48 protein-coding genes and 1 riboswitch (1 of these 49 running past the window's edge) are annotated in these 57,671 nt (G+C 41.8%); of the genes, 17 read left to right on the forward strand and 31 right to left on the reverse strand.

Translation table 11 applies throughout. The features are described from left to right. Positions 1–166 precede the first annotated feature (166 nt). Entirely contained in the window at positions 167–1,336 is a 1,170-nt protein-coding gene (locus VK664_RS26885; RefSeq protein ID WP_461401821.1) for an O-succinylhomoserine sulfhydrylase, read from the reverse strand. Positions 1,337–1,748: 412 nt separating this feature from the next. After that, positions 1,749–2,192, reverse strand: a complete 444-nt coding sequence (locus tag VK664_RS26890; protein ID WP_461401822.1) for an OsmC family protein — start codon at positions 2,190–2,192, stop codon at positions 1,749–1,751. Positions 2,193–2,257: 65 nt separating this feature from the next. Here VK664_RS26890 and VK664_RS26895 point away from each other — a divergent pair, with 65 nt between their 5' ends. Next, positions 2,258–3,283 (forward strand): homoserine O-acetyltransferase family protein, encoded by a 1,026-nt coding sequence (locus VK664_RS26895; protein ID WP_461401823.1) that lies wholly within the window; start codon positions 2,258–2,260, stop codon positions 3,281–3,283. Between the two features lie 220 nt (positions 3,284–3,503). On the opposite strand, the gene VK664_RS26900 is transcribed toward VK664_RS26895, so the two are convergent. From VK664_RS26900 to VK664_RS26945, 10 genes are all read right to left on the reverse strand, one after another. Beyond that, positions 3,504–5,009, reverse strand: a complete 1,506-nt coding sequence (locus tag VK664_RS26900; RefSeq protein ID WP_461401824.1) for a TSUP family transporter — start codon at positions 5,007–5,009, stop codon at positions 3,504–3,506. A gap of 289 nt (positions 5,010–5,298) precedes the next feature. After that, positions 5,299–6,795, reverse strand: coding sequence for a hypothetical protein (locus VK664_RS26905; RefSeq protein WP_461401825.1), 1,497 nt, complete (start codon positions 6,793–6,795; stop codon positions 5,299–5,301). Between the two features lie 108 nt (positions 6,796–6,903). Next, positions 6,904–8,586 (reverse strand): NADPH-dependent assimilatory sulfite reductase hemoprotein subunit, encoded by a 1,683-nt coding sequence (locus VK664_RS26910; protein ID WP_461401826.1) that lies wholly within the window; start codon positions 8,584–8,586, stop codon positions 6,904–6,906. 202 nt (positions 8,587–8,788) lie between these two features. Continuing rightward, entirely contained in the window at positions 8,789–10,513 is a 1,725-nt protein-coding gene (locus VK664_RS26915) for a diflavin oxidoreductase (protein ID WP_461401827.1), read from the reverse strand. Next, positions 10,497–11,354 carry a uroporphyrinogen-III C-methyltransferase gene (gene cobA / locus VK664_RS26920; protein WP_461401828.1) on the reverse strand — a complete coding sequence of 286 codons (858 nt, stop codon included), beginning with the start codon at positions 11,352–11,354 and terminating at the stop codon, positions 10,497–10,499. The genes VK664_RS26915 and cobA overlap by 17 nt, the downstream gene beginning before the upstream one ends. Before the next feature lie 47 nt (positions 11,355–11,401). After that, positions 11,402–12,232, reverse strand: coding sequence for a serine O-acetyltransferase (locus VK664_RS26925; protein WP_461401829.1), 831 nt, complete (start codon positions 12,230–12,232; stop codon positions 11,402–11,404). Positions 12,233–12,337: 105 nt separating this feature from the next. Next, on the reverse strand, positions 12,338–13,579 hold the full coding sequence (locus tag VK664_RS26930) for a sulfate adenylyltransferase subunit 1 (RefSeq protein ID WP_461401830.1): 1,242 nt from the start codon (positions 13,577–13,579) through the stop codon (positions 12,338–12,340). Between the two features lie 166 nt (positions 13,580–13,745). Next, positions 13,746–14,654 (reverse strand): sulfate adenylyltransferase subunit CysD, encoded by a 909-nt coding sequence (cysD, locus tag VK664_RS26935; RefSeq protein WP_461401831.1) that lies wholly within the window; start codon positions 14,652–14,654, stop codon positions 13,746–13,748. A 61-nt stretch (positions 14,655–14,715) separates the two neighbouring features. Beyond that, on the reverse strand, positions 14,716–15,441 hold the full coding sequence (locus VK664_RS26940) for a phosphoadenylyl-sulfate reductase (protein ID WP_461401832.1): 726 nt from the start codon (positions 15,439–15,441) through the stop codon (positions 14,716–14,718). A 748-nt stretch (positions 15,442–16,189) separates the two neighbouring features. Beyond that, positions 16,190–17,437, reverse strand: coding sequence for a cation:proton antiporter (locus tag VK664_RS26945; protein ID WP_461401833.1), 1,248 nt, complete (start codon positions 17,435–17,437; stop codon positions 16,190–16,192). 101 nt (positions 17,438–17,538) lie between these two features. On the opposite strand from VK664_RS26945, the gene VK664_RS26950 reads away from it, so the two are divergent. After that, positions 17,539–18,753, forward strand: a complete 1,215-nt coding sequence (locus VK664_RS26950) for an FAD-dependent oxidoreductase (protein ID WP_461401834.1) — start codon at positions 17,539–17,541, stop codon at positions 18,751–18,753. Then, positions 18,750–19,592 carry a glycosyltransferase gene (locus VK664_RS26955; RefSeq protein ID WP_461401835.1) on the forward strand — a complete coding sequence of 281 codons (843 nt, stop codon included), beginning with the start codon at positions 18,750–18,752 and terminating at the stop codon, positions 19,590–19,592. The genes VK664_RS26950 and VK664_RS26955 overlap by 4 nt, the downstream gene beginning before the upstream one ends. 119 nt (positions 19,593–19,711) lie before the next feature. Here VK664_RS26955 and VK664_RS26960 read toward each other — a convergent pair whose 3' ends face one another. From VK664_RS26960 to VK664_RS27030, 15 genes are all read right to left on the reverse strand, one after another. After that, the gene (locus VK664_RS26960) at positions 19,712–21,082 is read right to left on the reverse strand and encodes a Gfo/Idh/MocA family protein (RefSeq protein WP_461401836.1); all 1,371 of its coding nucleotides are present in this window, start codon (positions 21,080–21,082) and stop codon (positions 19,712–19,714) included. A 428-nt stretch (positions 21,083–21,510) separates the two neighbouring features. Then, positions 21,511–21,756, reverse strand: coding sequence for a hypothetical protein (locus VK664_RS26965; RefSeq protein ID WP_461401837.1), 246 nt, complete (start codon positions 21,754–21,756; stop codon positions 21,511–21,513). 41 nt (positions 21,757–21,797) lie between these two features. Then, positions 21,798–22,124 (reverse strand): hypothetical protein, encoded by a 327-nt coding sequence (locus tag VK664_RS26970; protein WP_461401838.1) that lies wholly within the window; start codon positions 22,122–22,124, stop codon positions 21,798–21,800. Positions 22,125–22,189: 65 nt separating this feature from the next. Further along, positions 22,190–22,744 (reverse strand): L-lactate permease, encoded by a 555-nt coding sequence (locus VK664_RS26975; protein ID WP_461401839.1) that lies wholly within the window; start codon positions 22,742–22,744, stop codon positions 22,190–22,192. Positions 22,745–22,857: 113 nt separating this feature from the next. After that, positions 22,858–23,922: a 3-isopropylmalate dehydrogenase gene (gene leuB, locus VK664_RS26980; RefSeq protein ID WP_461401840.1), complete on the reverse strand. Its 1,065-nt coding sequence runs from the start codon at positions 23,920–23,922 to the stop codon at positions 22,858–22,860. A gap of 69 nt (positions 23,923–23,991) precedes the next feature. Beyond that, positions 23,992–25,275 (reverse strand): MFS transporter, encoded by a 1,284-nt coding sequence (locus VK664_RS26985; protein ID WP_461401841.1) that lies wholly within the window; start codon positions 25,273–25,275, stop codon positions 23,992–23,994. Positions 25,276–25,320: 45 nt separating this feature from the next. Continuing rightward, on the reverse strand, positions 25,321–26,808 hold the full coding sequence (locus VK664_RS26990) for an NAD-dependent succinate-semialdehyde dehydrogenase (protein WP_461401842.1): 1,488 nt from the start codon (positions 26,806–26,808) through the stop codon (positions 25,321–25,323). Positions 26,809–26,893: 85 nt separating this feature from the next. Then, a complete protein-coding gene (locus tag VK664_RS26995; RefSeq protein ID WP_461401843.1) occupies positions 26,894–28,024 on the reverse strand; it encodes a zinc-dependent alcohol dehydrogenase family protein in 1,131 nt (376 codons plus the stop codon). Continuing rightward, on the reverse strand, positions 28,021–28,977 hold the full coding sequence (locus VK664_RS27000; protein WP_461401844.1) for a D-2-hydroxyacid dehydrogenase: 957 nt from the start codon (positions 28,975–28,977) through the stop codon (positions 28,021–28,023). Before VK664_RS27000 ends, VK664_RS26995 begins: the two co-directional genes overlap by 4 nt. A 35-nt stretch (positions 28,978–29,012) precedes the next feature. After that, the gene (locus VK664_RS27005) at positions 29,013–29,627 is read right to left on the reverse strand and encodes a NanQ anomerase/TabA/YiaL family protein (protein WP_461401845.1); all 615 of its coding nucleotides are present in this window, start codon (positions 29,625–29,627) and stop codon (positions 29,013–29,015) included. A gap of 44 nt (positions 29,628–29,671) precedes the next feature. After that, on the reverse strand, positions 29,672–30,844 hold the full coding sequence (locus tag VK664_RS27010) for a YncE family protein (RefSeq protein WP_461401846.1): 1,173 nt from the start codon (positions 30,842–30,844) through the stop codon (positions 29,672–29,674). Between the two features lie 49 nt (positions 30,845–30,893). Then, entirely contained in the window at positions 30,894–32,339 is a 1,446-nt protein-coding gene (locus VK664_RS27015) for a RagB/SusD family nutrient uptake outer membrane protein (protein WP_461401847.1), read from the reverse strand. 23 nt (positions 32,340–32,362) lie between these two features. Continuing rightward, complete coding sequence (locus VK664_RS27020) at positions 32,363–35,548, reverse strand: SusC/RagA family TonB-linked outer membrane protein (RefSeq protein WP_461401848.1); 3,186 nt, start codon at positions 35,546–35,548, stop codon at positions 32,363–32,365. A 195-nt stretch (positions 35,549–35,743) separates the two neighbouring features. Continuing rightward, positions 35,744–36,949, reverse strand: a complete 1,206-nt coding sequence (locus VK664_RS27025) for a FecR family protein (RefSeq protein WP_461401849.1) — start codon at positions 36,947–36,949, stop codon at positions 35,744–35,746. 78 nt (positions 36,950–37,027) lie between these two features. After that, entirely contained in the window at positions 37,028–37,621 is a 594-nt protein-coding gene (locus VK664_RS27030) for an RNA polymerase sigma-70 factor (RefSeq protein ID WP_461401850.1), read from the reverse strand. 215 nt (positions 37,622–37,836) lie between these two features. On the opposite strand from VK664_RS27030, the gene VK664_RS27035 reads away from it, so the two are divergent. Beyond that, positions 37,837–38,382: a c-type cytochrome gene (locus tag VK664_RS27035; protein WP_461401851.1), complete on the forward strand. Its 546-nt coding sequence runs from the start codon at positions 37,837–37,839 to the stop codon at positions 38,380–38,382. Positions 38,383–38,827: 445 nt separating this feature from the next. On the opposite strand, the gene VK664_RS27040 is transcribed toward VK664_RS27035, so the two are convergent. Both VK664_RS27040 and VK664_RS27045 read right to left on the reverse strand, forming a co-directional pair. Further along, positions 38,828–39,391: an alpha/beta hydrolase gene (locus VK664_RS27040; RefSeq protein ID WP_461401852.1), complete on the reverse strand. Its 564-nt coding sequence runs from the start codon at positions 39,389–39,391 to the stop codon at positions 38,828–38,830. A 149-nt stretch (positions 39,392–39,540) separates the two neighbouring features. Then, positions 39,541–40,077 (reverse strand): SRPBCC family protein, encoded by a 537-nt coding sequence (locus VK664_RS27045; protein ID WP_461401853.1) that lies wholly within the window; start codon positions 40,075–40,077, stop codon positions 39,541–39,543. Positions 40,078–40,159: 82 nt separating this feature from the next. Here VK664_RS27045 and VK664_RS27050 point away from each other — a divergent pair, with 82 nt between their 5' ends. Continuing rightward, complete coding sequence (locus VK664_RS27050; RefSeq protein WP_461401854.1) at positions 40,160–40,654, forward strand: anthrone oxygenase family protein; 495 nt, start codon at positions 40,160–40,162, stop codon at positions 40,652–40,654. Between the two features lie 94 nt (positions 40,655–40,748). Here the strand turns inward: VK664_RS27050 and VK664_RS27055 are convergent, their stop codons facing one another. Then, a complete protein-coding gene (locus VK664_RS27055; protein WP_461401855.1) occupies positions 40,749–41,999 on the reverse strand; it encodes a chloride channel protein in 1,251 nt (416 codons plus the stop codon). 49 nt (positions 42,000–42,048) lie between these two features. Beyond that, a riboswitch (Fluoride riboswitch) is annotated at positions 42,049–42,115 on the reverse strand. Positions 42,116–42,410: 295 nt separating this feature from the next. Here VK664_RS27055 and VK664_RS27060 point away from each other — a divergent pair. The 4 genes from VK664_RS27060 to VK664_RS27075 all read left to right on the forward strand — a co-directional run bounded on the left by VK664_RS27060 (position 42,411) and on the right by VK664_RS27075 (position 46,511). Then, positions 42,411–43,109: a LytR/AlgR family response regulator transcription factor gene (locus tag VK664_RS27060; protein WP_461401856.1), complete on the forward strand. Its 699-nt coding sequence runs from the start codon at positions 42,411–42,413 to the stop codon at positions 43,107–43,109. 336 nt (positions 43,110–43,445) lie between these two features. Next, positions 43,446–44,498, forward strand: coding sequence for an NAD-dependent epimerase/dehydratase family protein (locus tag VK664_RS27065; RefSeq protein WP_461401857.1), 1,053 nt, complete (start codon positions 43,446–43,448; stop codon positions 44,496–44,498). 68 nt (positions 44,499–44,566) lie between these two features. After that, positions 44,567–45,631, forward strand: coding sequence for an NAD-dependent epimerase/dehydratase family protein (locus VK664_RS27070; RefSeq protein WP_461401858.1), 1,065 nt, complete (start codon positions 44,567–44,569; stop codon positions 45,629–45,631). Positions 45,632–45,686: 55 nt separating this feature from the next. Next, positions 45,687–46,511, forward strand: coding sequence for a glycosyltransferase family 2 protein (locus VK664_RS27075; RefSeq protein WP_461401859.1), 825 nt, complete (start codon positions 45,687–45,689; stop codon positions 46,509–46,511). A 96-nt stretch (positions 46,512–46,607) separates the two neighbouring features. Here VK664_RS27075 and VK664_RS27080 read toward each other — a convergent pair whose 3' ends face one another. Further along, complete coding sequence (locus VK664_RS27080) at positions 46,608–47,912, reverse strand: hypothetical protein (RefSeq protein WP_461401860.1); 1,305 nt, start codon at positions 47,910–47,912, stop codon at positions 46,608–46,610. 598 nt (positions 47,913–48,510) lie between these two features. On the opposite strand from VK664_RS27080, the gene VK664_RS27085 reads away from it, so the two are divergent. The 8 genes from VK664_RS27085 to VK664_RS27120 form a co-directional block, all read left to right on the forward strand. Continuing rightward, on the forward strand, positions 48,511–49,056 hold the full coding sequence (locus VK664_RS27085) for a UpxY family transcription antiterminator (RefSeq protein ID WP_461401861.1): 546 nt from the start codon (positions 48,511–48,513) through the stop codon (positions 49,054–49,056). 145 nt (positions 49,057–49,201) lie between these two features. Then, on the forward strand, positions 49,202–49,993 hold the full coding sequence (locus tag VK664_RS27090) for a polysaccharide biosynthesis/export family protein (RefSeq protein WP_461401862.1): 792 nt from the start codon (positions 49,202–49,204) through the stop codon (positions 49,991–49,993). 29 nt (positions 49,994–50,022) lie between these two features. Beyond that, the gene (locus VK664_RS27095) at positions 50,023–52,374 is read left to right on the forward strand and encodes a GumC family protein (protein WP_461401863.1); all 2,352 of its coding nucleotides are present in this window, start codon (positions 50,023–50,025) and stop codon (positions 52,372–52,374) included. A 21-nt stretch (positions 52,375–52,395) separates the two neighbouring features. After that, complete coding sequence (locus tag VK664_RS27100; protein ID WP_461401864.1) at positions 52,396–53,343, forward strand: glycosyltransferase family 2 protein; 948 nt, start codon at positions 52,396–52,398, stop codon at positions 53,341–53,343. Between the two features lie 23 nt (positions 53,344–53,366). After that, complete coding sequence (locus VK664_RS27105; protein ID WP_461401865.1) at positions 53,367–54,686, forward strand: lipopolysaccharide biosynthesis protein; 1,320 nt, start codon at positions 53,367–53,369, stop codon at positions 54,684–54,686. 88 nt (positions 54,687–54,774) lie between these two features. Then, positions 54,775–55,635 carry an O-fucosyltransferase family protein gene (locus VK664_RS27110; RefSeq protein WP_461401866.1) on the forward strand — a complete coding sequence of 287 codons (861 nt, stop codon included), beginning with the start codon at positions 54,775–54,777 and terminating at the stop codon, positions 55,633–55,635. Next, a complete protein-coding gene (locus VK664_RS27115; protein WP_461401867.1) occupies positions 55,632–56,675 on the forward strand; it encodes a glycosyltransferase in 1,044 nt (347 codons plus the stop codon). The genes VK664_RS27110 and VK664_RS27115 overlap by 4 nt, the downstream gene beginning before the upstream one ends. A gap of 40 nt (positions 56,676–56,715) precedes the next feature. After that, on the forward strand, positions 56,716–57,671 hold the 5' portion of the coding sequence (locus VK664_RS27120; RefSeq protein WP_461401868.1) for an acyltransferase family protein. Its footprint extends 175 nt past the window's final position; only the first 956 of its 1,131 coding nucleotides appear in the window; its start codon is at positions 56,716–56,718; its stop codon lies off the right edge, out of view.

The following is a 57,671-nucleotide window of genomic DNA, read 5'->3' on the forward strand; positions in this document are numbered from 1 at the left end:
ATGAAAAGGGCCATACAGTACCAGACTCACCAGTGAACTCAAAAGGTCCATTGGGGTAAATGGTATCACTGCATGTGGCTTTTTCACAAAGTTATTAATAAGGTGATATCGATGAAACCGATCGAAGACTCACCACTCACACTCATCACTCATCACTCATCACTCATCACTCATCTAAAGCTTGTTGAATATCATTAACAATGTCATCAACATACTCCAGTCCTACCGAGATTCGGATAAGCCCGGGCGTTATATTTACTGCAAGTCTTTCTTCTTCGCTCAGCTTTGCATGAGTTGTACTTGCAGGATGTGATGCAATAGTCCGGGTATCTCCGAGATTGGCAGTTAGCGATAACATTTCCAGGCTGTTAAGGAAGTTTCTTCCAGCCTCCAGGCCACCCTTCAATTCAAAACAAACAATTGCGCCGCCGGTGCTCATTTGTTTTTTTGCAATTTCATATTGTGGATGAGAGGGCAGATGGGGATATTTGAGCCAGCTTATTTTTTCATTTTTTTCGAGCGCCAGGGCTAGTTTAAGTGCATTCGATGCATGACGTTCCATACGTACATCCAGGGTTTCCAGGCTTTTGCTTAATACCCATGCATTGAAGGGCGACATGGCCGGACCAGTACTACGGCAGAAAAGATATAATTCTTTTATGAGGTCTTTTCTTCCAACAACTACACCTCCCAATACCCTGCCCTGTCCGTCCATCCATTTTGTAGCGGAATGCAACACGATATCGGCGCCATAGTCGATGGGGCGCTGGCAAACGGGAGTTGCAAAGCAGTTGTCAACGTTGAAAATCAGGTTATGTTCCTTTGCTATTTTGCCAACCAATTCAAGATCTACAATATCGAGACCCGGGTTTGTCGGGGTTTCGAGATAGATCATCTTTGTATTCGGCCTTACCGCAGACTGCCATTCTTGGGCAGTTGCTGAAGTGGGAATGTATGTATATTCAATACCGTAACGGGATAGGTATTTTGTAATAATTGTATGCGTGCTGCCGAAGATCGCATTGCATGATAACAGGTGATCGCCCTGCTTCAGGAACGCCATAAAAGTGGCAAATACCGCGCTCATGCCTGATGCTGTGGCGTGACCCGCTTCTGCACCTTCAAGAGCACAAACACGGTCCACAAATTCTTTAACACTCGGATTACTAAACCGGCTGTAGATATTATCATCGGTTTCATCAGCAAAAGCTGCCCGCATCTCTTCTGCATTGTCGAACACAAAACTACTGGTAAGGAACAAAGGGCTCGAATGTTCCATTTCATTGGTTCTCTCTGTCTGGGTTCTTATTGCTGTTGTGATTGGGTGCTGCTTCATTTATCTCAAAAATTTTAATAGGACTGAACATTAATAAGCCCGAACGCATAATAATAGCCACAGTTACGATATAATAGCCACAGTTACGATAATCCGGACGGCATCTTTTATTATGGTTTCGATGATTAACCTGGGGCATCTATTCTGGTCTCGATGTTTAACCTGGGCGCCTGGGCTGCAGGTTATTTATTTCAATTCACTGATTTATTTACTGAGCTGATTTTCCATTAATTACCGAGGTAGTATTTACCGAGGTTGTATTTGCCTAAGTTGTATTTGCCTAAGTTGTATTTGCCTGGGTTATATTTAACGATCTTGTATTTACCGAGGTTGTATTTACATAGAATTGTATTTGCCTACGTTATATTTAAAGACCTTGTATTTACCGGGCCAGTAATTACCGAGCTGGTATTTACTGACCTTTTTTCTCAACTCCATGGTTGATACGCACTTCCCATTTCAGCTCGCATCCTGCAAGTCGAAGTGTTTCAGCCACAGAGCAGTATTTATTCATGGAAAGTTCACAGGCGCGTTTTGCCTTTTCAGGATCAATGGTGCCAGTAAGATTGAAAACAAGGTTTACATGTTGCCACAATGATGGTTCCACACCCGCCTGGCGGTCGCCTTCAATTTGAGCACTGAAACCCTGCACATCCTGCCTTTGTTTACGTAGTATAGATATAATGTCAATACCGCTGCAGCCTCCAAGCCCAATCAGCAACAATTGCATTGGCCTGTTCCCAAAATTTTGCCCACCTGTTTCCGGGCTGGTATCCATTCGCACAATGTGACCATTACTGTCCCGGGCCTCAAAACCATAATCACCATTTACCCGCTCAATGTCGATTTTTATCATCTCAAAAATTTTTACAAATGTAATTCATGCAGGCGTTTACTTTGCATTTGAAAAATTTTTAGCATTTGTCGACGCAATACTTTCATTATCACCAGCCTTTCAAGCTGGAGTGTGGGGAAACACTGCCAGGTCTTACGATAGCATATCATGCATATGGCCACCCAAACACCGACGGTAGCAATACCGTTTGGGTTTGCCATGCTCTGACTGCAAATTCGAACGCATCTGAATGGTGGCCAGGAGTTATCGGGGCTCACGGAATCATCAAACCGGCTAATTATTATATCATTTGCGCCAATATTCTGGGTTCGTGTTATGGTACCACCGGGCCAGCAAGCATAAATCCTGCAAATGATCTGCCCTGGTATGATGATTTTCCGCTGATAACTATACGGGATATGGTAAGGGCTCATATTCTTCTTCGGGAACATCTTGGTATTGAAAAGATTCACCTGTTGATGGGTGGAAGTATGGGTGGTTACCAGGCTCTTGAATGGTGCGTCATGGAAAAGGCCAGGATTGAAAATCTATTTCTACTGGCAACATCTCCTGCCGAAAGCGCCTGGGGAATAGCCATTCATGCAGCCCAGCGGCTGGCTATCGAAGCAGACGTTTCTTGGAAAGAACATAAACCAAAAGCAGGTCATAAAGGAATGAAGGCCGCCCGGGCCATAGGTATGCTTACCTATCGCAATTACGGAATTATGGTTGCGAAACAATCAGATTCGGATCATGATAAACTGGATAATTACCGTGCTGCATCATATATTGAATACCAGGGAGAGAAGCTGGCAAACCGCTTTCATGCATATACTTATTGGTTACTCACAAAAGCGATGGATACACATCATCTTGCCCGTGACCGTGGCGGGGACCTGGTAAATGTTTTACGAGGCATCAGCCAGCGTACACTTATAGTTGGTATCACCAGCGATATTCTTTGTCCAATGCATGAACAGATCTTCCTGGATCAACACATACCCGGGTCGGTAATGGTTGAGATTGATTCAGCTTATGGGCACGATGGATTTATGGTAGAAGCCGACAAGATAGGCGCTGTGCTAAAGACCTGGCTGCCGATTAAAAGTTGATTAAAGAAAGTTATGAATGATGAGTGATGAATTATGAGTGAGTGGTGAGTTATGAGTGGAGTGGCAATTGGCGAGTGTTGGGTTGTGAGAGTGAAATATCGACAATTGGATGCTATTTTAATTGATTTTACAACCCCGATAGGGGTTGATTTCGCATAGCCCGGGGTGAAACCCCTGGTTTTCGATTAGTGAACCGGATTTTATCGGGATGAAAAGTTGTTTAGAATAAGCTCCAGATAATTTTAAGGCTCCAGATAATTACCAGTACTCCAACCAGGATAAAGGATGTTTTTCTTGGAAGTTTACCGGTAAGTTTTGCAGCGAGTGGAGCGGCCAGCAGTCCGCCAATAATCAAAGCAACAATTACCTGCCAGTGTGATACACCAAGCAATGTAAAAAACGTAAACGCACTCGCAAGCGTTACAAAAAACTCTGTAATGCTTACTGTACCTATCACAAACCTTGGGCTGCGCCCCTTGGTGATTAGTGTCGTTGTAACAATCGGACCCCAACCACCTCCGCCGAATGAATCGAGAAACCCACCTACTCCAGCCAGCAAGCCATGGCGCTTAAATTTTTTCTGGGCTTTCTGAGCACGGAATGCGTTAACCAGTATTCGGATCCCTAAAAACAAAGTATATACTGCCATGACAGGCCTGAGATATTGTGCATGTGTTGATCCAAACTTACTAAGCAGTATTGCGCCAAGAACAGCTCCTACAACACCAGGTATGATTAGTGCTTTGAATAGCTTTTTATTTACGTTCCCAAATTTATAATGGCTGTATCCTGAAGCACCGCTTGCAAACATCTCGGCAGTATGTATACTTCCGCTTATGGATGCGAGATTAACTCCGGCTGATAACAGGATCGTCGCAGAAGTGACACCATAGCCCATTCCCAGGGCACCATCCACCAGCTGGGCAAGAAAACCTGCCAATACCATCCAGTGAAAGTTTTTGTCTAAGGTCTTGTAATAATTAGTGGCATCATCCGCCATCGTTTGCAGAGGCAGGTAAGAGAAAATAAAATGTCCGATAAGCATCAGGGCAAATCCAAGCAGGGAATAAGTAGCAATTTTACGCCAACGATTAGATTTATCTGCAATATCTTTATCAACCAAACCCTGGGTTAGCTCATTGAGTTTTTTAACCTTATATTCAAAATTACCATTGAGTTTATTCCGAATGGCATGCAAATTATCAATTACGGCATCCAGCTGATCGGGAAGAGCCTGTTGTAAAACTTCTTTGATTCGTTTGGCTGCAGTGGGTGATTTACCATTGGTCGAGATCGCTATTTTCAGGTTTCCTTTCTGAACGATGGAACCGAGGTAAAAATCACAGAGATCCGGTGTATCCGCAACGTTTACCAGCAATTTTTGTTCTTTAGCAAGATTCCGGATATGGCCACTGACCTGTTTATCATTTATTGCCACAACGACAAGGTCAGCTCCCTCAAGATCTGAAGTCTCAAAGGGTTTTTCAAATAGGCTAAGGCCTTCATGTGAGCCTGCAACCGCACGAACTTCGGAAGAAATATGTATTGCGACCAGGCGGATTTTTGTTGCAGGTGCATTAGCCAGGAGGGCATGTAATTTTTCAAGGCCGACTTTACCGCCGCCGACCAGCAGAACATTTAATTGTTCCAGTTTAAGAAACACCGGGAAAAGGGGGTTCTTTTCGTGCCCCAAGGCCTTCTCTAATGTTTCAGTTTTGTTCTGCATAACAATTGCTCTTTCTTTTTAATACCAACCGGGCTTTAATACCGACCGGGTTTACCGGAACCGCAGCAAAAGTAAGGTATTCCCTACTTTATTGGTAGACTATTGTTTATATTTTATTTACCATTGTTAATGATAAGTTATCACATGGATTAATACCATTGTTAATCCCATTGTTAATGATAAGTTCTTATCTAAGTTATCGCCATTATTAATGATAAGTGATTTCCCAGGTTATTACCATTGTTAATGATAAGTTCATGCTTAAGTTGTTACCATTGTTAATGGTTGGTTATATGCGACTTTCCCGATCTGGTAATTTTGTATAAACCCGCTCCAGATACCAGTTGAAGGCTTTGATTGATGGAAATACAACCAGGTTTTCTATACCATTCTTTTTTAACAACCAGGCTGTTTTTCCAGCCGGTGAAGCATGTAAAACTCCTGGATTCACAAATTCACGGCAGGCTTGATATTGCTGATAACTTGTCCAGAACACCACTTCAGCTGCTTCCATTCTTTTTAAGATTTCCGGTGGCATGGATGGAATCAGTTCATAAGTACCTGTTGCAGACCATCCATCGATCAACCATTGGTTTGCGCTGTCGGAATTGGTTAATATATTCACAGAATCCTTGTCAATCCCGGTAAAAACTCCCGTCCAGGCTTTTGTCAATGTCTCCAGCCCAAGTCCGTCGGCACTACCTTCCACCCATACACCTTTTTTGGCCAGTTCAAACCAGGTTTTAGTACCTGCTGCCCAAACCCGGCGACCAGCTAAATGGATAACAAGTCTTTCATTGTGTATTGATTTATGACTGGCGATAAAACAGACCGGCTTAGCAGGAACCTTCTCATCATTGAGATAATTGTAGCGAAAGAAATCCTTCATGTAGTTTGTAGTGGACAATATCTTTTTGCCCACAGGCAAAGCTGCATCCATCTTCCATATTTCGTTTGTCCGCTGCTGGTCAGGACCGGCCAGATAGGTAAACGGAGCTAAAGGCAAATTCATCCTGAAAACTCCATATGATGCCCTGAAAACTTCATATGATGCGGGGACATTTTGAATCAGCGCAGGAACTTTTTGGATCAGCAATAAAGCTTCTGCCAAATAATTTTCAATTGATTGAACATCGCCTGAATGCTGAACTGCATCTGCTAAAAGAGATTTTCCGTTTTTTAAAATTAATCCGGTAGTAGCCTGGTAAATGTTGGGGGGACATTCAAACAATGGCAGAACCATATGTTTCAGCTTCCTTGTGGTGGCATTGCCGGCCTCGTTGAGATCGGCAAGTGGCAGGATTGCAATGTCAATCCGGCCATCAAACAAGGCAGTCAAACGGTCATCAAAACCGTGATCATCCCCTATCGCCATGAACGTATAGGGTATAGTACGCAGGGGTAAAGCTGCTGATAAAAAATTCGCGACCATCTGTGCCTGCCATTCGAAATCTGCCGCAATTGTTAAAGGGTATGTTGGTGTATACTGTTTACCGAAATAAACAGGTTCAATGGAAGGACTAAACAATGCGACCAATCTCCTTTCGTGCTGTTTTGAAATCAGCACGGTGAGATGTTTTTCTCTCAATTCGTTAAAATCTTCGCGTCCTGATATAAGTATTGCATCAGCGTCACCTGCTTGCAACTGTACATAACCGTTAGTAAATGCAGATTTCTGCAGCCATTGTACAGGCAACCCGGCATTCGCTGCAAGCGCATTATAAAAGCTTATCTTTTTACGGGCAGGTGTTGAATCTTCATATAATATAGTGAATACCTGCTCCATTATTTTTTAGGGAATTAACTATCCTTGTTATTATACCCATGGCCACTGTCCTTGTTATTAAACCCAGGACTTAAGGTCCCGGCTTTAAACCCATGGCTAAGGTCCTGGTTATTTAACCCATGACTTACGCCTTGAAAAATCACCAAAAGATTCATCGGCCATTTTCTCTTCATGAAAGATCCCGAATAAATAATCAAGCTCGGTTAATATTGCTGATTCATCAAGGCTTTCCTTATAAATCTTATTCAGACGTAATCCCTGGTTGTCCCCACCAAGGTGGAGATTATACCTGCCGGGAGCCGTACCTACAAACCCGACTTCGGCATTATAGGGTCGGGCACAACCATTAGGGCAGCCGGTCATACGGATGATGATGTCTTCCTGGCCAAGCTCATACTTTTCCAGGATCGGTTCTATTTTAGAAATCAATGATGGCAAGTACCGTTGACCTTCAGCCAAAGCGAGCGGGCAGGTTGGCAATGCCACACAGGCTATTGAATTTTTACGCACATTAGAACTTTCTTCCGTGAGTTTAATCACTCCATAGGTTGCAAGGATCTCTTCAACCGCCGCCTTATCTTCCTCTTTTACATCGCTTACAATCAGGTTTTGGTTAGAAGTGAATCGAAAGCTGGCCTTACCGGTTTTTGCAATCATAAGCATTGCGGTTTTGGTCGAAGATTTCTCATCATCTAATACCCTGCCGTTTTCAACCAGCAGCGTATAATACCACAAACCTTCATGATTTTTCTGCCAGCCATACAAATCCTTGCGATGCGTGAAGCTGTATGAAGCAGGCTCACCCAGTTTAAACCCGATCCTTTTTTCGAGCTCTTCGCGGAACCTGTCAACACCAAGCTTATCCACTGTATATTTTAACCTCGCCAGTTTACGGTCGCTACGGTTTCCAAAATCGCGTTGCACCGTCAACACTTCGTAAACAGCTTTAAGGGTTTTCTCTTCTGTATCGGTGAAACCAATTACCGTACCCAAACGCGCATAGGTATCCGGGTTACCATGGGTGGTTGAGAGGCCACCTCCCACTGCTATATTGAACCCTTTAAGTTCATTGTTCTCAATAATGGCAATAAGGCCAAGATCGTTGGCAAGTACATCGACATCATTATTGGGAGGGATAGCAAGACCTATTTTGAATTTCCTCGGCAGGTACTTGTCCAGGTATAATGGATCCTCTTCGTCTTTTTTATCGGCTATCTTTTCATCGTCCAGCCACACTTCATAATAAGCGCGGGTTTTTGGCATCAACATCGTACTGATCTTGTCTGCATAATCAAACACCTCTTTATGGATGGGCGACTCCCGCGGATGTGAAGTGCAGACAACGTTCCGGTTAATATCACCGCATGTGGCAATCGAATCGAGCTTTGCCTTACTGAAAGCCTGTATTGTGGGACGAACATTCGCTTTAATAACACCATGCAGCTGCAAAGTCTGGCGCGTTGTGATCTTTATCACCCCAGTACTGTTTTCGCCTGCAATATCATGGGTGGCAATCCACTGATCCGATGTCATAAACCCACCGGGAAGACGCAGGCGTATCATAAATGAATACAAACGATCGAGTTTCTTCGCAGCCCGCTCCTCGCGGCGGTCACGATCATCCTGTTGATACATACCATGAAACTTCACCACAGCTGTGTCATCTTCTGCAATGGCACCAGTTATTTCGTTTTCCAGGCTTTTTTCGATGGTTCCTCTAAGACCATCACTTGCTTTCTTTATTTTTTCAACCGAAGACTCGATATTAGAGGATTCTTTATTATCAGACATTTCAATAGAATTATGAGTGATGAGTTATGAGTGATGAGTTAGTGATGAGTTAGTGATGAGTTAGTGATGAGTTATGAGAGTGATGAATTAGACATGAGCCAGGATGAGCTAGTGGTGAGTGGCAGTTGTTTATAGTTCTACACTCATAACTATATCATTGAACAACTCTTTCATAACTCATAATTCATAACTCATAACTCTATTAATAGGTGTCTTTCAGGAATCGTCCCTGTTCTTTTAACTTTTCGAAATAATGAATGGCCTGATCTTCAGTCCGATTGCCATGCTGCATGATGATTTGCAAAACAGCAAGTTCAACATCAGCACTCATCGGCTCTTTTTTACCACATATATACACGTAAGCACCTGATTCAAGCCAGGAGAAAAATTCAGCACCGTGTTTCAGCATTTTATGTTGTACATATATTTTTTGTTGCTGGTCTCTTGAAAAAGCAACATTTAATCTTGTGAGTACTCCCGTCTCCACCCAATTTTGCATTTCAGTCTGGTAAAGAAAATCTGAAGCGAAATGTTGTTCCCCAAAGAATAACCAATTGCGGCCACTGGCCCCGATTGAGTCGCGTTCAGCCAGGAAAGATCTGAATGGAGCGATACCCGTTCCAGGCCCGATCATGATCACATCTTTTTCTTCAGAAGGCAATCTGAATTCACTGTTTTTGTGAACATAAAATTCCACTTCACAATCTATCGGCAACAACGATAAATGATCAGAGCACAAACCATATTTTGTTTCTTCATTGATGGTGAAGAAATCTTTAGCAACGGTGATATGAACTTCACCACTATGAGCTTCGGGTGATGATGAAATTGAATATAATCTTGGAGTGATCGGTTCAAGAATGCTGATAACTTCTTCAAACTGCTGGCTGTCCTGAACCGGATAAATTTTCAGGAGATCAAGCAAGCCAATTTTTGTTTCAGGGATTTCCTGTTTTACTATGCCAGAGTACTGTTTAACTACCCGTTCAGGCAGATAAGCAATATTTAACTTTTTCTGAAGCAGGTTGAAGACACTGTGTTTGCCGGTGCGGTGTTCGATTGATTTTTCGCGATCGACGCCGGTAAGGGAAACGATAGCTTCTGCAACAGGCAAATGATTGTAAGGCAAAATGCCAATAGAATCACCCGGTTTGTAATCGAGGTCCTCGGCGGCTATTTCAATATGATAAGTTTCCTTCGCAGAATCCCTGTCATTCAGATTTATATTGGTAAGGATAGTACCGTTATAAACCTTCCTGCCGGTTGATTTTTTTGTTGAAGCGGGTACCCTGATTTGAGCGGCACCCGGTTGAACAGCATTGGAATCCGGATCGCCGAGTTTATTAAGAACATTATGAAACCATGTATCTGCTTCTTCTTCATAGTCAACATCACAGCGCTGGAGATCAATGATGCGTTCACCACCCAGCCTGTCCAATTGGGTATCAACATCTTCACCTGCTTTGCAATACAATGGGTAAGAAGTGTCACCCAACGCAAGCACAGCGTATTTCATTTTATCCAGCTTGAATCCATTCTGATGAATATGATCATAAAATTTCTTTGCGGCTGCAGGTGGTTCTCCTTCACCCTGTGTACTGATCACTGCCAGGAAAAACTCTTCTTTTGGAAGATCATTCAAACGATACTGATCAAGGCTCACCAGCTTTGCATTTATACCGGCTTTTTTTGCTTTGCCGGCAAAATCCACAGCAAGCCTTTTTGAATTGCCGGTTTCGGTTCCATAAGCTATGGTGAATTTACCTTTTGGTGCTGCAACAGGAGTTGCAGAGCCACCAGTTCCGGTAACAGCAGAATCGTCCTGTGAAATCAAACCGGATATATATCCGTTGATCCAGATCAGCTCTTCTTTGCTGGCCAGTTTAACCAGCTGTAATAAGGTTTGTAATTTAGGCCCTGCCAGCATATCTTTTTGCTTTATCCTTGTTATCAGTTAATACCGTTGCGAGCTTAGCAATCGGGTTGAAATAATGTCCTGGTTGTTCATTATCCGGGAACCATGCAAAAGATGCATGCAGATTAACCACTTTCCCGATGATGATCAGCGATGGTGAAATAAATTTCTGGTATAGCTTTTCATCAACCTCGTACAGTCCGGAGATATAAACCTGTTGCATCGGTGTAGTAGCCTGTGCAATAAGCGCTATCTTTTTCCCTGGGTCTATATTATGCGAGCGGAGCTTTTGCACAATAGCAGGAGCAGCCTCACCCGACATATAAAACACTATGGTATCATTTGTATTAGCAAGGTCCTTCCAATAGTCTTCGGAAAGAATATCCGACTTATAATATGTCAGAAATCTTACGGCAGTTGAATATTCACGTGCAGTAAGTGGAATACCCGCATAAGCAGCTGCCCCGGAGGCCGCAGTAACGCCAGGAATAATTTCATATTCGATTTCATTGATAATAAGCTCCTGCAGCTCATCAAGAATGTTTGAGAAAAACGAAACATCTCCACCTTTCAAACGCACAACGAGTTTGCCCTGGCCCGCATATTCAACAAGCATGGAATTAATACTTTCCTGCCTGGTAGAAGTGCCACGGCCGCATTGTTTTCCTACATAAATGATCTCTGCATTCGGGTTCGCATGAGTGAGGAGGATTTCCGGACTCACGAGACGGTCAGTAAGAATTACTTCTGCAAGCTGCAGATATCTTGCAGCTTTCAGCGTAAGCAATTCAGGGTCACCAGGACCAGCCCCTGCCAGTATCACTTTCCCCTTTTTTAGTTGACGATCATTCATGAATGCTGTTTATAATTTCAGATAAAACTATCGATCGGTTCATCATATCAAATAAAACTATCGATCGGTTCATCAAAAGAGAATTGGTCCCTTTCTGCAATATCGCTCCTGTGGAATACAACAGAAGATTCAGGCACACTATAAGTGAGCCATACATTACCGGCTATTATGCTGTTTTTACCGACAACTGTTTCACCACCAAGAATGGTAGCACCGGAATAAATGATAACATCATCTTCAATGCTCGGATGTCTTTTTTTACCAGCTGTCTGGTTAGAACCACTAAGGGCACCTAGTGTTACACCCTGGTATATTTTTACATTGTTACCAATCTGAGTTGTTTCGCCAATAACTATACCTGTGCCATGATCTATAAAAAACGATTGCCCGATAGTTGCACCGGGATGAATGTCCACTCCAGTGCGGCTATGTGCATACTCGGTAAAAAATCTTGGCAATATCTTAAGCCCAAGTTTCCAGAGAATGTTTGACAACCTGTAAACAGTAATTGCATAAAACCCCGGATAGGCCATGATCACTTCTTCCAGCGAATCAGCAGCGGGATCATAGGTTTTGATAGCACCCGCATCCAGCAACAAAGCTTCGTAAGTAGCAGGAAGCTGCTGAAAAAACTGATCAGTTATCGATTGAATCTTATCTCCGTCTTTTACCATTTCGTAAATAAGACTGGACAGATGGCTCTTCAACGATTCAAACTCTCTTTCCAGATCCTGTTGTTGTAAACGATGATTACCCGGTAAAAACAAAAATGCAAAAAGATCATTTATAAACTTTTCCGAAAGTTCCTTATCAGGAAAAGCTAAAAAAGCCTTTTGCTTTTGAGTAAACAGTTTTTCAATAAAGTTTGTCGTCGCCATAGTCAAGGTTTCCGTATTAAGTAATGTGTAAAGTCTGAGTCAGTTTATGTTGAAAATATTCAATTTCATGTTGAACATATTCAATGAAATTCCAGGATAGCCCTTTTAATTAATCATACAGGCTCCCACTGTTACGTTACTTGTTTCATCGATTAAGATGGCTCCACCATGAACACGAAGATTCTTATATGAATCAAATGCCACCGGGGACGCAGTTCTTATCTTAGCACTTACTACCTCATTTAATCCAGCCTGGCTGATTTCAATATTCTTTTCAAGTGTATTCACATCAAGCTTGTAATTAATTTCCTTTACAACTGCTCTCACAACACGGCTGTTTATCTGCAATAAATATTTATTTCCGGGTATCAATGGTTTATTATCCATCCAGCAAAGAAACACATCAAGGTCCTGTGAAACTTCAGGATTTGAGCCCACTCCAACAATAACATCACCCCGACTTATATCAATATCGTCTTCAAGATGGATAATTACGCTTTGAGGAGCGAAGGCTTCTTCTACTTCGATACCACCTACTTCTATAGCCTTTATTTTTGAAGTAAGACCGGAAGGCTCAATGCTGACTACATCACCTTTGCGATAAATACCGCTAACGATTTTCCCGGCATAACCCCGGTAATCATGCAGATGTTCAACCTGCGGTCTGATAACATATTGAACAGGGAAACGCGGATGCACAAGATCTATATCATCTTCCAGTTTCACATTCTCGAGTAAGTGTAACAGTGATTCACCTTCATACCAATCCATCTTGGTCGAACGATCGACAATATTGTCACCATTCAATGCACTGATAGGGATATAGGTAATGTCTTTCAGACCAAGTGATTTCGCCACCTTTGCATAATCGATTGTTATATTGTTATAAACATCCTCAGAATATTCAACAAGGTCCATCTTGTTAATGGCAACAACAACATGTGGAATATTAAGCAATGAAGCAATTATGGAATGCCGGCGGGTTTGCTCAACCACCCCGTTGCGGGCATCAACAAGTATGATAGCGAGATCAGAATTAGAAGCACCGGTAACCATGTTACGCGTGTATTGGATATGACCAGGTGCATCAGCTATAATAAACTTCCTTTTTGGAGTAGAAAAATATTTATAGGCTACATCAATAGTGATTCCCTGTTCGCGCTCTGCTCTCAATCCGTCCGTAAGCAGTGCAAGATCAATCTCGCCATCCTGCCGGTTCCTGGTTTGTTTACCTATTGCTTCAAGCTGATCAATCAGGATAGATTTGCTATCATAAAGCAATCTCCCGATCAAGGTACTTTTGCCATCATCAACACTACCCGCAGTTATAAATCTTAATAAATCCATTTTATCTGATTGATGCTTTTTATTTTATTCTCCTGTTTAATTCTGCATTCAGTTTGAAAGCTCCATTTTAGCCGTTTGCCCGTTAGCCGCCTGCCTTTTGCCGTTTTGCCTTTGAGCCTTTTGCCTTTCAGCGGTTAGCCGGTTAGCCGGTTAGCCGTTTAGCCGTTTAGAAATATCCATTCTTCTTCCTGTCTTCCATTGCTGCCTCCGAGACCCTGTCATCAATACGGGTTTCACCGCGTTCGCTGGTTTTGGTAGCGATGATTTCAGTGATGATATCATCAATATTAGAAGCAGAAGATTCAACAGCCGCTGTACAGGTCATATCTCCAACGGTACGATATCTTACTTGTCTTGTTGATAATTTATCTGTGGGTTCGAGTTGAATAAATTCAGAAACAGCTACTAACTGACCTTCATGCTCAAGCACTTCACGCTCATGAGAAAAGTAGATAGATGGCAGCTCAATTTTTTCGCGACGGATATAATTCCAGATGTCAAGTTCGGTCCAGTTACTGATTGGAAAAACACGCACATTTTCACCTTTGTGAATACGGCCATTGTATATGTTCCAGAGTTCCGGTCTTTGTAATTTCGGATTCCATTGGCCAAACTCATCTCTCACAGAAAAGATCCTTTCTTTTGCCCTGGCTTTTTCTTCGTCACGGCGGGCGCCACCGATACAGGCATCGAATTTGAATTCTTCAATAACATCTAACAACGTGAATGTCTGCAGAGCGTTACGACTTGCAAATTTTCCTTTTGGCTCTGTAAGTTGTTTTGCCTTGATGGTATCCTCAACCTTGCGGACAACCAGCTTTTCGCCAATTGCTTCAACCATTTTATCACGGTAGCTGAGTGCTTCCGGAAAATTATGGCCTGTATCAATATGGACAAGCGGGAAAGGGAATTTTCCCGGTCTGAATGCCTTTAACGCAAGATGCACCAGCGTTATCGAATCTTTACCTCCGGAAAAAAGTAATGCCGGTCTCTCAAACTGCCCTGCAACTTCACGCATTACGTGTATTGCTTCTGATTCCAGCTGATCAAGATAATCTAAACGATGATTGGCCATGGTTATTTATATAATTGCCTTTGATACTAATTATAGCGCTTTCTTAATTTATTGCGCTTTCTTAATTTTTAGCGCTGACTTCGTGTAATCCGCATTCTTTCTTACTGCTGTCTTCCCACCACCATCTGCCTGCCCTGAAATCTTCCCCGGGTCTTACTGCGCGGGTGCAGGGAGCACAACCGATACTTATGAAACCCCGGTCGTGTAATGGATTATATGGAATTTCATTTTCAGCGATATAGTCTTTTACTTCCTGGGTGCTCCACAAAAGAAGGGGGTGGAATTTAAGCACCTGGTTACCTTCGTCCCATTCAATTGGTGCGAGATCACTCCGGCCTGCAGAATGTTCAGCCCTCAATCCGGTCACCCAAACCTCGTTGCCTGCAAGAGCACGTTTCAGTGGTTCCACTTTTCGTATATAACAGCAGGATTTTCGGTTGTCAACCGATTCATAAAAAGAGTTCGGCCCTTTGTTTTCAATAAAAGGTTCGAGCAGAATATTATCTGGATAATAAGCCTTGATAGTGGCATTATATTTTTCCCTGGTGTTGTTCCAAACGGAATAGGTTTCAGGAAACAGTCTGCCGGTGTCAAGAGTGAACACGCTTATATCAATATTATGTTTAAAAATCTCGTGTGAGATCAATTGGTCCTCGAAACTGAAGCTGGAAGAAAATGTAATCTTTCCAGGATATTTTGCGGCAAGAAAACCCAGCGCATCCTTTATGGAAAGTCCACTAATCTGGTGGATTAAGGTGTCAATGTTCTCGGTAGTTGTGTTGTTCATAATTCTGTAATAATTGATCAGGAAATGATTTGTTGCAATCGTAGATGATTGGTCAACAGCGACAACAGCACAACTTGCCGGACTCGGCCTTAATATGTAAATGAGGAGTGATCATAATACCAAACTTTTACTCTACCAGTTGAATAGACAAATATAAGACGCAGCGCGATAAAAAAAAAATCCGGAGCCAGATTATGGCGTCTTTAACATTAGAGAAATACTAACGAATGTTTGTTTTTACAGGAGAAAGCAAAAAAAAATCCCATCCCGCACGTGCGGGATGGTTTTTCTTAGATGGACTTCATCGTTTTCAAAGGTACGGTCAGAAACGGGTTGAGGGTTAATGTGTTTTCAAAAGGTGTTAATCACGGATTTGGTTAGGACTGTCCCGTACGTACGGGATGGACTGGTTTTCTTGGATCTGGATTGGTTTTCTTTGGATTCGGACTGGTTTTCTTGGATCTGGATTAGTTTTCTTTGGATTTGGATTCGGACTTACTTTGATGAAACAAATATCATCCACAAATCCACGTTCTGCAAGCTTTTTGGAATAGTTAAAAATAAATTAAAAAAGAACACTTGAACCCGGTAAGCAAATGTACTTAGCTATACATATACACATATGCTTCGGCTACATTGAATTCAGCGGGCAATTCGGGAAAGTATGCTTACTTACCCGTCCTGGTACAGAAAATTTTCGACCCACGAATCAGGGTTTCGCCGGTGAAGCATCTTCAACACCCTGTTTTCAGGCGATAATCTCGGTATCATCAGGCAGTTCTTCCTCAAGCTTTTTCAGAAAAAATCCGGCAGTTGTACCATGAATGATGATAGAAATCAGGATGATAAATGCCACCAAAGACCATAACTCATCTTCCTGTCCAAATTTGGCAACGGAATAAGCAAAAACCAGGTAATAAACCGAACCGACGCCCCTGATCCCGTAAAATGCAATGATCACTTTTTCTTTTATATGCAAACGGGATCCGATAAGACTGAGATAGGTAGCCACAGGCCGGATTACAAAAATGAAAATAATCCCGGCCAGCACCATTTTCCAGTTAAGATGGTCAAGGATACCGTTCACAAGTGTACCTCCAAACAGGATAAGCATAATACCCACGAGTATACGCTCAACCTGTTCTGAAAATTCATGGAGTCTTTTGTGAAATTTATGATCACGTTCATAATCGCGAATCGCGAGTCCCGCAATAAAAACAGCTACAAAACCATAACCATGTATCAGTTCGGTGAAGCCGTAAACCAGCAGGGTGGCCGCGATTGAAACAAATCCGTCCCTTGTTTCCAACATATTATTTTTCCTTGGCAACCCAAAAATCAGGAAAGCTACCAGCCGCCCAACCAATATCCCGGCAACTACAGCTATCCCAAACTTGTAAAGAAGATGATTGAGCGCCCAATCAGTAAAACTTATTTCAGACCCTGAACTCATGCCGACCCAAACAATAGCCAGCCAGACAAATGGGAAAGCGATACCATCATTAAAACCAGCTTCTGCAGTGAGGGAAAATTTTACATTATCCCTGGTGTCTTCATGAGGTGCCCCTACCTGCACATCTGTGGCAAGCACGGGATCCGTAGGAGAAAGCACGGCTGCTATCAATAGAGCAATCACAGGGCTAAAGTCAAGGAAATACACGCAAACTGCCATCATGGCGCCTATGCAGAGAAACATATTTATTGATACAAGCCTGAAAGGGACTTGCCAGGTTTTGAAATTAAATTTCTGATCAATCTTTAACCCGGTACCCATTAAGGAAACGATTACAACGAGTTCAGTCAGGTGTAGTGTGACCGTATTATTTGATTTGAGGTCTGGTTTTGGCAAAAAATCGAGAAAATAATACAGCAAACAACCGAAAGCAACGTATATAACGGAGTAAGATACCCGAAATCGTTCAGTCATCGCGGGCATCCACGCCATAGCGAGGATCGCGATACCAATAATTATCAGTATAACAACTTCTTGGTGCATTCTTTCAGTTCAGAGCATCAAACCTTGAACCAGCAATCGAAACCCGGTCGATCTGCCGCAAGACATTTGATTTTGCGATTTAAATGACTATTTTGTTTTATATGGAAAAAAAAGTCGTTATAATGGGAGCTGGCATACAAGGAATTTGCTGTGCCCTCGCCCTATCCAACCTTGGCTTCAATGTAACGATTCTTGACAAGTCTTCCGAACCTTTATTAAGGGCAAGCCTGAGAAATGAAGGCAAGATTCACCTGGGTTTTATTTATGCAAATGATAAGAGTTTCAGGACCGCATCACTGATGCTGAAGTCTGCTTTAAACTTTTCACCATTGATTGAAGACTTCCTTCAAACAAAGATCGATTGGAATCCCCTCAGATCCCGCAAGTTTAACTACCTCATACTGCAGGATACCATGTTATCCGAAAAAGAAATTACCAACCACTATTGTTATCTTCAGGAAGAATATGAAAGGATGCACGAACCGCATATGCACTATCTCGGCACAAGCCCGGAGCGATTATGGACCGACTCAAATTTACATTTGCCTCAATTGAACCACGACATTGTACAAAGATGTATCCCGACAGAGGAACTGGCTATTAACCTGCCACTGTTTCGCGAACTTCTCCTTACGGAACTGGGTAAACGAAGTAACATCACTTTTTTGGGTAATCATTGTATAAAGGAGATTCAAAAGAAAAGCTGGGGTTACCAGGTAACTGGTACAAAAACCGGGGCGCCGGACTGGAAAATAGATGCGGAAAAAGTAGTCAATTGTCTTTGGGAAAATCGCCTTTATTTCGATCAGCAACTAGGTATTCTACCTGCACGAAAATGGGTTTATCGTCTGAAGCACCGGATACTTGGAATTCCTACACCCAAAATCGCGGCATTGAGTTCCTTTACCTGTGTATTGGGGGCTTTCGGCGACCTTGTTAATTATGATAATCATTATTCTTACCTGTCCTGGTATCCTGAATGTATGACAGGCTGGTCATCAGATATTACTACTCCGGAAAGCTGGGAAGCGGCCTGCGACGGACGAATCCCGGATACCGCAAACAAAGATTGGGTTGCCAGGGCAATAGCAGGGATGGATAATATAATACCGGGGCTTAAAGAGCTTGATGTAAAAGAACTTGATGGTGGAATCATTTTTTCCTGGGGCAAAACGGACATTGATGATGTGAATAGCGAACTTCACAAGCGCTTTGATATAGGGATCCATGATGCGGATGGTTACTATTCAATCGATACAGGTAAGTTTACTTCAGCCCCATACTTCGCTAACAACCTCCAAAAACTTTTTGTATGATCAATGTGATCAACGATCAACCATCGCTAACGCTTTTATTTCCACTCTACAGGTCAAAACAATTTATAGACAATCTGAGAAAACATTTTAACCAGGTAACCAATCCGCGATTCCATATTATTGTTTCAGACAGGCATTGTCACGATGATTGTTTGCAGGTACTTAAAGCAGAATTTGCTCATGATAAACGATTCTCTTTCCACGAAGCCACCGATGGTATAAAATGGGTGGACCATTATAATTTTCTCATCAGGAAAGTCACCGGCAAGTATTTTTCATTTGTGCCTCATGATGATAATTATCACCCTGATTATTTTAACATATTGGTAAACGAAATGGAGCAGAAACCTTCAGCTGTGATGGCTTTTTCTGAAATGTTCGTTGCAGGGGACAATGATTGGGTACCTGACTATACGATATTCCGTGGTAATTATGTTTATCCTTTCAGCCCGAAAGAATATTTCAGGTTTTTATACAGCAATATTATCGGAGTTGCTTTTCGTGGAGTATTCAGATCTTCTACCGTTCAAAATGAAAATTTGCTGATCAGAGAAAACGCGCAGGTAACCATGTATCAGGACTATTACTGGATCTTTGCATTGCTTGAACGCGGCGATTTTATTTATACAGAGAAAACATCCTGCACAAAATTATTTCGTAAAGATGGCGCGAGCGGTAAATGGGATTACACAAAATTCTTCAAGAAAAATAAAGCAGCCCGGAAGATCCTGTATACTTACACTTTTGCAAGTCCGCTCCCACTTCTTACGAAATGGAAAATTTATACGGGACTCGAGTCGAGAGTGTTGAAGGTGAGGCTCACTAAAAAACTGCGATAAGAGAGATATGAATTATGAGTTATGAATTATGAAACAAGTTATGAGTGAGTTAAGAAATCTTGAATTCATAACTCATGATTTCTTAACTCACTCATAATTCATAATTCATAATTCTGTTCCTACACTTTATTCGGAACAACATATCCTTTTCTGTAATCTCTGGTTAACATAGCGTCAGCCTCGTTGTCTTTCACAAATTTTTCAGCTTCGCCATTAAAGGTCAACCCTCTGCCGAGACGGTAAGAAATATTGGCCAACAGTGGTAATGCAGAAGAATGGTAACCTTCATTGATATCGCAATGTAAAGTTTCATCGTTACCTGCACGGATGCCGTCTAAAAAGTTCGCATAGTGATCAGTTCCTCCCGGAGGCGCGAGGAATGTTGGATCTGCGGTTCGTTTTTCGGCTGTTTTTGATGTTGCAAACGGTTCTTTTTCTTCTTTACGGAATGCTTTCCAGTTGCCGCCATCCAGTTCGAGATATCCATTTGTGCCATAGAATACATTGCCTATGCGAATGCCAGTACCGGACTCGTCATTAGTGTATCGGCCACGGGTTTCAAATTCGAGCATCTTACCATCTTTGTATTTGAAAACCGAGGTTTGGGTATTCGGCGTTTCCTGTGAACATTCAGCGGGATTTATTCCAAAGATTCCACCCATTGACATTACAGATACAGGATGTTCGTTTTTGTTCAGTCCCCAACGGGCAACGTCAAATTGGTGTGGTCCCTGGTTGCCGGTATCACCGTTGCCGGTAGCCCAATGCCAGTGCCAGTTATAGTGAACACGTTTTTCATTGTATGCACGCATTGGGGCAGGACCCAGCCAGCGTTCGTAGTGTAATGTTGCCGGTGCTTCTGAATCTTTTACGATTCCGAATGAAGCGCGGGGTTTGTAACATAGTCCCCTGGCCATATAAACATCTCCAATACCACCTTCGTGCAAAAATTTCATCGCATCCATCACATTACTGATAGACCTGTTTTGGAATCCTACCTGTACACGCACCTTGTATTTGCGTGCGGCTTCGATCATTTTTCTTCCTTCGAAAATATTATGACTTGCAGGTTTTTCAACATATACATGTTTACCGGCCTGGCAGGCGAGTATTGTTCCCAATGCATGCCAGTGATTCGGTATAGCAAATGAAACTGCATGGATCTCTTTGTCCGCAAAAACCTTGTTCATGTCCCAGGTAGTTGAAGGTGTACCACCACCCTTATCAGCTACCGATTTGAGTGCCTTTGCCCATTCCTGCTCATCTGTATCACAGAGCGTTCTGATCTGAACGTTACGGTTGTCTTTGAGCTTGCACCAGCTGTTGATATGAGTTCCCCCTTGTCCGCGAACACCAATCACTGCGAGATTAATACGTTCATTTGAACCAATAATTGAAGCATAGGATTTAGCGGAGAATCCCAAACCACCGATCATGAGGCCCGCACTGCCTTTTAATGTTTGTTTAATAAAGTCTCTTCTTTCTGTCATATGGCGTTAATTTAATAAAGCATTTTTTAGAAGTTTTGGCGAACGGTTGAATATACAAAATAATTCAATCGCGGTTCGAAAAGGGAGATTAAGAAACCGCAATCGATTGCGTAATTGATAAACACTATTGAGTATTTGCGAGACCAGAGGTGATTTTAAAAGTATAGAGTTTGCACGAGATTGTGCCTGGTTTATAAATACAGAAAAAGTTAAACAGGTATTATTTGCTTAAGTAATTACAGATTTGAATTACAGATTTGAGTTACTAAAACTATTGATTCTCCCGGATATGAATGATCAGTCCGGGCAATCCTTTCCAATATATATGACTATAACCATTGAGCTCGTGATAAAGAGCACCAGGTAGTTCAGCGGCGTATCTTTCAGCGTGGTGCGGGGGATATCGGATTTAAAAGGCAAGTTATGTCTCAGTCAACTGTTTTTTCACTCAATAAAGACGTTTTCAAATCAAGGTTATCGGTAATCCTGATGTTATTTTTTGAAAATTCATCGATGTATAAGGTTATGCGATTCCGGGCAACATTCAGATCCACATTGTTCAAATTAATATTGAGCAGGTCGATAAACCAGGGTAATTTAATTTTATTTAGAACATAAGTTCTTGTTATTTCCAACGAAACCGGAAGAGTCGTAGTTTTAGAATTCTCATGCACATCCCTGTTGTTTGCTTGTAATAGCTTACTATATTCTTCCTTTAATATTCTTCCTTTAATATTCTTTCAAACAATAATGCGGTTAATAATTCTCCCTGTAAAGTCCCTGTTTCCGCGTCATCTTCCGTAAGCGTTGCACCTTTATGTATCCACTCCCAAAGGATGCTAAGCCTTATCTCACCAGTTGCCATATCTTCCATCAAATAAAGAACATTGTCATTGCCAAAATAATCAGCGCCTTTAAGCGCAGCAGCTTGCATCCCCTGGCCGAATGCGTTGCCATACTGCAATGCAACGCTTACCAGGTTCCTGGCTCCTTTAACCGTAGTGGGCCACCCATTTACCACTTGCTCCTTCGCGTTCTTCACGTTCTGCTCCGGCAACTGCTTTTCGTATACTATTCGTAACTCCTTCCTTTGAACCCACCGGGATATTAGGTTCCACCCCGCCCGGCCATAATGTTGATCAGGTAAAATGGCACCAGTACCGACAAAACAGGGAGCGTTCTGCCGACCATTTGTGAGATGGTTATTTCAGGAATGTCAGATACCTGTGAAGCAATAATGATAGGCGTACCAACTGCTCCGAATGCCACAGGCGCTGTATTAGCCACCAGGCAAATACCGGCAGCGTAAAGCGAGTTGAAGCCAAGGCCAACCAACATTGCCGCGGTGATAGCCACAGGCGCACCCATTCCCGCGGCGCCTTCCAGGAACGCCCCGAACGAAAATGCAATCAACAGCGCTTGTAACCGTCGGTCAGGCGTGATGGAACCCATAAAATTTTTGATGATCTCGAACTGACCGCTCTTTACCGTGATATTATATAAAAACATCGCCCCGATAATGATCCAGCAGATAGGGAAAAGGCCATACAACATTCCGTGAAAGGTTGAAAGTAATGCCATCTGAACAGGCATGCCATAAATTAAAACGGCCAGTAACAAAGCGATCCCAACGGTTAATACGCTGGCGATATAACCTTTCATTTTTTTGATAATGAGAGCCCAAAAAATAAACAGGATCGGAATGGCAGCAACCAAAGCTGACCATGCAGTGGGTCAATCACATGGGTCCATTTCATTATTACATATATTTTAGCTTACAGATACTCAATTACTTTTTGTCCCATTTCTCTTGTACCGAGTATCTTGTTTGAATCTGAACCTGTATTAGCAATATCGGCGGTTCTGTATCCGTCTTTCAATACCCTTCTTATTGTATCGATCAGTAGACCGGCTTCTTTTTTTAATCCGAAACTTATTTCGAGCATCATCGCCACAGATAAAATGGAAGCTAACGGGTTCGCTTTATTCTGCCCTGCAATATCATGTGCAGAGCCATGTATCGGTTCGTAAAAACCGGTGCCGTCGCCAATGGAGGCTGATGCAAGCATACCCATAGACCCGGCAATCTGCGATGCTTCATCTGTGAGGATGTCACCAAATATGTTCGATGTAACAACTACATCAAACTGGCGGGGATTTTTTATCAGTTGCATTGCGGCGTTGTCGGCGAGCATGTGAGTTGTTTCAACGTCGGGATAATTTTTTGCAACCTCTTGCATAACTTCCCGCCATAACCTTGAACTTTCAAGCACATTTGCCTTGTCTACCGAGCAAACCTTTCTTCTCCTTGTACGCGCAGCTTCAAATGCTTTGACCCCGATCCGTTCCACCTCATATCGGTGGTAGATCATTAAATCAGAAGCCATGTCTTTAGTTCGCTGTTTTTCTCCGAAATATGCATCCCCGGTGAGTTCCCTGAAAAAGAGTATATCAGTACCCTTTATTACTTCAGATTTTATGCTTGACACGTCCAGTAATTCATCAAAAAGAATGATCGGTCGCAGGTTGGCATATAAACCCAGCCCTTTCCTGATTCCCAGCAATCCACCTTCTGGTCTCACTTTGAGCGTGGGATCGTTATCGTATTTTTCGTGGCCCACTGCACCAAACAGAATGGCGTCGCTTGCTTTTGCTTTATTTAGTGTTTCTTCAGGCAGTGGATCTCCTGTTTGTTCTATAGCCGTATGTCCCATCAACCCTTCGTCGAAACTAAAATTAAAGTGATTTTTTTGAGCAATTGCTTCAAGTACCGCTTTTCCTGCAGAAGTAACTTCTTTACCAATGCCATCACCCGGGATAATCAATATTTTCTTATTCATTTATTTTATTCATTAGAGCATTAGTGAGATCATTCACTTATTTCAATATTCTTATTCAATTTTAAATATTCAATCCACGTTCATCACACTGGTTTGTTTCAATTTTGGTGCGATAGGAGCCTTCGTTGCATCCTCGATAAAATCAAGGTCCTTTCCAAATGTCTCTTCCATCCCCCATAGGCCCAGTAAAGCTGTACAAATCGCCAGGGCACCTACAATTCCGGCACCGTTAATCATCCCAAACTGTTCCCGGAAGTACAGGAAAAGCGGGGTCATGAGAATAACACTTCCACGTACGAAATTAGGTACCGTTGTGGCAACAGTAGCCCGCAGGTTGGTGCCGAACTGTTCGGCAGCGATAGTAACAAACAGCGCCCAATAGCCCGCGGCAATCCCCAAACCAACGCAAACAGCATAAAAAATCACGTCGGACCGAAAAGGAACAAACAGGTAAACCGCAACCAGGACCGTAGCAAGTGAGATATACAACATCACAACTTTTTTACGGCTCCTGAAGTATTGGCTTAGTATTCCACTGGAAATATCGCCGATGACCAGCCCGATGTATTCCCACATCACCGCTTTGCCCGCCACTATTGGCTCATTAAGATGAAGTGCCTTCCCAAACTCAGGTGAGAACGTCATCAGGATGCCGGCAACAAACCAAACGGGTATGCCGATCAAAACACATCGCAGGTATTTAAAGAATTTTTTCGAGGAGATGAACAGGTGGAAAAAGTTACCACGCGATACCGCTTTGTCTTTTACTGTAGTAAAAATGCCTGATTCAAAAACATTTACCCGCATCACCAGTAAAAGCAATCCTAATCCACCTCCTATGAAATATGATACGCGCCAGGTAAAATTCTCGGTAATAAAATAAGCAAGTACGGCACCTAACATACCTACACCAGCCACAAGTGATGTGCCGTACCCCCGGATCTCCTTGGGCAAAACTTCAGCAACCAGGGTAATGCCGACACCCAGTTCACCTGCCAGGCCAATACCTGCGATAAATCGCATAAGCGCATACTGGTTTACGTTAGTTACGAAACCATTTGCCACATTCGCCAGTGAATAAATTAGAATTGATCCGAACAATACTGAGATCCGGCCTTTTTTATCGCCCAGGATCCCCCATAAAATTCCACCTATCAGCAACCCGCCCATCTGCATATTGATCAGGTAAACACCATCGCCTAATAATCCCGATTCTGTGACACCGAGATCTTTCAAACTTTGAACCCTTACAATACTAAATAACAGGAGGTCGTAAATATCTACGAAATAACCCAGGGCGGCTACGATAACCGGGATCTTCATCAACTGCCGCATCGTGGAAGGTTGGTTCATAATTTATTGTTGAAGTTTTAAGTTGGATCTACTTGCTGTTAGTTGTTATTTAATGCCTCCAAAACACAAATACTTGATCTCCATAAAATAGTCCATTCCATATTTGGAGCCTTCACGGCCAATACCGGACTCCTTAACTCCTCCAAACGGAGCAAGCACGGTTGATATCAATCCTTCATTGATACCTACCATTCCGCACTCAAGGGCCTCCGCAACCCGCCAGCACCGTGAGATATCTTTACTATAGAAATAGGAAGCCAGGCCAAACTCAGTGTTGTTCGCCATTGCTAATACTTCTTCTTCCGTACTGAACCGAAACACCGGTGCCACCGGTCCAAAGATTTCTTCGTTAGCAAGTATCATATCACTATTGGCCCCGGCGAGCACTGTGGGCTGAAAGAACAGTCCTTCAAGTGCCTCGCCACCCTGCTTTACTACGGCACCTTTAGTAATGGCATCCTGAACATGCTGTTTAACCTTATCAATCCCTTTCTGATTAATCAGGGGACCCACCTGCACGTCTTTATCCATCCCGTTACCAACCTTTAATGCAGCAACGGCAGTGGAGAATTTACTTACAAACTCATCATAAATTCCGTCTTGCGCATAAATCCTGTTGACGCAAACACAGGTTTGTCCGCTATTCCTGAATTTGGAAATGATAGCTCCATTTACGGCAGCATCTATATCCGCGTCATCGAACACAATAAACGGAGCATTGCCACCCAATTCGAGGGACAGTTTTTTTAGTGTGGATGCGCATTGTTTCATAAGGATCTTACCAACGGGTGTTGAACCGGTGAAAGATATTTTCCTGACTTTTTTATTTTCACAAAACTCTTTTCCTATTTCGCTGCTGTTTGTCGTGGTAATTGTATTGTAAACACCGGGAGGAAACCCGGCTTTTTCTGCGAGGTATGCGATGGCAAGGCCTGTAAGTGGGGTTTCTGATGGCGGTTTAACAATCACGGGACTACCGGCAGCCAGGGCGGGGCCTACCTTCCGGGTGATCATGGCTAAAGGAAAATTCCATGGTGTGAGTGCAGCCACCACACCAATGGATTGTTTTATCACTACCAGTCTCCTGTCTTTAGTATGTGCTGGAATTACATCTCCATAGGTCCGTTTTGCTTCCTCAGCAAACCATTCAACAAACGACGCACCATAATCTACTTCTCCCAGGCTTTCACTTAACACTTTGCCACATTCCAGCGTCATGATGGTCGCTAGTTCTTTTTTGTTTTCAAGGATCAATGCATACCATCGCTTCAGTAAGTCTGCGCGCTGCCCGGCAGTAAGATCACGGTATGCCGGCCATGCATTGTTAGCTGCATCGATTGCTTTACGAACATCATCAACATTCATGTCGGGGATAGAGGCCACCAGTTCCCCCGTTGCCGGATTGGTTACATCGAATTTTTTTCCTGTCTCAGCGTCAACCCATTTCCCGTTCACAAAACATTTGGTCTTTATAAGGCCGGGGATGTCGGTTTTTTTCTCTTTTGAATAAGTATTGAAATCAAATACCGTCATAACATTTATAATTGAAATTGATAGAAACCATTGCGACTATTGTTACTCCTCTTGCCAGAATTTATTATTGGAATGAAACAGTACGCTAATTGAATGTGATGATCTGGCGAATAGCGTCTCCCTTTGCAAGCCTTTCGAAGCCTGTATTGATATCAGTAAGAGGCAGCAGGTGTGTTAATAATTTTTCAACCGGCAACCTTCCTGACTGGTAAAGCCTGATATAAGCCGGGATATCCCTGGCAGGGATACAACTACCAATATAAGAACCCTGTAATGTTCTTTCTTCAGCAACGAGTTTCACCGGCGATAGCTGTAGCCTTTTGTCAGGATGGGGAAGGCCCGCCGTAATCGTTTTGCCGCCTCTTGCCGTGGCATTGTAGGTAAATTCCAATGCAGCCACCACGCCTGCAAATTCAAACCCCATATCTACTCCTCCGTGGGTAATATCCCTCACTTTCTCGAGAGCATTTGCATCTGAGGGATCAATTATTTCATGAGCCCCAAGTTCCAGTGCTTTGCTGAGCTTCTCCTTGTTTACATCTGCAACTATGATTTTACTTGCACCGCCGGCGATGGCACCCAATAACGCAGCAAAGCCCACTCCTCCCAGGCCGGTTATCAGCACTGTTTGGCCAAGCATCAACTTACCTGTATTGATCACGGCCCCCACTCCAGTCATCACGGCGCAGCCAAATAATGCAGCCGTAGTGAACGGAAGCGTTTTGTCGATGCGTACAACAGACTTAGTTGACACCACCGAATATTCGGCAAACCCCGAAACACCCATATGATGATGAATGTAGTTGTCGTGCCGGTCCCTTAAACGGCTATACCCGCTTAACAACAGACCTTTGTTATTCGCTGCAACACCATTTTCACACAATGCAGGTCGCGCTGTGATGCAAGGCATGCAATGACCACAGACAGGCACAAACGAAAACACGACATGATCACCCACTGCCAGGTGCTCCACTTCCGGCCCAAGTTCAACTATCTCTCCCGCTGCTTCGTGACCTAACACCATCGGCACCTGCCGGGGACGGTTACCATCAATTACCGATAAGTCGGAATGACAAAGACCGGCGGCATGTATTTTTACCAGGACTTCATCTTTTCCAGGCTTCTGCAATTCTACTTCTTCAATTACCAGGGGCTTCGAGTGATCATAGGGACGTTCTGATCCCATAGCATGTAATACTGCCGCTTTTATTCTCATAATTTGATTGTTCGGTTTTCTTCTTTGATAAATTTTTCGATATTCGTGCAAAGCTTTTCTACCAATATGGTCCTGGATTCAAGACTTGCCCAGGTTACGTGTGGCATCAGTACAATTTTTTCAGTATTATCAACTTTCAGAAGCGGATTTTCAGGCAGGATCGGCTCACGCGTAAAAACGTCAATTCCGGCGCCGGCAATTAATCCCTCGTTAAGTGCTATTGCCAGGTCAGCTTCATTTACAATACCACCTCGTCCCGCATTCAGAAGAATAGCAGATCTTTTCATCACCTTCAATCTATCATAATCAAGCAGATTTTCGGTGTCTGTATTTAAGGGAGCATGAACGGAAACAACATCAGAGGTCCGTAACACCTCTTCCAGTTCCAACTGCAGATAGGGTTGTTGATTATTTTTTCCGGAAGCAGAATAATATACTACTTCAGCCCCAAATGCTACTGCGATCTTAGCCACCTGTCTGCCAATATTGCCCATCCCTATTATCCCAAACCGCTTGCCGGTCAGCTCCCAGAAAGTACGGCCGAAATGTGTAAAAATGGTACTTTGTGAATAGGACCCTTCTTTGACATAATTATCGAAATAGCTTATCTTATGAAGAATGTGTAACAACATGGCAAACGTACCCTGTGCAACACTGTTAGTAGAATAATCAGACACATTACATACCTGGATACCGCGGTTCATAGCAGCAGTCTTATCGATATTATTCATGCCGGTAGCGGCAACGCAGATCAATTTCAGATTTTCAGCACCCGTTATCGTCTCCTCATTTATTACTACTTTATTTGTAATGACTATATCGGCATCTTTTATTCGCTCTAATGTTTCATCCTGCGATGTATTCTGGTAACAGGTTAGATGTCCAAACTGATCCAGCAAATGAATATTGGGAATAATTCCGACAGTATCTGTATCAAGAAAAACTATTTCCATGTTAACTTTTGATTTAACAAAGTGATGGTCGCCCGCTAAGAATTGCTTTTCCTGATTTTGATAACAACTTTTTTTACCGTAGTGGATCTTTCGGCTTTCAATCCGGGCTGATGTGCATCCCGGGGAGAAACTATAAATATATTACTACTGTCCAGAGTGTGGAACTTTCCAGTGGACGTATAGAAGGCGATGTCTTTCTCCTGATCATATACTTTGGCGATAGTGCCCGAGTTGACCGGTGCAATTCCTATGTTCTCATTGCCTGTTACAACAAAATGGATGTCGAAGTATTTTTGATGCGCTTCCCAGCGAGACTGATTGAGCTCCTTAGTGGGGCCTTCCGAGATCAGCGCATATACGCTATCTCCTTCAATCGCGTACCTGCCGGGTTTTATGTTGGAAAAGTCAGTTTCGCGGAGATAAGAAAAGGCCCGGTCCCATAAGGCTTTATTAGCCTGGTACTCTTTAGCAAATTCCTCTTTGTTTACTGACTCATGCGGCGCTCTGGGTAAACCGTTCAGCCAATCATGCTTTTTGTACCAACTGTTGATTTCCCTGGCTGATGTGAGCTTGGATTGTGCGAAGGAACGATAGGGAACTAAACCGTTCAACAATATCATTAATATAATTGCGCTGCTTAATTTTTTCATTGCTGTTAATCAAATTGATTGAATGACGATTAGGATATTGCACGCTATTTGCTCGCAGTAGCTGGAGATACGGCCTTATGAGCGCGGCCAATACCGAATTGATCACCAATTCGTACTGCTTTTCCGCCGCTCATTTGAACTTCTAACATTTTTTCGCTTGCCACGCTGTTATTGAATTCATCTTTTAAGGTATAAAGAATTTCACGGGTCTTTACGTCTATGACTTCTCCGCTGGAAGGATAGGCATATTTGCCATCAAGACTGAATGTTACCCATCCTGGCATATCCTGGAGGGGAATGGTGGTTAGTTGCTGATATGGCGAAACCGCACTAAAAATATGGAGACGCATATTAAAACCGTCGCATACCCATACTTCTTTTTCATCAGGGGTAAGGCCAATTCCGTGGCTTGGGTTGCCATGCCGCCTTACCGGGCCAGGGCTCCAGCCTTCGATGGCGATCCGGGCCAGTTTTTTTCCGGTTTTCAAATCACCAACCTCAAATCCAAGCAGGCTATCCACGGTTACAAAAGCCAGGGTCTCATCGCTGTTAATCGTAAATGGCCGGATGCCATTACCAAATGGACCGACCTTTTTTACGACGGTATGTGTTTTTGTTTCAGCTACATGCAGCAGCGGGGAGCCAATATCACCCATATAAACATAATCTCCTGATGGACCGTACACTGTATTGTGTGCCCTCTTTACTACCGGAACTTTAGGCGCAATGATGTCACCTGTTTCACAATCAACTACATTCCAGAACGTTTTTTCCAGTGAAGGCAGGTACATAATTTTGCCATCGGGAGAAATCGACATTCTATCTGCACCACCTTCGTATCTTTTCTCCCATATTATCTTTTCACTAGTCAGATCGATACGTTGAACCTTGTCAAGTGTGCTGACATAAATACTATTGAGGGATACGCTCACCGCCACCCCCTTTACATTTGATGGCTTGCCGTCCTCCCGCAGACCCTGGGTCTTTATGCGTTTAACAAAACGATGATTGTTTAAAATGTCAAACACGAGTATGCCATGCCCACCATAACCGAGGTAGTTTCTTATACCCGGTACAGCTACATACAAATAGCGGTTTGATTTTCCATTGGGTGAAGCCGGTTTTTTGGGTAATGACTGCCCATAAACATCTGCGTTACCGGCGATAACCGCCACTAAGAGAAAAATAAATATGTTTACCTTAAATATCCTTTTCATAATAATAATTTACAATATTGGTATATAGTGCCATTTAGGTTGTTAGCGATTAGTTATATCCGGGATTCTGTGAAAGAATGGCAGGATCATTTATAATTTGTATCTGGCTTAGAGGTATCGGATACACGGTCATGTAAGCCTTCATTCCGTAAGGCGCCATCTCCGTCAGTGCCTTTCCTGTGCGTAACAAATCAAACCAGCGATGGCCTTCAAATGATAGTTCCAGTCTGCGCTCAAGTTCTATCGCGTTACGGGTGTCAGCCTGCGACAACGCTGAATATCCGGCTAATCCGGCCCTTACCCTCACCTTGTTAAGATTAACGATCGCATCGGTAATTTTGCCATTTTCATTTAGTGCTTCTGCATACATCAGTAATGCATCGGCATAGCGTGTTACTTTCCAATTGGCCCTGCTATCGCAGTTTCCGAGTAAGCGGACCATATATTTTTTTGTAAATGTCTGCACATCGTTTGAAGTAGGGATCAATTTATGATAAACGCCAGATCCATCGGTAAAGCCGTCTGCTGCAGTTATATCTTTTCTTTTATCCCCGACAGGAAAGAGATTAAATAAAGATCGTGGCGGGTTATTATTTCCGTTTTGACCACCTGTTACACCATAAAAAGCAGCAAGCGGTGGATTTTTCGGTGAAAAGTTAGTCGTAAAACAATTGCCTTCCCCTATACCTTGTTCATATTCGATGTCAAATATATATTCGCTGTGATGTTCATCTTTGGTATAATCAAATAAATCATTGTAGTTTGGCAACAACGCGTAGCCCATAGTTGTAACTTCCTGCAGCACCGCTTCTGCCTTTGCAAAATCTTTGACCGTCAGGTACACTTTTCCAAGTATCGTTTTAGCCGCTCCCTTTGTTGCCCTCCCAACGTCGGCACCAGTGTATTTAAGGGGTAATGCGGCCCCGGCGTCCAGGAGATCTTTAATGATAACGTCCTGGAAAATAGTTGTAACAGCAACGCGGCCCGATTCGTAACCTTCTTCTATCGAAATGGCAGAAGTAACCACGGGTACATCACCAAATATGCGAACCAGATTGAAATAGGCCAGCGCTCTCAGAAATTTTGCTTCTGCAACATAAACATCCCTGTTAGGTATCGTTGCCAGATCCGTTTCGCCAATTTTAAACAGAAGCACATTGGCCCGGTTGATGATGCTGTAATGATTTCTCCAGCTGGAATTTATAACACCGTCATCATTATTTATGGTAAAGTTATCCATGGCAGCAGCCGTACCCTTCACCAGTTCGTCCCACGAGTCATTCCCGCGCATATCTCCATATAACCACATGTTCTGGTATTCTGCCTGCAGATTTCCGTAGATTCCTATTACTGCATCTTTAAAATTTTTATCTGTTTTGTACAATGCGTCGGTGCTTACGGTTGAAATCGGTTCACGTTCAATGAAGCTTTTGCTACATGCTGCAATTAAAAAAAGTAGCTGTATCGTGAAGATTATTACAATTATCTTTCTCATATCTGAATGTTATAATAATTAAATTAGAAGGTAAGATTTAAACCAAACACGATGCTCTTTTGCATTGGGTAATCATAGTTTGAAACACCAGGCGTAAGAGGGTTATTACTTCTGCTGACATCTGGATTGAACCCAATATAATCGGTCACCAGAAAGGGATTGTTCGCAGTTACATAAACTCTGGCCGAATTTATTTTTGCTTTGGTTATGATACCAGGCGGAAACACATAACTGAATGTTATATTGTTAATGCGCAGGTAAGAAGCATTGTCGAGCCACAACGTGCTATATTCACCTCTCCAGTTACCGGTAGGCGTATCATTTGGCCGGGGTGCCCAGCCATTACCGGTTTCAGTTTCTGATTTCCAGTAATTATTCATTATCGATAATTGCCGGAAACGCGCGCGGTTATTGGTAGACTGCGATCTTTCGAGTGCCAGTACTTCATTTCCTTTGGTTCCCTGAAGACTAACACTCAGACTCATGTTTTTGTATGAAAAGTTGTTGGTCATACCATAATAAAAATCCGGATAAGGTGAGCCAATGATTGTCTTATCGAGGCTGTTTATGATACCATCAGGTTTACCATCCGGTCCACTGATATCTTTAAATCGGACATCCCCAACCCGTGAAGCATCACGGGCTCCCGGATTGAAGATTGGGCCATTTGCAAGTTCCGCCTGGTTGTTAAAGATCCCGTCGCCGACCCAACCAAAAAACATCCCTACCGGCTGACCAATCATCGTAATATTGCCACCATTGATTATGGGGTCACCAGAAGGACCTAGTTTTATTACTTCACCTCTGATTGTGGATAAATTAAAATCAGTTGTCCATTTAAATTTTCCATCAGTGTTTATTGTATTGAGAACAAATTCCCAACCGGTATTCTTGACTTCGCCTATATTTTTCAAAGCAGTGTTGAAGCCCAGCATAGCGGGCACATTCACATTCAACAGGAGGTCATAATTATTTGACTGAAAATGATCAACCGTAAACCCTATCCTTCCTTTAAGAATTCTCAGGTCTATACCTCCGTTAAATGATTTTTGCTTTTCCCAGGTCAGTGATGGATTTGCCAGGCGACCTGGTGCGTAACCACCGATTGCAGTACCACCGAGGGTATATTTATCATAGTTTACCGTCGCATACTGGTCGTAGTTGCCAATATTATTATTTCCGGTTTCCCCATAGCTGACCCTGAATTTAAGATCATCGATAAAAGTGAATCGCTCCATGAAAATTTCGTCCGATATTCTCCACGCCAGTGCCGCAGATGGAAAAATACCATACTTGTTATCGCCACCAAAACGCGAGGAACCGTCTGTGCGAATCGAGGCAGTGACATAATACTTACCGTCGTAATTATAGTTTATTCTGCCGAGGTAAGATAGCAGCGACCACTCGTAGATGTCTGATGACCCCGAGGTAATGATCCCACTCACGGCGCTCAGGGTTGGAACGAGGTTGTTGGGAAATTTATCGCTTGAAATTATGTTCGATTCAAATGTTTCTTCTTGTGAAGTGAAACCAGCTAATCCGGAAATGGAATGTTTGCCGAATATCTTGTTATAAGAAACCGTGGTTTCTGTGAGCCAGTTCAATAACATGGACGCGTTGTCGATTCCGATGGCAGGATTGTTGTTAAACGCAGGAAGCATTGGCTTGAAACGCATTCCTTTGATGTTCATCATGTTTACTCCCAGTAATACATTGAGCTTTAACGCCGGAGTAAAAGCATACTCTGCGCTTATATTACCCAGAAAGCCAGTCTGCTTTTGCCGGCCAATTACTTCCCGTGCAAGTGCGAGCGGATTCTGAGTAGATACAACCGCATCCAGCCCATCACCAAAAGGAAAATACGATCCGTCAGGATTCGTTAATGAATAATACTGTGGTATCTGGATCGCATTGTAAATGATATCGGATCCGCGGCCGCCATTGCTGCCAATTTCGTCTACCGAGGGCCCACCGATATTGGTCTTATCGGTATAGGAGGGATTAAAATTCATTTTCAGGGCCATTCGTTTACTCACCTTCACATCTATATTTGCGCGGGCGGAATATCTTTTATAGTTCGTATTAATGATAATACCATCCTGGTTGAGATATTCTCCTCCCAATGCATATTTCACATTCTCTGTGCCACCCCTGGCCGTCAACTGGTATTGTTGCATCGGAGCGGTTTGTGTCACTTCATCAAGGTGATTGGTAAAAATGTTGGTTGTACCTGGATTGGTTGGTATCTTCCCTTCCAGTATCTCCATGATTGTAATGGGAACAGCCTGTATCCAGGTAGTAGGATAGCCAGTAACCGGATTATTTTCATCAATATTCCGGTTCCTGATGCCATCAAGATAATGCTGAGCTTCTTCCATGGCCGTTTGGTATTCGGGTACCTTAGCAATTTTCTGAAATCCGAAATAAGTATCGAATCCAAAAACGGCTTTTCCTGATTTGCCTCTTTTTGTATTGACAATTATAACCCCGTTTGATCCCCTCGAACCATAAATTGCCGTTGCTGAAGCGTCCTTGAGTACGTCAATGTTCTCAATATCATTTGGGTTGATCGCCTGGATACTTGCCATGGGCACACCGTCTACCACATACAGCGGATCGCTGCCTGCGGATATACTTCCTACGCCCCTGATCCTGATTTGCGGGGGTGAACCCGGCTCGCCGGAACTTGGTTTCACATGCACGCCAGCTACTTTTCCAAGCAATGCCTGGTCAACCCGGGTTAAAGCAAGATCCTTTATACTTTCAGCTGACACGGATGAAACAGAACCTGTAAGGTCTTTTCGTTTTTGAGATCCATACCCTACAACTACCACATCATTTAATGTTTCTGAAGTAGATTTCATTTGCACCACCAGTGATAAAGTAATCTGCTCTCTTATATTATAACCAGATAATGTCTGCGCTTCGTAACCCACTGCAGAAAAACTGAAACTGTAAGGGCCGCCGGCCGGTAAACCGGAGAAAATAAAAGTACCGGAACTGTCAGTAGATGTTCCGGAAGTAAAATTCGTATTAGTGTTCCGGAGAACTACCGAAACTCCCGACAGTGGGGCACTACTACTATTACTTACGATACCTTTCACCAGGCTCTGCTTTACCTGGGAGAATAAATTGGTTATGCTGCCGACAGATAAGATAACAAAGAAAATGCAGAACGATATTCGTCTGTTGAATTGTGTAAAACTCATATAGCAATTGTTTTGGTGTTGCTTGAATCGTTAGATATACTTTTTAACAAGGGTCGTAAAATTACAGGCATGGCATGGCCCGTTTATATGATTTAAACTTAAAAACATTATACAAATAAGACAGGTACGGAAGGTGCATAGCAACACACTCAGCCTGGCAGTCCAGGTAAGTAAATGCTCTCGAAAAAGGTAATATTATTCTTTGGTGATCAGGTACTCGTTATGCTGCTTGGTAAGTTTCAGATTGTTGATTTTTATTATCTGCTTTAACACTTTTTCCAGAGAGTCTGATTTATTAAAGGTTCCGATAAAATACATTCTTGATACATCATCTTTGGAATAAGTGATCCGGGCATTGTACATATTTGCCAGCTGATCGAACACGTCACTTAGTGGCTGATTGTTAAACATGAACCAGGAAGCGCTACCATACTTAGGTATTGCAGGATCTTCGGTCACTGGCATTGGCATTGGCACTGAACTGAATATTGAATCCGCTTTTACTGGCATTTTGGTGATGAACACAGAAACTCTCACTGCGCCGCTGGGTTTACTGTAAACCAGTTGGTCGCCCGGAACCAAATAATAATCCCTGTTATTCGATTGATCTTTTTTATTCGTCTGACCTTTGCCGCCAAGTCTTTTTACGACCACTTTACCTTCATATAACTTCACGGTAACATCATGCGAATCTTCAAAAGCGGTGACAATAAAGCGGGTACCCAATGCCGTGGTAGAAATATCACCACTAAAAACAGTAAACGGGCTCGACTCATTTTTTGCAACAATAAATTCACCTTTCCCTGACAAATGCACGTCGCGTTTGTTTTCCTGAAACGGCTCGTAGTAGCTAAGCTTGCTGTTGCCAGACAGCAATACCTTTGTTCCATCATTCAATAAGAACTCCTTAAGAATATTAGTGTTATTGGTAAGTTGGCGAAGTACTGGTGCAATAACAACATGACTTTCATTGTTATTAATCGAAACAGCATGAGCCACAGGCTTTTCGTTGCCAAGCAAACTCCAGCCAAGTACAAACACCAATACAATACAGGCAGCAACAGCTGCCATTGCAATAGCTTTATAGATACTGGTTTTGCGTTTAAGTTGCACAACCTTGATAACGCCATTTCCATAGCCTTCAGCTTCATCAGATGCAGCTGGTACTTGTTCTTTGCATTGCCGGCCCCTTTCAAATAACTTCCACTCCTGATCTTCATTTATCTTGTCAGCAATATCTCCCAGTCTGACCAGGCTTAATATCTGTTTCAATTTTAAAAGCTGAAGCCTGTTATTTTCACTGGCGCTTACCCACTCTTCTACAAGTGCTTCATCAATCTCATCCAATTCATTTAAGAGGTAGGAAATCAATAAATCATCAAATTGTTCTTTGCCTTCCATTATGTTAATGTTATACGATTAAAACGGAGTATTTCCCTACAAGGACAAAAAATATTTTTTCTGACATTCGGAATTTGTCTAGTCCAGGGAGAAGATAAGCCAGATGGTTAAGATATTAGCCAGCTTTATCTTCAGCCTATGCAATGCACGGCTCATCTGGGTGTCTACGGTCTTAACGGATATGTTTAGCAATACGGCAATTTGCGCGTACTTCAATCCCTCATACCGGCTAAGGGTAAAGACTTTACGCATTTGAGCAGGCATTTCTGCAACAGCTTTGTCTATGGCTTCTTTGAGTAATTTTACTTCAGCAAGGTTTGAATCCTGAAGACCAATATGCTGGGAGGCATGTTGCCTCACATATCTTTCATGTTGTTGTTTAATCTTTTTATGTTTGATGAGATCAAGGCAGGTATTATTGACAATCTTATATAAATAGGGTTTGACAGGAATATCCGGCGCAAGTGAAGAGCGGTTTTCCCAAAGCTTGATAAATGTTGTATGAACTACTTCCCTCGCTGATTCCAGGTCAAAATAGTATTTAAACTGGCAGTAAGCGCATAAAACCGTAAAATGGGATTTAAACAGGATCTGAAAGGCAGCATTATCATATTGAATTTGGTATGACGATGGCTCTTCAGGAGTTTTGTCATACAACCGGTCTACTGGCATACTCAATCGTTTAAAATTTGATCAGCAACTTAATATATCTTAAATGTAAACAATTCCCTAAGTAAGAAACGTAATACTTTTTAGTACTTATGCGATTTATGAGATAAATTCATTCACTTGGTGTTTCCTGTTTTATCACTTGCAATAAACGCTTTTACCTAAATTGTACAAATAAATTGCCTTTGTTCAGACAGACATTCAAACCATATTACTTAATGCGAAAGTTATTTTGTAGTAAAATTTACTGGAGTAGCAGGCTTCATAGTTTTCCTCCGCTCACATTTGTGCTGCCGGGTCTGCTATTTTATTGCACCGACAGGTTAACAACCTCTGCAATCCATAAAGTTAATAAAGACGGTTCGAAAAATAGCCTTGTTTTCGTTTCCGCCAAATCAATTTCTGACAGATCACTTGTTCGCACCTCAATTGTGGACACATCAATTACGGAAAGATCAATTGTGGACACATCAATTGCGGAGGGTCGTTTGCTTCTTAGCGCCAGCGATTGTTATTCATGCCATGCAGATCATAAAACACTTACTGCGCCCAGTTATAATGATATTGCTGAAAGATATAAAAACGACACCGATGCTGTAAATAATTTGGCTGCGAAAGTAATCAAAGGCAGTAAAGGGGTTTGGGGTGAAACGGTGATGCCTGCTCACCCCGAATTACTGGAGGAAGATTCCAAAAAGATGATACGATACATTCTTCACTTGCAAAAAATGCGGTCGGTCCAGTCGCCATCGAAGCGTAATTAAAATTGACAGTCAGAACCTATTCTCAACTAGCCTGGCGAACAGGAAAAATAACTCAGCATCTTAATTACCGCTCATGTCCCAGGTAGTGGATGGTGTACCACCGATCATGATGCCGGCACTTCCCTTTAAAGTTTGTTTAATAAAGTCTCTTCTTTCTGCCATATGGCGTTAATTTAAAAAAGCAATTTTGTAGAAGCTTTGGTGAACCGTTGAATATTCAAAATAATGCAATCGCGGTTCGAAAAGGGAGATTAAGAAACCGCGATCGATTGCGTAAATGATAAACGCTTCTGTAGTAGTCGCCAGACCTGGGAGGACTTCAAGAGTATGGAGATCACATTGAGATTGTGCCTGGTTATAAATACATGTAAAAATTAAAACAGATATTATTTCTTAATTAATTACAGAATTGAATTACTATAGTTACAGATTTGAGTTACTAAAACTATTGATTCTCCCGGATATGAGTGATCAATCCGGGCAATCCTTTCCAATAAACATGACCATAACCATTGAGCTCATGATAAACAGCACCAGGTAGTTCAGCGGCGTATCTTTCAGCATGGTGCGGGGAAACAATCTCATCATCTTTGCTATGATAAATATTAATAGAAGGAATCGGAGGTAAATTTTCAGCGAAGTCTTCTGTCAATTGGAATTCATCAACCTCCCAGTCTTCGAGTCCCCAAAAAGGAACTGCGACCAGGTACAAAGATTTGATTCGCTGAGGAGGTTTTTCTTCAGACAGAAATTTCAACAAAACAGATCCGCCCAGGGAATGACCGATCAGGATCATATCATCATCCATGATCTTAAAAATTTCTTTCAAAAATAATTTCCACGATTTATAATCCGGATCTTCCGGGTGTGGCATTATCGGAGCGATGATTTGATAGTCAGTCGAAAGATTATCCTTAATATACTTTATTAATTTAGCGCTGCCTTCCTCATCATGCTGAGGACCGGCGCTGTGGAGAAATAAGACCTTAGGTCTCTTGTCTTCTATCATGATCACGAGTTTTGAGTGGTAAGTGGTGAGTTGTGAGTTGTGAGTGGAGTTGTTGAGTTATTTGAAATATAAAAGCATTCTTTTTCAAATCTATTTTTTTATTTCAATCACTCCACTCACAACTCACCACTCACAACTCACCACTGTTTTTACTGCTGCTCTGCCAGCTCTTTAAGTTTCGCAAGCCCGTCATTGTAGTCCTTACCAAGCATATCGTCGAAATTCATAAAAAGCAACATCGCGTTCTTCGGATAAGCATACTTCGAATCAAAACCCCAGACTGTTTTTGTTGATGTTCCAACAGGTGTTAAAACCATAAAAGCCTCTGCCTCACCTTCGAAAGGTTCTATGAAGTTAAGATGTGATTCAACCCTTCTTGGCTCTTCAAGTTTTGTCATGGTCTGGCGACCGCTGCCCACTTCACTATTTCCTTTCCAGGAATATACAGAGCCAACAGTTCCATCCTGGCCTTCATAAACCAGAGTCACGTTTGGATCTTTTTTGATAAATGGACTCCATTTGGTATGATTTCTAAAATTTGCAACCAATGGCCAGATCTTTTCCGGCGGAGTATTTATCGTGATTTCTCTTTCAAGATGAACTGTTTTTGGAGCGAAGATCGCGGCGACAAGTATTAAAACTATTATTCCTAATACTATGAGCCCTATAATTTTAAGAACTTTCATGGCAAGATTTTTTGGGTTAATTTTTTTGGAGGGTTTTTTGTATACAATCAAAAGTTAGTGAATATTTTCGTGATAAAATATCATGGCAGACATTCTTCATCCTATCCTGGTAGTTACAACAATCGCTACAGCATTAATTGCCGGATTATTTTATAGCTGGGCCTGTGGTATTGTCCAGGGACTCGGCAAGTTGAAGGACAAAGATTACCTCCAGGCGATGCAATCTATCAACCGCGAGATTCAACGACCGTTATTTCTTGTTTTTTTTGTGGGCACAGTATTGTTATTACCTGTAACTACCTGGCTTAGTTATAGAGCTGAACAACAATCCACCTTCAGCTGGCTTTTAATGGCCTCTATATTATACATAGCAGGTGTGTTTGGAGTGACAATAGCAGGAAACGTTCCATTAAATAACATGCTTGATCGCGTTAAGTTAACAGATAGCTCACCGGAATCAATAACAAACCTCAGGGCTGCTTTTGAATCAAAATGGAATTTCCTCAACCGGGTCAGGACCATTTGTGCGGTGGCGGCTCTGGTTTGCGCGGTCATTGCAATTACAAAACTAATCTAACCAACATTAGGTTAATCTATCCAACATTAAATTAATCAAACCAACATTAAGAAGGAATCATCTCTAAACTTGTAGCAATTTCAACCCAGGTAAGTTAACGTTGTGATGTATATATACCCGCCCGCCCACTAAAAAAATAGGCCGTGATACAGGCAACAGCATAGAACAGGATATTATCTGATCCGAATAGTTCCACACCCATGATAGTGCAGGCAAGTGGTGTATTGGTAGCACCCGCAAAGACGGCTATGAAACCGATAGCCGCAAAAAGATCAACCGGCGCACCAAAGATCACCGCCAGTACATTTCCAAGGGTAGCACCAACAAAAAACAAAGGCGTCACTTCCCCGCCCTTAAAACCAAAACTTAAGGTGATAACAGTGAGCAACATTTTCCAGAACCAACTAAGATAACCGGCCCCTCCAGGTTGAAAGGCTGAGAGGATGCTCACACTTCCAGGTGCAGGATTTGAAACGCCCAGGCCCAGGAAATCAAAACTACCAACCAGGTAGCTGATGCCAATGACAAGGCTGCCTCCAACCACCGGTCTTAACCATTTATTTGGTATGATAAACCTCGCCAGGGACTTTGTAAAATGCGAAAGCCCGGTAAATAACCTGGAAGTATAACCGAAAATAATTGCGGCCATTATAACTTTTAGCAGTAAAAAAATATCTGTAGAGATCCATCGGATCGGTCCTGTACCCGCGGGGATAAAGCTTACGAAGTAAGAGGTATGATGGATTCCTGTTAAGCGACAGGTGAGATCTCCGGCTACCGATGAAATCAGGCAATAGAAGAATGCATTGTATTTAAGTTTACCAATAGTCAAGACCTCGATGGCAAAAACGGCACCCGCGAGTGGAGTTCCAAACACAGCCCCGAAGCCCGCGGCAATCCCACTCATCAGCAATAGTGATCTCTGATCGGGACTCAACGAAAACATCCTTGAAAAATATGCGGCAACGCCTCCGCCCATCTGAATGGCTGTTCCTTCGCGACCTGCAGAACCACCAAACAAATGTGTAATCAATGTGGTAATAAGAATCAGCGGTGTTATCCTGGCAGGCACGCCCGCTCCGGGTTTATGGATCTCATCGATGATCAGATCATTACCTGCTGATGCATTTTTACCTGCGATCTCATATAGCCATGTAATCAGGATACCCGCAAACGGGAGTAAATAGATTAACCAATTATTTGAAAATCTGAAAGATGTTACCCATTCAAGCAGCCAGAGGAATAGAGCCACCAATAAACCGGTTATAATAGATGATGGCAACAGAAAATATAAACTGCTGACAAAGTCGCGTATTGAAGTTTTGATCATCTTGAATCGGCTCATCCTACAAATAAATTAGTTGACCTCCAGTAGTTACCTCCAGGCCATGTTTGTATTTGCAGGCGCCATCAGCCCGTTCGTGGACGGTTTACCAGGAAGACACCATTTCCTTTTGGATTACAAATATAACAGGAATTGTAAACGCCAACTATTCTTGATTTTTCTGCCCTTGGTTAGTTTGCAGCGCTTGGTCATCATTCCGGCACCATTGACCCGATTTCACTCTCCCACAACAAAAAAACACTCATTCTTTGTCTTGTTCGGTTTCACAATGTCGCAATAATCCAAATCCAAATATCCAATCCGAAAATCCAAATACGCAAATCCAACAAACCCATGGGACGATAGTTGTGGGCGGAAATTTTACAACATTTAATGGGAACCCTTGCGGAAACATAATTTGTTTAAAGGACGATGGATCTCTTTCAGAATGGAAAACTGGTACAGGCTTTAACGATAACATTATGCACTTTGCACTGCAGGAGTCTATCCCCGGAAAAAAACGAATACTGGTCGCCGGATTTTTTGATCAATATAAATCTTACGCACAGTAACTGCATTTTCGACCACGCGAAGGCTACACCTCTCATTTTCCAGGATAATAAAACCGGTGATTTCAGGCTGGTTAATCTAAGGAATGCGAAAGGATTGGTGAAATACGAAACTCTTGAGTTAAACCCGCAGCATGAAAAAATCAGCAGCTTCGTTCATGCATTAAATGGCGCCCCGACTGCAACGGCTTTACCGAATTTAACCAGTAAGGCCGTCAACACTCAGAGGTATCGTTTTCTCGTTCGTATATCATCAAAACTCCGGCCCGTTTCAATTGAAGATATCGCCTATTTCTATGCGGATAACCGGCTTAACTTTCTTACAACCTGGGAAGGTCAGCGATTTGTGATCAATCATTCGATGGAAGATCTTGTACGGCAACTGGCACCTGATCATTTCTTCAGAATCAGCAGGTCCTTTATCGTTTCCTATAAAAGTATTGACATGATTCAAATCCAGGATCGTAACCGGCTGAAAGTCATGCTGACACCCGCATTTAAATCAGAAGTATTTGTGAGCCGTGAAAAAGTAACAGAATTTAAGAGTTGGATTGGGGAATAGGGCGGTGAAATCCTAAATTTTGCATGCGTAAATTTTGCGCGAATGTTCACTATTACAAGTATTTCAACTTATTTTTGGCGCTACCAATCGGACAACAAGATAAAATTCAGTATACACAGGCTAAACCACCTGGTTTTGACTGATGTGTAAGTCGTTAATTATCAACTGCATACTTTCAAATAACCGTTTTGTCTAAATTGCCAAAACACTACATTACTGATGGTTACCTATCGACACGTGGTTCTCAATTGCTTAATTTAAACACATTCCCTCCGAACCATAAGCGTTAGCCATCAAATCAAATGTTACCCATTAAATTATAATCGATCTCCGTATATGAAAAAAATCCTTGTTACCGGTTCATCCGGATTAGTTGGCTCAGAAGTTTGTGTATATTTTGCTGAAAAGGGTTATGCTGTGCACGGAATTGATAACAACCAACGTGCAGTGTTTTTTGGACCACAGGGCGATACCCGTTGGAACCAGCAAAGGCTTCAAAAGAACCTGGGGAATTTCTCGCATCATGAACTTGACATACGTGACAGGCAGGGTATCCTTGATAAAATGAAAGAGATCCGTCCTGACGTAATCGTTCATACTGCTGCCCAGCCGAGCCATGACAGAGCAGCAGCAATTCCTTTCGACGATTTTGATACAAACGCTACTGGTACACTAAACATGCTTGAAGCAACCCGGCAATTTGTGAAAGACTCACCATTCATCCATATGAGCACCAATAAAGTTTATGGTGATGCTCCGAACAGAATAAAGTTAAAAGAATTGGAAAACAGATGGGATTATGATGACGATACCTATCGACATGGTATACCCGAGACCTTTACGATCGATCAGTCGAAGCACTCTTTATTTGGTGCTTCCAAAGTTGCAGGAGATGTAATGGTTCAGGAATACGGTCGCTATTTCGATATACCTACCTGTTGTTTGAGAGGTGGATGTTTGACCGGTCCAAATCACACCGGGGTAGAATTGCATGGTTTTCTTAGTTACCTCGTGAAATGTAACCTGGAAGGAAAAAAATATTTTGTTTATGGTTACAAAGGGAAACAGGTTAGAGACAACATTCACTCACTTGACATAGCAATGTTCATGGAAACTTTCATAAATGCTCCGCGCGTAGGCGAAGTTTACAATCTCGGTGGTGGCAAAGAAAATACCTGCTCAATCTTAGAGGCGTTTGCCATCACTGAAGGATTTACCGGCAAACCGCAGGTATACGAATACCTCGATAAAAACCGCCAGGGTGACCATATCTGTTATTACAGTGATTTGAGAAAAATGAAAGAACACTATCCACAGTGGGACATCACCGTCAGCTTGCCGGAAACGATCCGGCAGATTGTGGAAGCATGGCAAAAAAGAACTGCCTAAGGTAAGCTCAATAAAAACCGGAAGTTCTTGACACACCTGAATGGCCAAAAAATAATAATACTGAACGGATGAAATCTATATTGATAACAGGGGGTTGCGGTTTTGTTGGCTCTAACATGGCTGTCTTAATTAAAGAGGCGCATCCTTCATATGAAGTTATCTGCCTGGATAACCTGAAACGTCGCGGATCAGAGTTAAACCTTAAGCGGTTGAAGGCGGCAGGTATTCAGTTTGTGCATGGTGATATCAGGAATAAGGAGGATTTCGATGAGTTGGGCAAGGTTGACTTTCTGATTGAAGCAGCGGCGGAACCTTCTGTGCTCGCGGGGATAGATACGACGCCGGATTATCTTATAAATACCAATTTACTCGGCACCATAAATTGTTTAAATTTTGCCCTGAAGCGTAAGGCCGGCTTCATTTTCCTATCAACCAGCCGCATCTATCCGTATGCACTGATAGACCAGGCTAACTTCGAAGAAAATGAATCGAGATTTGTTCTGAGTGACAAACAAACCATTAGGGGTATATCAGCGAAAGGTATCACAACCGAATTTCCCTATGAAGGCGCCAGATCCTTGTATGGCGCGACAAAACTTTCATCCGAGCTGCTTGTAACAGAATATTGCGAGCTGCTTGGCCTGAACGCAGTCATAAACCGTTGCGGAGTAATAACGGGGCCATGGCAGATGGGGAAAGTTGATCAGGGTGTGATCGTGTTATGGATGGCGCGGCATTTTTGGAAAAAAGATCTTTCGTATAATGGCTATGGTGGAATGGGGAAGCAGGTACGTGATATCCTGCACATACATGATCTGTTCCGGCTGATTGATTGGGAAATGCATAATATGCCAGCGGTTAATGGTAAAGTATTTAACGTTGGCGGCGGTGTACCCTGCAGCATTTCGTTGAAAGAGTTAACGACAATATGTGAAGATTTGAGCGGCAATAAAATCAACATTGCACAGGTAACAGAAAACAGAAAAGCCGATCTACGCATTTACCTGACCGACAATTCGGAAGTGACTGGAAAAACCGGCTGGAGCCCGGATTATACGCCTGAAAAAATCATGAAGGAAATATATGAATGGATCAAAGAATACGAAGAGGAACTTAAGCCAATTTTGAGTTGATGATCAGAGCATATTCACAGGAAAATAACCTTACTTATCACGCAAACAATAAGACATGCTTAAATTATCGGTTGTTATACCGGCTCACAATGAAGAAAAATCCATCACGGCAACTGTGAAACAACTTTTTGAAACTTTGCAAAAGTACCGGATAGAACATGAGATAATTGTAGTGAATGACAATTCTAAAGACCACACTATTGCGGTGCTCGAAGAATTAAAAAAACAGGTACATACACTGGTTTACTATACAAATAATGGCCCTAATGGTTTTGGATTTGCCGTCAGGTACGGTTTGAAACGATTCACCGGTGATTGTGTTGCGGTGATGATGGCTGATCTTTCCGATGATCCGCTCGACCTGGTGAGGTTTTATCATCGGATGATTGAAGATAATGTTGACTGTGTATTCGGCTCAAGATTTATAAAAGGCGGTAAGTTGATCGATTATCCCTTGCATAAACTGGTGATCAACCGGATTGCGAACACCATTATACGGATGGTGATTGGCACCAGGTATAACGATGCGACAAATGCCTTCAAGCTTTATAAAAAAGAAACCATCGCCGGCATCGAACCCCTGATGTCGCCCCATTTCAACCTTACCATCGAATTATCATTGAAAAGTATTGTTCGCGGCTATAGCTATAGTGTTGTTCCGAACTCCTGGCGTAATCGCAAAGAAGGTGTTTCAAAACTTCATATCAAAGAAATGGGCAGCAGGTATTTCTTCATCCTGATGTATTGTTTCATTGAAAAGTTTTTTGCGAAAGGAGATTTCAAAAAAGCAAAGGGGGATGCCAGGGCGGAGGAAACGGAAGATCCTTTACCTGCTACCAATTTTCAGGAAATATCCTCAACTGAACCCTATACCCAATAAATATACTTCTATATGACTTGCAAAGTCCATTGTGAGAGACGCAAGTATGAGATGAACAAGTATGAGATAAGCAAGCAAATTGTCTGATAATTGAAGCTACCGGTCTTTACTAAACGATGAGTCCGTTTTGTTTCCATTTAGTTTAATAAACCATCCTTCGGGATTAATCGGAATAATTAATTGATCATTTTTAATGTTATTAATCTTTTGAGCTTCCGCTTTCCAGTGTTTATCTTGTAAATTTTCATTTCCCATTTGAAAAATTTCTAATCTCGCTAATAAAATAATCAGGTACCAGAAATATAAAAGGTAAAACGGAAAGTAATTTTTCCTGCCAAGGGAAACATAAAGAATACCGGACCATATCAACAGCACTGACGGAATCAAAAAATATCTTCCCACTATCATAGGTCTGTAAAAATCTTTGATCAGATCATATCCATACAAGTTGGCCACAATCAGACTCAATGCGGAAATAACCAGGAACAATACCCTGAAATCTTTTGTTTTTTGGAATTGCCTGAAGCTGGCATATATCCATGCTGCCATGAGTATCAACAGAACAGAAAATATCGCGTAATTAATTTGTGCGGTATATAATCTTAACAGGCCGGGCAGATTTGCCAGGTGTATGTAGACTACATAAGGTAGTTGCTGAAGCATGCCTGCCGGTCCCAGGTTATTCGGGATCCTGGTGGGTGTGGTTAGGACCGAAATCAACTGTATAACAGCAGTTGCTGCAAATACGATCAGTATAAGAGGATTTATTCTCCGGTCTTTGTGCCTCCATGAATTGAACAAAGCCAGCAGCGCGATCCCGGGAAGCAATACGATGTTGAAAGGCCCGGTTAAACCTACAATTAAAACAATTAACAAGTCCGGCAATAATTTTTTCTTATCCGGAGGGGAAATCAGGACAATGAAGGAAAGCACAGCCGTGTACCATTGCAGATTGGCCAGGTTGAGTACAATCTCACTTTTAATGGGGACAAATGTTAGTGCCAGGCACATCAGGAAACGGGCGTGCAGATCAAAACCCGTTCTTGTCCAGATATAAAAGAGTATAAACATAAATCCCAGCAGACTACAAATCATATAAGCAACCGGAGCGTAAGCATGGGGAACGAATAAATAGGTGAAATATGCTACGGTTCTGGGGATCAGGTGAAAATAGCCGGCGTATGATATTGTGAAGCTCCTGATGCCGGTATTATAAGCGTCCTGGAAAAATACACTGCCATCTTCCGCCCAGAACTGCGGATGCACCAGCGCAAACGGACTCCTGAGGGTTAGCATAGCAAAACTGATAAGTATTGCCATGAAAAACACAATACGGGAATTACGTTTATTGGGAATTGATTCGGGCGCTGTTTTGAATAGATTTGAAAGTGTATTCAACATCCGGTACGGTTTCGCTACAGTTGATAATTAGATTTTAAGCCGTCGGCAATATATTGATAAAAAGTAAACGATACAGCCCTGATTTAGTTGCCAGCCCCTACTTATTGCATTATACATACAAAATAAGGCGGTTATACCTATAACGCCATGTCATATAGAATATGGTCATATAGAAAATTGTACTTGAAATAATAATGTGGCTTCAAATTTGATTATTGCAAACTGATTACAGAGATGACCTGAAAAGGCAGTACAAAATGATTTACATTAATAAACAATCTATATGATTTTTTCGTTAAGAATTCATCGAAAACACTTGAGTTCTTAAACAAATATTTTTACTTTAAGATATTTCGCTTTACTTTTATAATATCAAGACCAATCAGGTCTCCTCAATTAATCCATCTTCCGATAAAACCACAGGTTACTTCTCATTATCGAAGAATCGCAGGCGCCACCTGCAGTTTTACTTTTTTCCATCTAACGAATTTTTTAGCCATGTGACCATGTAAGTGGGCGTGGCGGAGCCATGCCTGGAGGTAGAGAATAGCAGCAATTTTGTTCGTCACTCTATTATTAACTCTAAAAATTGATCTGTATGAGTGAAAAAAAATGGTACGCGATTTACACCAGGGCACGTTGTGAAAAGAAAGTTGCTGATTTGTTAAGTAAGAAAAACATAGAAAACTATTGTCCGTTAAATAAGGTGCAGCGTCAGTGGGCCGACCGCAAGAAGATCATACATGAACCGCTTTTCACATCATATGTTTTTGTCAGGCTCTCACAGGCAGAACATCTCCAGATGATTAAAACAGACGGCGTGGTAAGTTTTGTCTACTGGCTGGGGAAACCAGCGATTATTAAAGATTTGGAAATTGACATGATCAGGCGTTTCCTTGATGAATATACCAATGTTAAACTTGAGAAGACTTCTGTTAACATAAATGACATGGTTCGGATTATCAGTGGACCTTTAATGGAACATGCCGGCCAGGTTATAGCAGTAAAAAGCAAATCAGTAAAAATCATTCTTCCATCACTGGGGTATATGATGTCTGCTGAAGTAGAGCTCGACAAGGTTGAGCTCATTAGCGATAAGCTTCGCTTCTTTGTAGGCAACCAGGGAAAGCTCATCCTTGGATAATATACTTACTGACTAAATTGTCCCGGATAATCGTTCGATTTATCCATCTACCATTATTTTACACTTATCGATTTTAATAAATGACGGCGTGAGATCCGCCTTCATTTATAGCAGATATCTATTTTTTTCAGACACTAAATCAATAATGAATACACAAAAGTTTAAGTCATTCGGCGCTTTAATCACTTTTTTATTAATAGCAGTCATAATCACCTCGTGCGGCTCGTCAAAGAAAGTTAATAATGATTTTCTTTATTTTAAACAAGGCTCTGACACTACTACAACACCTGTTAAAAGAACACTCATTCAACCATTTGATTTATTGAGCATACAGGTCATTAGCCGAACTATGAACCAGGAACAGGCTGCAATATTTAATTTTCCTGCAACCAAAGATGCGGAGCAAGTGCCTGGGTACCAGGTTAGTGCCGCAGGAGAAGTCGAGATCCCGGTTATTGGTCCTGTTAAGGCTGATGGGCTCACTATTGAAGCACTACAGGCTTCAATTGCAGAAAAGCTAAATAATTATGTCAAGAATCCAGGGGTGCTGGTGCGGTTTCTCCAATTTGATATAAATGTTCTGGGGGAAGTTCATAATCCAGGTATTCAGAAATTCAAAACAGATAGAGTTACTGTGATAGATGCTATCAGTTCTGCAGGCGACCTGACTGACTACGGCAAACGAGACGATGTTGTAGTAATACGCGAACAATACGGTAAAAAAATTACCTATAAGCTTGACCTGAGAAACCGGCGACTATTCGAATCTCCTGTATACTACCTCCAGCCAAACGACATAGTTTACGTAAGTCCAACAAAAAACAAACTCAAAAATCTTGATGTCGATCCGGAAGCTCAGCGCAAAACCGGGCTGTTCTTTTCTATTGCTTCTATAATACTTTCTATTGGGTCGATTATCGTTTTTGCAGTAAACTAACTTGTTCACAGATCAGATAACTTATTATTATGCCGGGAAAAAATTCATTACTGTCAGGTGGAGACTCTGATAATTCTACCATAAGGGAACGTTTGACGAAGTTTCTTATCAAATGGCCATTATTCCTGTTTTTCCTTATTTTATGTATAGGATCAGGTTTTTTTTATAACCGCTATACTGTACCGAAATACTTGTCAAGTACCCAGATTCTCATCAAAGAAAATGAGGAAAACTCAGCAAATGCCACCGACATAATTGAAAATGCGGTGAAGGGAAAACGTGATGTTAATCTCAACAATGAAATCCTTTTAGTAAAATCCAAAACACTCCTGGAAGCCACCGTTGCTAAGAATAATTTCAATATCGCCTATTATAAAAAAGGTAATTTCCTGGATATAGAAATTGATCAGGATGCACAGTTTCAATTGAACACCGACAAAATAAGGGATACCGGGGCAACCATCGAAATGTACCTGAGAAACATTGATTCAAACGGCGGCGAAATCAGTTCATCAAAAAAGGAGAATGCGAAATTTGAAAAATTTGCCTGGAACAAACCCTTCAATTACAAAGGAAACAATATTGCTTTTTCAACTCCTGCTCCTTCCCTTCTTGCCGGAGGAGAATTTATTGTAAGATGGTATTCTGTGAAATCGATGGCAGATCATCTTGCCGAAAACCTGAGCGTAAAGCCGTTTGACAGCAAAACAAGTGTGCTTGAGCTCTCACTAAAAAGCGAAAATCTCCAAAGGGGTAAGGATGTATTAAATAAACTTGTTGAGGAATTAAATGCAAAAGATGAAGCTGACCGGGCAAAGCTTTCAAACACCACGGTTCACTTCATTGACGAAAGATTGATGGTTATTTCCAAAGAATTAAAAGGTGTGGAAGGAAATCTGGAAAATTACCAGGGTACTAACCAGATTGTAGATATGAAAGGACAGTCAACACAGTCACTTGACAATTCAAATACCGTATCCAAAACGATCAAAGATCTTTCAATTCAACAAGGAATTGTGAGGATGATAAGAGACTATTTTGCAAACCCCGCCAATGCAAATAAACTTGTTCCTTCTTCACTCGGCCTAAATGATGAAACACTTTCAAGCCTTATCACGAGGTATAATGACCTGCAATTAAAAAAAGAAAGAGAAGCGCCCTCTGTAGCGGAAAATAGCACTGTAATGCAGGATCTCAACACGCAGCTTGGTAATCTTAAAGGCAGCATCCTCGAAAGTCTGAATAGTGTTGGTCGCAATCTTAGTCTCCAGGAAAACAGTTTCCAGGAACAGAAATCACAATACAGTTCCCAGCTTTCTTCAATACCACACAATGAAAGAATACTCCAGGAAATAAAACGCAAACAAACTATTACTGAGGGTTTATACCTTTACCTTTTACAAAAGAGAGAAGAAGCCGCGATTGCAAGTACCGCAAAAAATGTTACTAATTATAAGCAAATAAACCTGGCAGATGGCATTGGACCTGTAGAGCCGAAAGCAACCAGTATATTTTTATACACCACTTTGCTGGCATTGTTCCTGAGTTTCGCAATCATCTATCTGCAGGATATCATGAACGATAAGATTAAGGATCATCGCGATATCAAAAGCAGAACTTCGCTTCATATCGCCGGTGATATCAATCATATTGCCAAGCGGAACAAACAAACTTTTGCCGTACTGGGACGCAATATGGCCAGTGAGCAATTCAGGCTGATCAGATCAAATATCTATTTCCTGCTGAATAATCTAAACGGCAAAGTTGTAATGATCACCTCTACAGAAAGTGGAGAAGGCAAATCTTTTATCAGCCTCAACCTGGCTGCGGTTTGTGCTATTCCTGGTAAAAAAATTGCACTGCTTGAATTTGATATTCGTAAGCCTGAATTGAGTAACATCTTTTCATTGGAGGACGATGAAGGTATCTCCGAATACTTATCAGGTGACATCGACGATTACGGCAGTATATACCGCAGTGTTGAAGACATTCCTGATCTGCATATTTACCCTTGTGGACAGATTCACGAAAATCCCGCCGATTTACTCTTGTCAGAAAGACTGCCCCATCTGATCAGAAGTCTCAGACATGATTACGACTATATATTTATTGATACCCCACCTGTTGGAATTGTTACGGATGGATTAATTCTTTCAAACCTTAGTGATTTAGTCTTGTATGTTATCAGGCAGCAAACTACCGGCAAAAAACAGCTGGAATTCCTGAATGATCTCGTGGCAAATAAATCACTGAGAAATGTTTCATTGCTTTTTAATGACATCAAATCAAAAGAAAAGAAAAGCTATAGTAAATATTATACTGAAAGTACAAAAAGGCCTGCTAGAAAAACATCAGGTGCGTTGAACACCAGGGTAGCATAATACAAATGAAGAAAGCCTTACATGAAAATTTCCATACTCATTCCAACCTGTGAACGTCCAAAATTATTTAGTGAATGCATCAATTCATGTCTTGTACAATCATTGATGCCAGACGAAATAATTGTTGGAGACGACTCAAAATCTGACTCAACATTTAATGCTATTGAAAGTATTGACTGGCCGCCTAATGTTACACTATTATATAATCGTAATAGCCCAGGGCTTGGGCAGGCGGCTAACGTAAATAATCTCTTCAATTTAGCAAATGGTGACAAGGTCCTCTTGATTCATGATGATGACATGTTACTCCCGAACACGTTAGAAACACTGGCAGGTTGTTTTGAAGCCGAACCATCGATTGACGTTGCATTTGGTAAGCAATATATCATGACTGATAACGGAGAAGTATCTTTAAGCCGATCCAGGTTCTACAATAAGTCATTTTACAGATCAAAAGAATACGAAGGACTTAACAAACTTACTTCGCTCGAAGCAGGGATGTCGCAGCAATTTCCAAATAATGCTTTTCTTATCAGGACAGAATTAGCAAGAGAACTGAGATATCGTAACATAAAAGATGCGTGCGATTTTGACTTCGGCCTGCGACTTGGGTTAACAGGTGCTAAAATGTATTTCAAGGACCATTATGTTGCTAAGTATCGTATCTCCGATGTATCTGTTTCTAAAAGTCAAACCAACGACAGCGCTTTATATGCTTTCAGAGAAATAGAAAAACTTCCGGTGCCGGCCAAATCATTAGGCATCAAATTGAAATGGTTGAAAGACCGGGCTGGAGTAGCTGTTGGACAATCTATATCTACTGAAAATTACGAAGCAGCATCACAACTGTTTTATAGCAAATATCATTTACCCAAAATCTTTACAATCGGCGGTATAAAAAGATTTATTCGTCTTTGTATACTTGGAATGCGCGCAGGAAAAACAGCAAACCAGAAAGTCGGATACTGATCTTAATCAAAAAGTGTAGATTTTTGAAAATTTTACGATTTTATAAATACCCTGGTTATTCACGACCACAGATCTCAAGATGGATTAAATTAATTAGTACTTTCTTACTGGGCCAAACTGTGGTTCAGGTATTACAATTACTGAGCGGTGTGTTACTTTTCAGATGGCTCACAATTGAGCAATACGCACAATACACGATGGCATTCGCTTTCCAGACAAGTGCACATATTCTTGTAGAATTTGGTTTCTCGGGAACAATTGTAGCCTTGGTTGGAGATAAAATTCATGACAAACAAAGGATCGGTTCATTAGTTAAAGCGGGACAGTATTATCGTAGAAGGCTTTATATAGGAATAAGCATAGCCTGTGTAATCATTTTTCCGTTACTCACATATAAGCAAAACTGGCCCTTTGTCACAAGCCTGCTTCTGCTTATTTCAATACTAACAAACCTTTTTTTTACAGGCTGGACATCCTATTACACACCGCCGCTAAGAATGCATCAAAAAATAAAGGAACTATATGCCCTGCAGATAAAAAGCGGGGTATTGCGATTGACGGTTCTATACCTTTTGAATATCATTTCAGTGTTAAACTCGTGGATAGCAGCAATGGTCGGCAGCATTCATACTTTTGTAACAGGTTATCTAACACGTAAAGCTGGCAAAGATTATATAGATCACAAGGCGGTTAACGATCAGCAAACCCGCACCGAAATGTTGAACCTGATCAAACCTATTACGCCGATTATCCTTTTTACAGCGTTCCAGGGCCAGATATTGGTTTTCCTTTCTTCCATATTTGGAGAGACTGAAGGGATCGCAGAAATCGGGGTGTTAAGCCGGATAGGACAAATGTATATGGTCTTCAGTATGGCCGGCGGAGTATTGATAGCGCCTTATATAGCACGTTTACCTAAAGAAAAGTTATTCAAAACATATTCGGCTATTATTGGAGGAGGATTATTGTTCTGTTTATCCATCATTCTTTTCGGTTATTATGTTCCTCAACCATTTTTGATTATCCTGGGGAATAAGTACGAACACCTTGCCCCCGAAATAGTATTGTTGCTCATTGCTTCAGGTATAAATCTGATGAACGGGATAATATGGGAGATGAACGAATCCCGAAAATGGATATATAGCTTTGATTCCATCTCGGTGATTGTAGGAACTATAGTGGTGCAGGCACTATGTATGTATTTTTTTAATCTTAAGCAAACCAGCCAGATTTTATGGTTGTCAATTATAACCAATCTCTTTGTTTTTCTCATAAGAATGCTAGTTGCGTCATATGGATTGATCACAAATTCCAGGAAAACGCAGGATCAAAAAGTTAATTAATTACCTGCGTTCGTAACCTGGATTAAAAAAACTCTTTTGATCCACTTTATATCCCGGGGAGGATCGGTTATAAGCAAAATATTGTTCAATGATTTATTTAGAACCAAATTACGGTCTTGCCAACAGAATGCGTGTAATAGCATCTGGCCTGGACCTTAAGGAATCCACCGGTCAGAGATTAACCATTGTCTGGCCAAAAACCTTTGAGCTCAATTGTGCCTTTAAGGATCTATTCCAGCCGATCAGCAACGTCAGATTCATTGAAAAACCATTTTATTTTCATCTTATTAAGGATAATGACCAAAGAACTGCCTGGTCAAGAAAAATGGCACTAATATCCAACAGCATTTTCCAAATAAATTTTTGTGTAAAGGAAGATGATGGTGAGAAGCTTATGAGGGGCGCATCCAAAGACGCATTCAGTACTGTTAAGAAATTCCAACATGTTTACATCAAAACATGCGGGGAGTTTACCAAAAACAACAGCCTGTATAGCGCATTTCAACCCGTTCGTGAACTGCAGGAAATAGTAAACCAAAGAACAAAGATCTTTTCAAAAAATACAATTGGCCTTCATATCCGGAGAACTGACCATGTAGATGCAATAGGCAACAGCCCGGTAGAACTATTTATAGATGTTGTGGAAAGAGAGTTCAGGAAGAATTCCGAAATCAACTTCTATTTGTCCACTGACGATCCGGAAACAGAGCAAAGGTTTAAAAATGAATTCGGTGATATTATCATCACATACAAAAAAGACTTTTCACGAAACTCACTCCAGGGAATGAAAGATGCTTTACTTGATATGTATTGTCTGTCGAGGACATCAAAAATATATGGCTCTTTCAATAGTTCGTTTTCAGACATTGCATCCAGGATTAATTCGATCCCATTGTTAATTATGACAGCAAATAAGGAAACCAGGAAATTTGAATTAACCCAACCATGAAAGTCGTTCGCAAAAATTTATTGGTTGTCGGCTCTACCCTCGGTTGCTATGGTGGCATGGAAGCCTTTATGATAACCATTGCCGAAGCAGCAGCTAAATGGCCGGAATTTGAGGTAAGATTATGTTTCAAACTGGTGAGTGGTCAAAGCCAGGAACAGAATCTTGTCAGGAACTCAACAGCAGCATGTAGCCAGGTCTTTTTTGTGAAAAGCAACTCAAAGCAATTATTCAGTCTTATAAAATGGGCAGATATACTACATGTTCAAAATACCCCGCCAGACGTTGTGTTTCCCGCAAAATTATTTTCTAAAAAAATATTTCTTACTGTTCACAACTGGAGAAGAAAAGATCTCGGTTTACATTCTTTCCTCTGGAAATACTCAGTGAAACTAGCTTACCGCAGATGGTTCAACTCCAGGTTTGTCTGGGACACCTGGGAACCTGGAAAAAAATCACTTCGCAGTGATGCATTCCCTACCGTGTCAAATCTTCCTGAGGGTTGGCATCCGCCTGAGTCGCGTAAAGGATTTTTATTTATAGGCAGATGGATCAACAATAAAGGAATTGAAGAAATCTTAAAGGCATATAAGCAGAATTCTTTTGATACTGAGCAATGGCCACTTACTATTCTCGGCGATGGTCCATTAAGACCGGTTGTTGAAGATCTGATCAAAGAATTAGGACTGACTAAAGTCATCATGCCTGGTTTTGTAGATATCAATACAAAGAAGCAGTATTTGTCTTCGGCCAAATGGCTATTGGCGCCGGCGAACACCAGGGAAGATCTTGGACTAACACCAATTGAAGCAAGAAGTGTTGGTGTTCCCTCTATTGTAACAAAAGATGGTGGATTACCTGAAGCAGGTGGGCCAAGTGCCCTGGTTGCAGAACCCGGCAATGTAAATGATCTTGCCAGGTGCATGAAAATTGCTGTTGAGATGAACGATAGCGATTATTTAATAAGGGCTAAGCTTGCTAAAAGTTCGCTTGCTGAATTTCTAAGACCAATCGAATTTTACCGACAGGCCTACAACAATTAAGTCATTTCAATATAAAGGCAATTCAAATCCTGGTTCCCTGATGAGTAAAATAATCCAACTCAAAATTGCCGGCTACACTTCAATCTTTTTGGATGCAGTGCGGCTCCTCGCTTCCTTATTGGTGGTCGCATTTCATGCAAGAGATCAATGGATCCCTTCGCAGGCAATAACACCCACAAATAACAGTATCGATTGGGCACATGCCGGGGTAATTATTTTTTTCGTGCTTTCTGGTTATGTTATTTCATATACAACGGGAATTAATAGCCGTGGTCCCCTGCAGTATAGCAAAGCAAGGTTAAGCAGGCTCACCTCGATGGTGCTGCCGGCACTTGTTATCACAGCGATTGTTGAAATAACAATAAGCCTGGTGTCGCCTGAATTGAAAGCAGAATACACCAGGGGAATTTCATGGCCGCGATATCTTATCTCATCTTTGTTTTTGAATGAAGCCGGGTTTATGTCTGCAGCCCCACCGGTAAACGGACCTTTATGGTCTTTAAGTTATGAATTCTGGTATTATGTGCTGTTTGGACTATTTATATTCGGAAAAAGCAACCTGAAATCTTTTGCTATTATAGTCGTCGCGGCCCTGGTTGCGGGACCGAAAATATTATTGATGATGCCAATATGGATCGCCGGATGCCTGGCATTCAAAAAACATATCAACTTTAAAAATTCAAAAACCGGTTGGCTGTTATCGGCTGCTTTGTTTGGTTGTACCATTCTCGCTATTGCGTTTGTGCCACGACTACCTGAAGCACTAGGCGGAAAGCCATTTTATTTTTCCAACCAGTTTTTAAGTGATTATATCATTGGGTTCTTTTTTGCATCAGCACTGATTGTTATGCCTTTTCATGTACCAGGTATCAGTGTAAAAGAATTTTCGACTAAGTTCAGAACCATAGCCGATCTTACTTTTCCGATTTACGTACTACATCACCCATTATTGATTTTATGGCGTGCCGTTGTTGGATATCATCCTGAGAGTAAAAC

This window comes from Flavitalea sp., assembly GCF_035489435.1.
Classification (GTDB): Bacteria; Bacteroidota; Bacteroidia; order Chitinophagales; family Chitinophagaceae; genus DATHKG01.

Excerpts from the sequence above, each read along its gene's own strand:
- VK664_RS27090 (WP_461401862.1), top strand. The coding sequence starts at position 49,202 with ATGAATACACAAAAGTTTAAGTCATTCGGCGCTTTAATCACTTTTTTA.
- VK664_RS27080 (WP_461401860.1), bottom strand. The coding sequence starts at position 47,912 with ATGTTGAATACACTTTCAAATCTATTCAAAACAGCGCCCGAATCAATT.
- cobA (WP_461401828.1), bottom strand. The coding sequence starts at position 11,354 with ATGAATGATCGTCAACTAAAAAAGGGGAAAGTGATACTGGCAGGGGCT.
- VK664_RS27085 (WP_461401861.1), top strand. The coding sequence starts at position 48,511 with ATGAGTGAAAAAAAATGGTACGCGATTTACACCAGGGCACGTTGTGAA.
- VK664_RS27065 (WP_461401857.1), top strand. The coding sequence starts at position 43,446 with ATGAAAAAAATCCTTGTTACCGGTTCATCCGGATTAGTTGGCTCAGAA.
- VK664_RS27035 (WP_461401851.1), top strand. The coding sequence starts at position 37,837 with ATGCGAAAGTTATTTTGTAGTAAAATTTACTGGAGTAGCAGGCTTCAT.
- VK664_RS26915 (WP_461401827.1), bottom strand. The coding sequence starts at position 10,513 with ATGCTGGCAGGGCCTAAATTACAAACCTTATTACAGCTGGTTAAACTG.
- VK664_RS27050 (WP_461401854.1), top strand. The coding sequence starts at position 40,160 with ATGGCAGACATTCTTCATCCTATCCTGGTAGTTACAACAATCGCTACA.
- VK664_RS26955 (WP_461401835.1), top strand. The coding sequence starts at position 18,750 with ATGATCAATGTGATCAACGATCAACCATCGCTAACGCTTTTATTTCCA.
- VK664_RS26925 (WP_461401829.1), bottom strand. The coding sequence starts at position 12,232 with ATGGCGACGACAAACTTTATTGAAAAACTGTTTACTCAAAAGCAAAAG.
- VK664_RS26945 (WP_461401833.1), bottom strand. The coding sequence starts at position 17,437 with ATGCACCAAGAAGTTGTTATACTGATAATTATTGGTATCGCGATCCTC.
- VK664_RS27070 (WP_461401858.1), top strand. The coding sequence starts at position 44,567 with ATGAAATCTATATTGATAACAGGGGGTTGCGGTTTTGTTGGCTCTAAC.
- VK664_RS27075 (WP_461401859.1), top strand. The coding sequence starts at position 45,687 with ATGCTTAAATTATCGGTTGTTATACCGGCTCACAATGAAGAAAAATCC.
- VK664_RS27030 (WP_461401850.1), bottom strand. The coding sequence starts at position 37,621 with ATGCCAGTAGACCGGTTGTATGACAAAACTCCTGAAGAGCCATCGTCA.
- VK664_RS27020 (WP_461401848.1), bottom strand. The coding sequence starts at position 35,548 with ATGAGTTTTACACAATTCAACAGACGAATATCGTTCTGCATTTTCTTT.
- VK664_RS26905 (WP_461401825.1), bottom strand. The coding sequence starts at position 6,795 with ATGGAGCAGGTATTCACTATATTATATGAAGATTCAACACCTGCCCGT.
- VK664_RS26910 (WP_461401826.1), bottom strand. The coding sequence starts at position 8,586 with ATGTCTGATAATAAAGAATCCTCTAATATCGAGTCTTCGGTTGAAAAA.
- VK664_RS26900 (WP_461401824.1), bottom strand. The coding sequence starts at position 5,009 with ATGCAGAACAAAACTGAAACATTAGAGAAGGCCTTGGGGCACGAAAAG.
- VK664_RS26930 (WP_461401830.1), bottom strand. The coding sequence starts at position 13,579 with ATGGATTTATTAAGATTTATAACTGCGGGTAGTGTTGATGATGGCAAA.
- VK664_RS26940 (WP_461401832.1), bottom strand. The coding sequence starts at position 15,441 with ATGAACAACACAACTACCGAGAACATTGACACCTTAATCCACCAGATT.
- VK664_RS26995 (WP_461401843.1), bottom strand. The coding sequence starts at position 28,024 with ATGAGAATAAAAGCGGCAGTATTACATGCTATGGGATCAGAACGTCCC.
- VK664_RS27060 (WP_461401856.1), top strand. The coding sequence starts at position 42,411 with ATGGATCTCTTTCAGAATGGAAAACTGGTACAGGCTTTAACGATAACA.
- VK664_RS27015 (WP_461401847.1), bottom strand. The coding sequence starts at position 32,339 with ATGAGAAAGATAATTGTAATAATCTTCACGATACAGCTACTTTTTTTA.
- VK664_RS27055 (WP_461401855.1), bottom strand. The coding sequence starts at position 41,999 with ATGAGCCGATTCAAGATGATCAAAACTTCAATACGCGACTTTGTCAGC.
- VK664_RS27010 (WP_461401846.1), bottom strand. The coding sequence starts at position 30,844 with ATGAAAAGGATATTTAAGGTAAACATATTTATTTTTCTCTTAGTGGCG.
- VK664_RS26990 (WP_461401842.1), bottom strand. The coding sequence starts at position 26,808 with ATGACGGTATTTGATTTCAATACTTATTCAAAAGAGAAAAAAACCGAC.
- VK664_RS27000 (WP_461401844.1), bottom strand. The coding sequence starts at position 28,977 with ATGGAAATAGTTTTTCTTGATACAGATACTGTCGGAATTATTCCCAAT.
- VK664_RS26950 (WP_461401834.1), top strand. The coding sequence starts at position 17,539 with ATGGAAAAAAAAGTCGTTATAATGGGAGCTGGCATACAAGGAATTTGC.
- VK664_RS26885 (WP_461401821.1), bottom strand. The coding sequence starts at position 1,336 with ATGAAGCAGCACCCAATCACAACAGCAATAAGAACCCAGACAGAGAGA.
- cysD (WP_461401831.1), bottom strand. The coding sequence starts at position 14,654 with ATGGCCAATCATCGTTTAGATTATCTTGATCAGCTGGAATCAGAAGCA.
- VK664_RS27045 (WP_461401853.1), bottom strand. The coding sequence starts at position 40,077 with ATGAAAGTTCTTAAAATTATAGGGCTCATAGTATTAGGAATAATAGTT.
- VK664_RS26985 (WP_461401841.1), bottom strand. The coding sequence starts at position 25,275 with ATGAACCAACCTTCCACGATGCGGCAGTTGATGAAGATCCCGGTTATC.
- VK664_RS27100 (WP_461401864.1), top strand. The coding sequence starts at position 52,396 with ATGAAAATTTCCATACTCATTCCAACCTGTGAACGTCCAAAATTATTT.
- VK664_RS26975 (WP_461401839.1), bottom strand. The coding sequence starts at position 22,744 with ATGAAAGGTTATATCGCCAGCGTATTAACCGTTGGGATCGCTTTGTTA.
- VK664_RS27115 (WP_461401867.1), top strand. The coding sequence starts at position 55,632 with ATGAAAGTCGTTCGCAAAAATTTATTGGTTGTCGGCTCTACCCTCGGT.
- VK664_RS27110 (WP_461401866.1), top strand. The coding sequence starts at position 54,775 with ATGATTTATTTAGAACCAAATTACGGTCTTGCCAACAGAATGCGTGTA.
- VK664_RS27040 (WP_461401852.1), bottom strand. The coding sequence starts at position 39,391 with ATGATAGAAGACAAGAGACCTAAGGTCTTATTTCTCCACAGCGCCGGT.
- VK664_RS27025 (WP_461401849.1), bottom strand. The coding sequence starts at position 36,949 with ATGGAAGGCAAAGAACAATTTGATGATTTATTGATTTCCTACCTCTTA.
- VK664_RS27095 (WP_461401863.1), top strand. The coding sequence starts at position 50,023 with ATGCCGGGAAAAAATTCATTACTGTCAGGTGGAGACTCTGATAATTCT.
- VK664_RS27005 (WP_461401845.1), bottom strand. The coding sequence starts at position 29,627 with ATGAAAAAATTAAGCAGCGCAATTATATTAATGATATTGTTGAACGGT.
- VK664_RS26960 (WP_461401836.1), bottom strand. The coding sequence starts at position 21,082 with ATGACAGAAAGAAGAGACTTTATTAAACAAACATTAAAAGGCAGTGCG.
- leuB (WP_461401840.1), bottom strand. The coding sequence starts at position 23,922 with ATGAATAAGAAAATATTGATTATCCCGGGTGATGGCATTGGTAAAGAA.
- VK664_RS26890 (WP_461401822.1), bottom strand. The coding sequence starts at position 2,192 with ATGATAAAAATCGACATTGAGCGGGTAAATGGTGATTATGGTTTTGAG.